The 57,671-nt window shown below is 73.5% G+C and carries 45 protein-coding genes, 1 tRNA gene and 3 pseudogenes (1 of these 49 running past the window's edge); 29 read left to right on the top strand and 20 right to left on the bottom strand.

Annotation, left to right across the window (positions count from 1 at the left end):
• From ACRWND_RS12065 to ACRWND_RS12055, 3 genes are all read left to right on the top strand, one after another.
• On the top strand, positions 1–149 hold the 3' end of the coding sequence (locus tag ACRWND_RS12065; RefSeq protein WP_431948700.1) for a GNAT family N-acetyltransferase. 514 nt of this gene lie to the left of the window's left edge; only the last 149 of its 663 coding nucleotides appear in the window; its start codon lies beyond the left edge, outside the window; it ends in the stop codon at positions 147–149.
• A 335-nt stretch (positions 150–484) separates the two neighbouring features.
• Positions 485–916, top strand: coding sequence for a PPOX class F420-dependent oxidoreductase (locus ACRWND_RS12060; protein WP_431948699.1), 432 nt, complete (start codon positions 485–487; stop codon positions 914–916).
• Positions 917–1,182: 266 nt separating this feature from the next.
• The gene (locus ACRWND_RS12055; RefSeq protein WP_431948698.1) at positions 1,183–2,349 is read left to right on the top strand and encodes an MBL fold metallo-hydrolase; all 1,167 of its coding nucleotides are present in this window, start codon (positions 1,183–1,185) and stop codon (positions 2,347–2,349) included.
• A gap of 980 nt (positions 2,350–3,329) precedes the next feature.
• Here the strand turns inward: ACRWND_RS12055 and ACRWND_RS12050 are convergent.
• Positions 3,330–4,184, bottom strand: a complete 855-nt coding sequence (locus ACRWND_RS12050; protein ID WP_431948697.1) for an ABC transporter permease — start codon at positions 4,182–4,184, stop codon at positions 3,330–3,332.
• Positions 4,181–6,853, bottom strand: a complete 2,673-nt coding sequence (locus ACRWND_RS12045) for an alpha/beta fold hydrolase (RefSeq protein ID WP_431948696.1) — start codon at positions 6,851–6,853, stop codon at positions 4,181–4,183. The genes ACRWND_RS12050 and ACRWND_RS12045 overlap by 4 nt, the downstream gene beginning before the upstream one ends.
• 119 nt (positions 6,854–6,972) lie before the next feature.
• On the opposite strand from ACRWND_RS12045, the gene ACRWND_RS12040 reads away from it, so the two are divergent.
• The 4 genes from ACRWND_RS12040 to ACRWND_RS12025 all read left to right on the top strand — a co-directional run bounded on the left by ACRWND_RS12040 (position 6,973) and on the right by ACRWND_RS12025 (position 13,996).
• The gene (locus tag ACRWND_RS12040) at positions 6,973–7,938 is read left to right on the top strand and encodes an aldo/keto reductase (RefSeq protein WP_431948695.1); all 966 of its coding nucleotides are present in this window, start codon (positions 6,973–6,975) and stop codon (positions 7,936–7,938) included.
• A gap of 980 nt (positions 7,939–8,918) precedes the next feature.
• Positions 8,919–9,860, top strand: a complete 942-nt coding sequence (locus ACRWND_RS12035) for an ABC transporter ATP-binding protein (RefSeq protein WP_431948694.1) — start codon at positions 8,919–8,921, stop codon at positions 9,858–9,860.
• Positions 9,857–11,218, top strand: coding sequence for an ABC transporter permease (locus ACRWND_RS12030; protein WP_431948693.1), 1,362 nt, complete (start codon positions 9,857–9,859; stop codon positions 11,216–11,218). Before ACRWND_RS12035 ends, ACRWND_RS12030 begins: the two co-directional genes overlap by 4 nt.
• A 6-nt stretch (positions 11,219–11,224) precedes the next feature.
• The gene (locus tag ACRWND_RS12025) at positions 11,225–13,996 is read left to right on the top strand and encodes an alkaline phosphatase family protein (RefSeq protein ID WP_431948692.1); all 2,772 of its coding nucleotides are present in this window, start codon (positions 11,225–11,227) and stop codon (positions 13,994–13,996) included.
• A 516-nt stretch (positions 13,997–14,512) separates the two neighbouring features.
• On the opposite strand, the gene ACRWND_RS12020 is transcribed toward ACRWND_RS12025, so the two are convergent.
• A complete protein-coding gene (locus ACRWND_RS12020; RefSeq protein WP_431948691.1) occupies positions 14,513–15,454 on the bottom strand; it encodes a transketolase family protein in 942 nt (313 codons plus the stop codon).
• Positions 15,455–15,487: 33 nt separating this feature from the next.
• On the bottom strand, positions 15,488–16,189 hold the full coding sequence (locus tag ACRWND_RS12015; protein WP_431948690.1) for a transketolase: 702 nt from the start codon (positions 16,187–16,189) through the stop codon (positions 15,488–15,490).
• Between the two features lie 55 nt (positions 16,190–16,244).
• Between ACRWND_RS12015 and soxR the strand changes: the two genes are divergently transcribed.
• Positions 16,245–16,724 carry a redox-sensitive transcriptional activator SoxR gene (gene soxR, locus ACRWND_RS12010; RefSeq protein WP_431948689.1) on the top strand — a complete coding sequence of 160 codons (480 nt, stop codon included), beginning with the start codon at positions 16,245–16,247 and terminating at the stop codon, positions 16,722–16,724.
• On the opposite strand, the pseudogene ACRWND_RS12005 reads toward soxR, so the two are convergent.
• Both ACRWND_RS12005 and ACRWND_RS12000 read right to left on the bottom strand, forming a co-directional pair.
• Positions 16,705–16,926 (bottom strand): annotated as a pseudogene (locus ACRWND_RS12005) (YiaA/YiaB family inner membrane protein); the annotation flags it as partial. The gene soxR and the pseudogene ACRWND_RS12005 overlap by 20 nt on opposite strands.
• A 22-nt stretch (positions 16,927–16,948) precedes the next feature.
• Positions 16,949–17,239: a YiaA/YiaB family inner membrane protein gene (locus ACRWND_RS12000; RefSeq protein WP_431948688.1), complete on the bottom strand. Its 291-nt coding sequence runs from the start codon at positions 17,237–17,239 to the stop codon at positions 16,949–16,951.
• Positions 17,240–17,419: 180 nt separating this feature from the next.
• Between ACRWND_RS12000 and ACRWND_RS11995 the strand changes: the two genes are divergently transcribed.
• Together ACRWND_RS11995 and ACRWND_RS11990 are read left to right on the top strand one after the other, a co-directional pair.
• A tRNA-Pro gene (locus ACRWND_RS11995) sits at positions 17,420–17,493 on the top strand.
• A gap of 428 nt (positions 17,494–17,921) precedes the next feature.
• Positions 17,922–19,691, top strand: a complete 1,770-nt coding sequence (locus ACRWND_RS11990; RefSeq protein WP_431948687.1) for an ABC transporter ATP-binding protein — start codon at positions 17,922–17,924, stop codon at positions 19,689–19,691.
• 62 nt (positions 19,692–19,753) lie between these two features.
• Here ACRWND_RS11990 and ACRWND_RS11985 read toward each other — a convergent pair whose 3' ends face one another.
• On the bottom strand, positions 19,754–20,227 hold the full coding sequence (locus ACRWND_RS11985) for a winged helix-turn-helix transcriptional regulator (protein WP_431948686.1): 474 nt from the start codon (positions 20,225–20,227) through the stop codon (positions 19,754–19,756).
• Between the two features lie 166 nt (positions 20,228–20,393).
• On the opposite strand from ACRWND_RS11985, the gene ACRWND_RS11980 reads away from it, so the two are divergent.
• Together ACRWND_RS11980 and ACRWND_RS11975 are read left to right on the top strand one after the other, a co-directional pair.
• The gene (locus ACRWND_RS11980; RefSeq protein ID WP_431948685.1) at positions 20,394–20,750 is read left to right on the top strand and encodes an MmcQ/YjbR family DNA-binding protein; all 357 of its coding nucleotides are present in this window, start codon (positions 20,394–20,396) and stop codon (positions 20,748–20,750) included.
• Between the two features lie 232 nt (positions 20,751–20,982).
• On the top strand, positions 20,983–21,666 hold the full coding sequence (locus ACRWND_RS11975) for a RibD family protein (protein ID WP_431948684.1): 684 nt from the start codon (positions 20,983–20,985) through the stop codon (positions 21,664–21,666).
• On the opposite strand, the gene ACRWND_RS11970 is transcribed toward ACRWND_RS11975, so the two are convergent.
• Complete coding sequence (locus tag ACRWND_RS11970) at positions 21,642–22,490, bottom strand: CDP-alcohol phosphatidyltransferase family protein (protein WP_431948683.1); 849 nt, start codon at positions 22,488–22,490, stop codon at positions 21,642–21,644. The genes ACRWND_RS11975 and ACRWND_RS11970 overlap by 25 nt on opposite strands.
• A gap of 115 nt (positions 22,491–22,605) precedes the next feature.
• Here ACRWND_RS11970 and ACRWND_RS11965 point away from each other — a divergent pair, with 115 nt between their 5' ends.
• The 5 genes from ACRWND_RS11965 to ACRWND_RS11945 are packed head-to-tail and all read left to right on the top strand — an operon-like array spanning position 22,606 to position 27,114.
• Positions 22,606–23,586: a zinc-dependent alcohol dehydrogenase gene (locus ACRWND_RS11965; RefSeq protein ID WP_431948682.1), complete on the top strand. Its 981-nt coding sequence runs from the start codon at positions 22,606–22,608 to the stop codon at positions 23,584–23,586.
• 24 nt (positions 23,587–23,610) lie between these two features.
• The gene (locus ACRWND_RS11960; protein ID WP_431948681.1) at positions 23,611–24,009 is read left to right on the top strand and encodes a 6-pyruvoyl trahydropterin synthase family protein; all 399 of its coding nucleotides are present in this window, start codon (positions 23,611–23,613) and stop codon (positions 24,007–24,009) included.
• Positions 24,006–25,130, top strand: coding sequence for a glycosyltransferase family 4 protein (locus tag ACRWND_RS11955; RefSeq protein WP_431948680.1), 1,125 nt, complete (start codon positions 24,006–24,008; stop codon positions 25,128–25,130). The genes ACRWND_RS11960 and ACRWND_RS11955 overlap by 4 nt, the downstream gene beginning before the upstream one ends.
• Positions 25,127–25,978 carry an SAM-dependent methyltransferase gene (locus ACRWND_RS11950; protein WP_431948679.1) on the top strand — a complete coding sequence of 284 codons (852 nt, stop codon included), beginning with the start codon at positions 25,127–25,129 and terminating at the stop codon, positions 25,976–25,978. The genes ACRWND_RS11955 and ACRWND_RS11950 overlap by 4 nt, the downstream gene beginning before the upstream one ends.
• Positions 25,975–27,114: a lysylphosphatidylglycerol synthase transmembrane domain-containing protein gene (locus ACRWND_RS11945; protein ID WP_431948678.1), complete on the top strand. Its 1,140-nt coding sequence runs from the start codon at positions 25,975–25,977 to the stop codon at positions 27,112–27,114. The genes ACRWND_RS11950 and ACRWND_RS11945 overlap by 4 nt, the downstream gene beginning before the upstream one ends.
• Here the strand turns inward: ACRWND_RS11945 and ACRWND_RS11940 are convergent.
• Positions 27,063–27,191: pseudogene (locus tag ACRWND_RS11940) on the bottom strand (GNAT family N-acetyltransferase); the annotation flags it as partial. The gene ACRWND_RS11945 and the pseudogene ACRWND_RS11940 overlap by 52 nt on opposite strands.
• Before the next feature lie 442 nt (positions 27,192–27,633).
• On the opposite strand from ACRWND_RS11940, the pseudogene ACRWND_RS11935 reads away from it, so the two are divergent.
• Positions 27,634–27,927, top strand: a pseudogene (locus tag ACRWND_RS11935) (transposase); the annotation flags it as partial.
• Positions 27,928–28,266: 339 nt separating this feature from the next.
• On the opposite strand, the gene ACRWND_RS11930 reads toward ACRWND_RS11935, so the two are convergent.
• Both ACRWND_RS11930 and ACRWND_RS11925 read right to left on the bottom strand, forming a co-directional pair.
• Entirely contained in the window at positions 28,267–29,718 is a 1,452-nt protein-coding gene (locus tag ACRWND_RS11930; protein WP_431948677.1) for an MDR family MFS transporter, read from the bottom strand.
• A 141-nt stretch (positions 29,719–29,859) separates the two neighbouring features.
• Positions 29,860–30,636, bottom strand: a complete 777-nt coding sequence (locus ACRWND_RS11925; protein ID WP_431948676.1) for an enoyl-CoA hydratase-related protein — start codon at positions 30,634–30,636, stop codon at positions 29,860–29,862.
• A 147-nt stretch (positions 30,637–30,783) separates the two neighbouring features.
• On the opposite strand from ACRWND_RS11925, the gene ACRWND_RS11920 reads away from it, so the two are divergent.
• A complete protein-coding gene (locus ACRWND_RS11920) occupies positions 30,784–31,605 on the top strand; it encodes a tyrosine-protein phosphatase (protein ID WP_431948675.1) in 822 nt (273 codons plus the stop codon).
• Between the two features lie 60 nt (positions 31,606–31,665).
• Here the strand turns inward: ACRWND_RS11920 and ACRWND_RS11915 are convergent, their stop codons facing one another.
• From ACRWND_RS11915 to ACRWND_RS11900, 4 genes are all read right to left on the bottom strand, one after another.
• Entirely contained in the window at positions 31,666–32,652 is a 987-nt protein-coding gene (locus tag ACRWND_RS11915; protein ID WP_431948674.1) for an NAD-dependent epimerase/dehydratase family protein, read from the bottom strand.
• 153 nt (positions 32,653–32,805) lie between these two features.
• A complete protein-coding gene (locus ACRWND_RS11910) occupies positions 32,806–33,786 on the bottom strand; it encodes an ATP-binding cassette domain-containing protein (protein ID WP_431948673.1) in 981 nt (326 codons plus the stop codon).
• Positions 33,783–36,539 carry an ABC transporter permease gene (locus ACRWND_RS11905; RefSeq protein WP_431948672.1) on the bottom strand — a complete coding sequence of 919 codons (2,757 nt, stop codon included), beginning with the start codon at positions 36,537–36,539 and terminating at the stop codon, positions 33,783–33,785. The genes ACRWND_RS11910 and ACRWND_RS11905 overlap by 4 nt, the downstream gene beginning before the upstream one ends.
• 1 nt (position 36,540) lies before the next feature.
• The gene (locus ACRWND_RS11900) at positions 36,541–39,873 is read right to left on the bottom strand and encodes an FtsX-like permease family protein (protein WP_431948671.1); all 3,333 of its coding nucleotides are present in this window, start codon (positions 39,871–39,873) and stop codon (positions 36,541–36,543) included.
• A gap of 309 nt (positions 39,874–40,182) precedes the next feature.
• Between ACRWND_RS11900 and ACRWND_RS11895 the strand changes: the two genes are divergently transcribed.
• The 5 genes from ACRWND_RS11895 (at position 40,183) to ACRWND_RS11875 (ending at position 44,533) form a co-directional block, all read left to right on the top strand.
• Positions 40,183–40,851 (top strand): ABC transporter ATP-binding protein, encoded by a 669-nt coding sequence (locus ACRWND_RS11895; RefSeq protein ID WP_431948732.1) that lies wholly within the window; start codon positions 40,183–40,185, stop codon positions 40,849–40,851.
• Positions 40,852–41,522: 671 nt separating this feature from the next.
• Positions 41,523–41,945 (top strand): VOC family protein, encoded by a 423-nt coding sequence (locus ACRWND_RS11890; RefSeq protein ID WP_431948670.1) that lies wholly within the window; start codon positions 41,523–41,525, stop codon positions 41,943–41,945.
• Positions 41,942–43,018 carry an adenosine deaminase gene (locus ACRWND_RS11885; protein ID WP_431948669.1) on the top strand — a complete coding sequence of 359 codons (1,077 nt, stop codon included), beginning with the start codon at positions 41,942–41,944 and terminating at the stop codon, positions 43,016–43,018. Before ACRWND_RS11890 ends, ACRWND_RS11885 begins: the two co-directional genes overlap by 4 nt.
• A gap of 333 nt (positions 43,019–43,351) precedes the next feature.
• Positions 43,352–43,966, top strand: a complete 615-nt coding sequence (locus ACRWND_RS11880; RefSeq protein ID WP_431948668.1) for a hypothetical protein — start codon at positions 43,352–43,354, stop codon at positions 43,964–43,966.
• 267 nt (positions 43,967–44,233) lie between these two features.
• Positions 44,234–44,533, top strand: coding sequence for a hypothetical protein (locus ACRWND_RS11875; protein WP_431948667.1), 300 nt, complete (start codon positions 44,234–44,236; stop codon positions 44,531–44,533).
• A 309-nt stretch (positions 44,534–44,842) separates the two neighbouring features.
• Here ACRWND_RS11875 and ACRWND_RS11870 read toward each other — a convergent pair whose 3' ends face one another.
• From ACRWND_RS11870 to ACRWND_RS11850, 5 genes are all read right to left on the bottom strand, one after another.
• Positions 44,843–45,673 carry a carbohydrate ABC transporter permease gene (locus ACRWND_RS11870; protein ID WP_431948731.1) on the bottom strand — a complete coding sequence of 277 codons (831 nt, stop codon included), beginning with the start codon at positions 45,671–45,673 and terminating at the stop codon, positions 44,843–44,845.
• Between the two features lie 92 nt (positions 45,674–45,765).
• Positions 45,766–47,115: an ABC transporter permease subunit gene (locus ACRWND_RS11865; protein ID WP_431948666.1), complete on the bottom strand. Its 1,350-nt coding sequence runs from the start codon at positions 47,113–47,115 to the stop codon at positions 45,766–45,768.
• A gap of 9 nt (positions 47,116–47,124) precedes the next feature.
• Positions 47,125–48,456 (bottom strand): ABC transporter substrate-binding protein, encoded by a 1,332-nt coding sequence (locus ACRWND_RS11860; protein WP_431948665.1) that lies wholly within the window; start codon positions 48,454–48,456, stop codon positions 47,125–47,127.
• A gap of 61 nt (positions 48,457–48,517) precedes the next feature.
• Positions 48,518–50,188, bottom strand: coding sequence for a glycoside hydrolase family 13 protein (locus ACRWND_RS11855; RefSeq protein ID WP_431948730.1), 1,671 nt, complete (start codon positions 50,186–50,188; stop codon positions 48,518–48,520).
• 279 nt (positions 50,189–50,467) lie between these two features.
• Positions 50,468–51,745, bottom strand: coding sequence for an ABC transporter substrate-binding protein (locus tag ACRWND_RS11850; RefSeq protein WP_431948664.1), 1,278 nt, complete (start codon positions 51,743–51,745; stop codon positions 50,468–50,470).
• A gap of 169 nt (positions 51,746–51,914) precedes the next feature.
• On the opposite strand from ACRWND_RS11850, the gene ACRWND_RS11845 reads away from it, so the two are divergent.
• From ACRWND_RS11845 to ACRWND_RS11825, 5 genes are all read left to right on the top strand, one after another.
• The gene (locus ACRWND_RS11845) at positions 51,915–52,421 is read left to right on the top strand and encodes a PadR family transcriptional regulator (RefSeq protein WP_392616999.1); all 507 of its coding nucleotides are present in this window, start codon (positions 51,915–51,917) and stop codon (positions 52,419–52,421) included.
• Positions 52,418–53,191 (top strand): ABC transporter ATP-binding protein, encoded by a 774-nt coding sequence (locus ACRWND_RS11840; RefSeq protein ID WP_431948663.1) that lies wholly within the window; start codon positions 52,418–52,420, stop codon positions 53,189–53,191. The genes ACRWND_RS11845 and ACRWND_RS11840 overlap by 4 nt, the downstream gene beginning before the upstream one ends.
• Before the next feature lie 5 nt (positions 53,192–53,196).
• Positions 53,197–55,503: an FtsX-like permease family protein gene (locus ACRWND_RS11835; protein WP_431948662.1), complete on the top strand. Its 2,307-nt coding sequence runs from the start codon at positions 53,197–53,199 to the stop codon at positions 55,501–55,503.
• Between the two features lie 464 nt (positions 55,504–55,967).
• Entirely contained in the window at positions 55,968–57,053 is a 1,086-nt protein-coding gene (locus ACRWND_RS11830; RefSeq protein ID WP_431948661.1) for an S-(hydroxymethyl)mycothiol dehydrogenase, read from the top strand.
• Positions 57,053–57,671, top strand: a 619-nt coding sequence (locus tag ACRWND_RS11825) for an MBL fold metallo-hydrolase (protein ID WP_431948660.1), incomplete at its 3' end; no start/stop codon positions are given. The genes ACRWND_RS11830 and ACRWND_RS11825, both read left to right, overlap by 1 nt.

Genomic DNA, 57,671 nt, shown 5'->3' with positions numbered 1-57,671 from the left:
ACCTCGGCATGGTGACCGCCAACACCGCCGCCCGCACCTTCTATGACCGGCTGGGTTTCCGTGAGCTTCCCGTTCCGGACCCCGGCCCTCTGACATACCTGGGGCGCGACACGTCGCCACCGGCCCGGCCGGCGGCAGCCGGCGGGTGACGAGAGCCGGATACCGCCGCCGCGCCGTCCGCCGCGCCGTCCGCCGGGTCCCGGGGGCGCAAGAGGGACGTCGGGGACGGAGCCGGAGGGCGGGGCGCCGCGTGGTTCCGGTGCGGAGGCCGGAGGCATCGAGGCCGGCCGGCTCGCGGCGCCGGGAACAAGCGGACGTGCCGCGCGGGTGCGCCGTGCGCAGGCGCCCGCGGCGCGTGCGGCCCGGCGAGGCGACCGAGGGCCGCTCGCGCGCAACGCGGAAGGGCCGCCCCGCGTCCCACGCGGCAGTGCCCGCCACGAGGCGTTCCCGGAATCCTGGCTCCCCGGCGGTCGTTGAGGCAGTCATGAGCGACAACGAAGCCCTCCTCCGGCTGCTCGCCGACACCCGCGACGGCGTGCTCGTCACCCTCAAGCGCGACGGCCGCCCCCAGCTGTCCAACGTCAACCACCACTACGACCCGGACACGAGGGTGCTGCGGGTCTCCCTCACCGACGACCGGGCCAAGACCCGCAATCTGCGCCGCGACCCCCGGGCGAGCTACCACGTGACCACGCCCGACCGCTGGGCCTGGACCGTCGCGGAGGGCACGGCCGAGCTCACCCCCGTCGCCGCGGAGCGCGGCGACGCCACCGTCGAGGAGCTCATCGACCTGTACCGGGCCATCCAGGGCGAGCACCCCGACTGGGAGGACTACCGCCGCGCCATGGTCGAGGACAAGCGCCTCGTGCTGAAGTTCAACGTCGAACGCGTGTACGGCCAGCCCCGCCCCGCGTAGCCCGGCGCGGGCGGTCCCGGCCGCGCGCCGGGCAGGGGCGGGCGGCGACCGGCCCGCGACGGTGGCACCATCGAGAACGCAGGTCGGCGCCACCGTCGCCCATGCGAACAGGCTGGTCAGCGACGTGCCGCAGGCGCGGCCGCCGAATTCGGCGAAGGAGCGCGGAACCGGAATGACCGGTGTAGGAGTTGTCGCTGTACATACTGGTTCTGCCGGGGCCGGACGGCTCACGGCACGTTCGTGACCGCCGACCAACGGGAGGAACCGTGTCCGGCCCCAGTCCGAGGCGTTCCCTGCTCTCCAGCCTCATCCCCGCTTTCGGGGACAACCCCTCCGGGGAGAGGATGGAGCGCATCCGGCGGTCGCCGAACTTCGCCGACGGGGTCTTCACCAACCCCGTCGGCGCGCGTACGGCGCCCTCCGGCTCGATGCTGCGGTTCGCCCGGACGTACTTCCGCAAGGAGGCGCGGTTGCGCAGGGCCCCGGCCGGGGAGATCCCGCTGCACACCGCGACCCTCGCCGAGCTGACCGTTCCACCGATCTCGGGACTGCGGCTCACCTGGATGGGCCACTCCACCGTCCTGGGCGAGATCGACGGCCGCCGCGTCCTGTTCGACCCCGTGTGGGGCGAGCGGTGCTCCCCCTTCTCCTTCGTCGGGCCCAAGCGCCTCCACCGGCCCCCGGTCGCGCTGAAGGACGCGGGCGAGGCCGATGTGGTCGTCATCTCCCACGACCACTACGACCACCTCGACATGCCCACGATCAAGGCCCTGGCCGGTTCGGGCACCCGGTTCGTCGTGCCGCTGGGCGTCGGAGCCCACCTGGAACGCTGGGGCGTCCCCGCGGACCGTATGACCGAGCTGGACTGGCACGAGTCGACGCGGGTCGCGGGCCTCACCCTCACCGCGACCCCCGCGCGGCACTTCTGCGGCCGGGCGATCCGCAACACCCAGCACACCCTGTGGGCGTCCTGGGTCGTCGCGGGACCGGAGCACCGCGTCTACCACAGCGGCGACACCGGCTACTTCCCCGGATTCGCCGAGATCGGCGAGGCGTACGGCCCGTTCGACGCCACCATGGTGCAGATCGGGGCCTACAGCGAATTCTGGCCGGACATCCACATGACCCCCGAGGAGGGCGTCCGCGCCCACCAGGACCTGCGCGGCGAGGTCATGCTCCCCATCCACTGGGGCACGTTCAACCTCGCCCCGCACCCGTGGGAGGAGCCCGCGGAGGGCACCGCCACCGCGGCGCTCGCCGCCGGCGCCCGCATCGCCGTGCCGCGACCCGGCGAGCCCTTCGAGCCCGCGAACGGGTTGCCGCTCGTCCCCTGGTGGCGGCCGATCGCGCACGGTGCCGCCGCGCGCACCTGGCCCACCCTCAGCGACGACGCGCGGTCGGCCGCGACACAGCCCGACAGCGCCCCGGCGTGAGCGGGCGGGGGGCGGGCGCGCCCAGCGCCCGCCCCTTTCCACTCCGCCCCGGGAAGCGTGTGCTCTCCGTGTGCACCGGGCGCCGCGCCGCCGCTCGCTCTCGCAACCTGCGGCCCACGGTGTCCGGGAGCACGGCGCGGGCGACGGCGGAGCCCGCCGCACCGCCGTCCGCGCCGCGGCGGGTGCCTCAGCGGTGCGCGGCGGTCGCCTCCTCGGCCACGTCGATGCCCGTGACCCGGGCCCAGTTGCGGCCGATCTCGCCCCAGCCGCCACCGGACCGCCGCCCAGGCGGCCGGTGAAAGGCGGGAGCAGGTCGGTGTCGCGTTCCGCCCACGCCGCGGAGGACTGGCTGCGGGTCGCCCGGAGACTGGTGTTGAGCTGGACGACGGCCGCCCGGGCACAGTCCTCGCGCCATGCGTCGTCCGTCCAGGCGGCGGAACCGACGGGGGGCCGCGCCGCCGGCGCCAGGCTGAGGAAGCAGGCGGCGTTGTAGTTCACGAAATATCTGGCGGCGGCCCGGTTGGAACCGCGGTGACGGGGCGCGGACCCGGCGATGCGCGCCCGGCGGGGGGCGCCCCCGCCGGCGTGGTCAGCGCCGGCACGGTGGTCGGCACAGAGCAGGCGGCGCAGCCCCCAGTCGGGCCCGCCCCACAACCGGCCCAGCGTGCCCAGCCACCTCGCCGCATCCCATTCGTGTGCTCTCAAGGAGAATTCCGCGACCGGAGATCGTCAAGCGCGGACGGGCGTGACGATTCGCCAACTCCTCGATGGCGCGGCTTTGCGCGATGCACGGGGCGGATCGCGCCGAAGAGGGCCGGGTCAGGTGGGCAGGGCGAGCGGCGCGTCGGCCTGCCCGGCCCGGAGCCCCTGTCGGGAACCCGGCCGCCCGGCACTCTGCGGTCCGCCTCCCCGCACGGCCCTGGCGAGCAGCACGCCGTACCCCGGCTCCCCTTGCCGCCCCTGCTCCCGCTCCGCGCCCCTCAGGACACGATGTCCTTCCCCCGGAAGCCGCGGAAGGCCAGCGCGAAGAACACCACCGCGAGGGACAGCGACACCGAGGTGCCCTTGAGCATGCCAGCCCACTCCGGGCGGGGCTGCAGCGCGTCGATCCAGGCGAACTGCCAGTGCGTCGGAAGGACGTCCCGCAACGAGCCCAGTGCCGTGATCGCGTCCAGGATGTTGGAGAGGATCGCGACGCCCACGGCGCCGCCGACCGCCCCCAGCGGCGCGTCGGTGAGCGTGGAGAGCCAGAAGGCGAAGCCCGCGACGGCCAGTTGGCCCACGAAGACGTAGAGGGCCGCGATCGCGAGCCGGCCGGTCGCGGTGGCCGGGGGCAGCGAGCCCGCCGTGGTGAGCTCCAGATCCCCCCAGCCGTAGGCGAGCGTGCCGACGCCGAGCGCGACCGTCGGCAGCGCCAGCACGGCGGCGGCGCTGAAGACCAGGGACACCAGCGCCTTGGAGGCGAGCAGCCTGGCACGGGGCACCGGGGCGGCCAGCAGGTAGCGCAGGGAGGACCAGTTGGCCTCCGAGGCGACCGTGTCGCCGAAGAAGAGCGCGACCGGGATCGTCAGCAGGAAGCCGGAGGAGACGAAGAGCACCGCGAGCGAGAAGTTGACGCCGGAAGCGGTCGCCACGTCCATCATCGACGGTCGGGAGTCCCGCCCCCCGGGGGTGCCGCCGACGGCGAAGGCGGCCCACACGACCACGGGCAGGCCGAGCACGACGCCGAACGCGACGAGCGTACGGCGCCGCAGCAACTGCCGTACCGCCTCGACCCGCAGCGGCAGGGTGCGGCCCGGGCGGTACCCCGCGGCCGGTTCCAGGGTCTCGGTCACGCGGGACCTCCGATCAGGGTCAGGAAGGCGTCCTCCAGCCGGCGGTGCGGGCCGACGCGCTCCACCGGAACGTCCAGCCGCAGGAGCTCGGACAGCAGCTCGGGCACGCTCATCACGCCGGGCCGCACCAGCAGCCCGCCGTCCGCGGGCTCCGCCGCCTCGACGCCCGGCAGCGCCGACAGCTTCGCGGCGACCGCCTCCCGGGCCTCGTCGGCCATGCCCGGCGCGCCGACGAAGAGGGTCTGTCCGCTGCCGGCGATCTCACCGACGGGACCGGCCGCGACGAGCCGCCCCTTGTCCATCACGACCAGGTGCGTGCAGCTCTGCTCGACCTCCGACAGAAGGTGGCTGGAGACGAGGACGGTACGCCCGGCGGCCGCGTAGCGGCGCACCACGTCGCGCATCTCCCGGATCTGCGGTGGGTCGAGCCCGTTGGTCGGCTCGTCGAGGATGAGCAGGTCGGGCAGGCCGAGCATGGCCTGCGCGATGGCGAGCCGCTGCCGCATGCCCTGCGAGTACGTGCGGACGGGGCGCTGCAGCGCTTCGCCGAGGCCCGCGATCTCCAGGGCCTCCTCGATGTGGGCGTCGGTCGCCGGCCGGCCCGTGGCCCGCCAGTACAGCTCCAGATTGGCCCGCCCCGTCAGGTGCGGAAGGAAGCCCGCGCCCTCCACGAAGGCCCCCACCCGGGACAGCACGGCCGCACCCGGCCGGATCGGGTGGCCGAACACGCGGATGCCGCCCGTGTCGGGCCGGATGAGGCCCATCATCATGCGCATCGTCGTCGTTTTGCCCGCCCCGTTGGGGCCGAGCAGGCCCAGGACCTGTCCACGCTCCACCCGGAACGACAGCTCCCGCACGGCGTAGCGGTCCGCCGCGCCGTGGTAGCGCTTGGACAGCCCGGAGATCTCCAGGGGGACGTCCGCGAGGTCCGGGTCGGGCGCCTGCCGCACCGCGCCCGACCGGCGGCGGCCGGTCAGCAGCAGCGCCGCCGCCAGCGCGAGCGCGCCGACCGGAAGCAGCCACACCCAGGCGGGCGTCGCGCCCTGGCCCAGAGTCAGTCCGGGGTCCGTCGGCACGGTCAGCGCGGCGCCCTGCGGCAGCGACACCCGATAGGTGGCGGCCGAGACCGGGGAGGCGTAGCCGAGGTCGGTGGTGGACAGCACCAGCCGCAGCCGGTGGCCGGCGGCGAACTCGTGGTCCACGGCGGGCAGCCGCACGGGGACCGTGCCGTCCTGCGCGACCCGCAGCGGTGCGACCAGTTGGTGCGGCAGCGTCTCCTTGCCGTCCGGGGCGACGTCGTACAGCTTCGCGAAGAGCACCGCGCCGGCCGCCGCTTCGGTGGTGACGGTGATCCGTGTGCTCGGCGCGCCCGTCAGCCGCAGCGCCGAGGTCAGCGGCACCGAGTCGAACGCTGCGCGCTGACCGGGGAAGTCCAGCGACAGCCCCTGGCCGAGGTCCGAGAGCTGGGAGAGCGCGCCGCCCACACCGGGCACCGCCGAGATCGCGGGCGGGCTGCCGCCCGCGGGATTGGCCACCGTCTGCGCGCGCCCGCCGAGCGGGACCGTCTGGGTACGGGTGCCCTCCAGCCCCGGGTAGGCACCGGCCTCCGCGCCCCGCCGTACCGCCCGGCCGTCGGTGGAGTCGACGCCGCCGGTCCGGGTGACGCGGAACGCGGGTCCGGTGTCGGCACTCCGGTCGCGCTTCAGCCAGCGGTCGAACCAGGCCGTCGTGCGCGCCTGGATCCGGGACGTCTCCTGGTCGCCGCCGTCGTGCCCGCCGGAGAACCAGTCGACGGCCACGGGCGCGCCGTTCGCGGCGACGGCGCGCGCGATGGCGTCGCCCTGGTCGAGCGGGAAGAGGGAGTCGTTCTGGCCCTGCACCACCAGGGTCGGCACCTTGATGCGCCCGGCCACCGACGAGGGACTGGAGCGCGTCAGCAGCCGCAGCGTCGCGGCGTCCGGGCGGCCGGCGACCGCCGACCGGTCGTACATCGCGCACAGCTCGGCGGTGAAGCGGCACGCGGCGCCGCGCGAGCCCGTGGAGAAGAAGACCCCCGCCCACAGCTTCTTGAACACGCCCTGCGGGAAGAGCGCCTGGCCCAGATCCCACCAGGTGATCGCGGGCGCGATGGCGTCCACGCGCCGGTCGTGGCCGGCGGCGAGCAGCGAGATGGCCCCACCGTAGGAGGACCCCGCGATGCCGACCCGCGGGTCGTCCCGGCCGTCGCGCAGCACCTCCGGCCGGCGGCCCAGCCAGTCGACGAGGCGCGAGACGTCGGCGACCTCGGCGTCGGGGCTGTTGAGCCCGATCCGGCCGCCGGAGGCTCCGAAGCCCCGCGCGGACCAGGTCAGCACGGCGTAGCCGCTGCGGGCGAGGGACTCCGCCTGAGCCCTCATGTCGTCCTTGCTGCCGCCGAATCCGTGCGCGAGCAGCACCGCCGGGCGCGGCGCCGAGCCGCCGGAGGTGAAGTAGGAGGTGTCGATGCGCACCGTCGCGGTGCTCCCCGGAGCCTCGGGCAGCGAGAAGACCCGGTCCTGGCGTCGCACGGGTGCGGGTGAGTCGGCCGTCGCGAGGGTGACGGCGCCGCCTCCGGCGAGCAGGGCGATGGCGGCCGCGCCGGCCGCGAGCCGCCGCCTTGAGCGCCATTTCCCGGGTAGGGCGAATCGCATACGTGATCCTCGGACGGGGACGATGGGCGTGACGATCCCACTATGCATTCCGGTGATCACCCGCGACGTCCGCCTCAGGCACCGGATCGGCGTACTCCACCGGGAGTACGGTGGCGACCGTGCCCTTCGAACGACTTCTCACCGCGCCCCTGCCCCGGCTGGGCATCGGCCTGGCCGCCGTCGGCCGTCCCGCCTACATCGACCTCGGCCGTGCCGCCGACCTGCCCGCCGAACGCAGCGTCGAGGCGATGCGGGACCGCGCCCACGCGGTCCTCGACGCCGCCTACGCGGTCGGCATCCGCTATATCGACGCGGCCCGCTCCTACGGCCGGGCCGAGGAGTTCCTCGCGAGCTGGCTGGACGCCCACCCCGAGGCCACCGACGTGGTTGTCGGCAGCAAGTGGGGCTACACCTACACGGCGGACTGGCGGGTCGACGCCACGGTGCACGAGGTCAAGGACCACGGCACCGCCACGTACGACCGCCAGATCGCCGAGTCCCGCGCACTGCTCGGCGACCGGCTCGACGTCTACCAGATCCACTCCGTCACCCCGGACAGCCCGGCTCTCACCGACCGGGAGCTGCACGCACGGCTCGCCCGGCTGGCGGCCGACGGGGTGGCCGTGGGCCTGTCCACCAGCGGTCCTCTGCAGGCCGAGGCGATCCGCGCGGCGCTGAAGGCGACAGTGGACGGGCGGCGGCTGTTCTCCTGCGTGCAGGCCACCTACAACCTGCTGGAGCCCTCCGCCGGGCCCGCCCTGGCGGAGGCGCACGAGGCGGGGCTGACCGTGATCGTCAAGGAGGCCATGGCCAACGGCCGCCTGGCGACGGCCGATCGGGAGTCCCCCCTCGCCGAGGTGGCCGACCTGACCGGCGCCACGCCCGACGCGGTGGCCCTCGCCGCGGTCCTGCGCCGCCCCTGGGCCGGCATCGTGCTCTCCGGCGCCGCCACGACCGGCCAGGTCACCGCCAACGCCCGGGCCGCCTCCGTCGCGCTCGACGCGGAGCAGCTGGCACGGCTCACCGCCCTGGCGGAACCGGCCCCGGCGTACTGGCGGCACCGCTCGCGACTGCCGTGGAGCTAGTGCGGCGGCCTGCCGGGAGGCCGCCCGCCGCCGTCACCAGTCGGATCGCCGGCGCGTCCGCGATCGGCAAGGCACCGGCCAGGCGCAAGGCAGGCGAGGGCTGCGGCGGCCTCGCCGGCATCGAGCCGCACGAGGCCTGCGCCGCGCAGGTGCTGGGCTGCCTCGCCTGGTCGCCCGGCGCCCGCGTCGCCGGGGCCCCACCGGCTCGCGGTCGAGCCGACTGCCGGAGTTGCGGAGACCGAGGCTGCGTGGGTGCGCAGACTGATCGATCAGGAGGGGCAGAAGCTGCAGTAGATCGCGCGCCGGGGGCCGTACCCGTTCGGTGCGCCACCGGCGCGCGATGTCGCTGCCGGCTTCGGCGGCGGATGCCGCGAGCGCGCGGCTGGTCCCGGCCGACGAGGACACCGTCCGGGATGTGAGCCACCGGTTCGACGAGATCGGCCTGCCCTGCCTGGACCCTCCGTGGGCGGGAGGCCGTCCCCGCCTGCTCAGCCCTGAGGACGAGGACTTCGTCATCCCAGACGGCCACCCCCGCCCGGCCGACTGGGCCGGCCCTGCACCGCTGGTCCCTCCGGAAACTCGCCGCCTGCCTGCGGGAAGCCCACGGCCGCGGGACGTGACGACGAATACTTCATGCGCCGCGCCATCACCCTCCAGCGCGAGCCTTCGATCGGTGGCCGTCACCCCTGCGGAGCGGCCGGGCAGGACACCGATCAGCGTCTCGTCCACAGGCTGACCGATCAGCAAGGTCCCCGGGAGGACGGCCGGCGGGAGAGGCCCTCAGGCCCCGGCCGGCGAGACGCCGCCAGCCGCCCCCACCTTGCGCCCGGTTCTGCCCAAGTCCCGCCTGATGAAGCCCGCTTCGAGCATCCGGACTTGCCCACGTCTTGACGATACGTTCCACGGCCATTCAATTGGGCGTCCCTGGCGGGTCTGTGTGCTCTCCGTAAGGTCCGCGAGTGCCAAGGAAGAAGGGACTCATGGATACACTCCTCGCAGTCCGTGCTCGCGGAATCACCAAGTGCTTCAGGGACGTCGTCGCACTCGACGGTGTCGACCTGGACGTGACGCAGGGACAGATCCACGGTCTGGTAGGACCGAACGGCGCCGGCAAGACGACGTTGCTCGGCCTCCTCCTGGGCCTGGCCGGCGCCGACGACGGTGACCTCGAGATTCTGGGCACGCCGGTCGCGCGGGCCCTCGACGCGCCCGGCGGCGTCGCCGGCTTCGTGGACGGCCCCGGCCTCTACCCGTCGCTCACCGCCCGGCAGAACCTCGCCGCGCTCGCCGCGGTGCGCGGGCAGGACGCCCGGGCGGCTGGGATCGACGACGCGTTGGCCCAGGTGGGACTCACGGACGTCGCCGACGACCGGGCCCGTGGATTCTCCCTCGGCATGCGCCAGCGGCTCGGGCTCGCCGCCGCCCTGCTCACCAGGCCCCGGCTGCTGGTGCTCGACGAACCCTCCAACGGCCTGGACCCGATGGGCAAGAATCACGTGCACGCGGTCCTCACCCGGCTCGCGGACGAGGGGACCGCCGTCGTGCTGTCGAGTCACCGCATGGACGACCTCGAGGCGCTGTGCTCCGAAGTCACCATCCTCGCCACCGGGCGGGTCGTCTTCTCGGGCCCGCTGGCCGAACTGGCCGCCGAGAACCGTGAACTCGACTACCGGTTGATCACCTCCGACGTGCACGCCGCCCGCCGACTGGCCCTCTCCACGGACCGCGTCCGCATCGTCGACGACGCCGGCCCGCGGAGCGACACCGATGTGCTCGTCGTGCGCGCGCCGGTGCCCGCCCTCGACGAACTCGTGGTGGGCCTCGTACGGGCGGGCATCGCGCTGCGCGAACTCGCACCCGTCGTCTCCCCGCTCGAGGCGGCGTTCCTCGCCCTCACCCAGCAGCAGGAGGCCGGCCGATGAGCGCCGCGACCCTCGTCGTCGACAACGTTGTCCCCGTCCACCGCGTCCCGGTGTCGCGCGCCTACCGTTTCGAGCTGGTCAAGCTGGTCTCGCAGTGGCGGATCCGCCTGCTGGTCCTGGCCTGCTGGATCGCACCGGCGCTCTTCGTCGCCGCGGTCAGCGGGCAGGGCACGCTCCCCGTCGACACCCTCTTCGGCCGCTGGATGCACGCCACCGGGTGGGCCGGGCCCCTGGTGGTGCTCGGCTTCGCGGGCACCTGGGCACTTCCGCTGCTGACCTCGCTGGTCGCGGGCGACGTGTTCGCCTCGGAGGACCGGCTGGGCACCTGGCGCCACCTGCTGGTGGCGGTCCGCTCCCCCCGGTGCATCTTCGCGGCGAAGGCGCTGGCCAGCCTCACCGTCCTGCTGCTGCTCATGGCCGGGATGGCCTGCTCGAGCGCGGTCGGCGGGGTCCTGGCGGTCGGCAACCAGCCGCTGGTCGGTCTCGACGGCCACCTGCTGACGCCGTCCGACGCCGCCGGGCAGGTCTTCCTCGCCTGGGCCTGCGCACTCGCCCCGACCCTGGCCCTGGCGGGGATCGGCCTGCTCGGCTCCGTCGCCCTCGGGCGGTCCCCGATGGGGCTGCTGCTGCCCGCACTGGTCGCACTCGCGATGCAGCTCGCGCAGCTGATGCCGCTCCCCGTTCCCGTGCGCGTGGCCCTGCCCGGCTACGCCTTCATCTCCTGGAACGGGCTCTTCACCGGCCCCCAGCAGCTCGCACCACTGCTCATCGGCATCGCGGTCAGCCTGGTGTGGGCCGTCACCGCGACGGTCCTGGCCCGTCTGCTCTTCCTGCGGCGGGACTTCACCAACCTGACCGACGACAGTTCGCCGCGCCGCGCACTCATCGCCGGCGCCCTGCCGCTGGCCGGGCTGCTCGCCGCGACGGTGGCCGTCCTCACCGCGACGACCACGGCCACGGGCTCCGGGATCGAGCAGGACAAGGTGCAGCGCTCGGTGGCCGTGGCCTTCGCCCATCTGTACCGCATGCAGACCGACCAGCTCAACCGCCCCGCCGTCGCCGAGGCACAGCTCGCGGCCACGGCGGCGTGCACCAAGGGCGGTGTCCCGGACCACGCCGAGGGCCCCGGCAACGACTGGCGCTGCGTCGTCTCCTGGCACCTCCCCGGCGTCGCGACCACGGGCCAGGCCATATACCAGCTCGACATCACTCCGGACGGGCGGTACGTCGCCGACGGCGACGGGCCGAAGGAAGTCAACGGCTACTTCCTGGTGCGGACCCCGGTGGGGGACGCGCCGAACCCGCTCTGGCAGTTCGACGGCAACGTCGAACTGCTCGCCACCTCCCCGAAGGGATAACTCACCATGCAGGTCACACGTCGCCGCCGCGCGATCGCCCGGAGGCGGGCCCATGCCCTCCTCGGCAGTCGGTTCGGCAGCCGCAGAAGCCTCACGCTGGCTGCCGCGACCGCCGTCGTCCTCGCCACCGGCACCGGGATCGGCTTCGCCCAGACCACCCAGTTCGGCCACGAGCAGGTCGGCCAGGTCACCGGCCGGGGCCAGGTCGTCTCCAGCGACCAGTACATCGCCCCGTACGGTGAGCGCCTCGTCATCGACAACGGCAAGATCATGTCGTCCTCGGTCAGCCCGGACGGCTCCCACTTGGCGGCCTCGGTCACCGACGGCGGCGTGGCGCTGGCCGTGGTGAACCTGAAGGACTGGAAGGTCCAGCAGCTCGTCGGCAACTCCGCGTCCGCCGACCTGCGCATCAGCAGCAACAGCGTGGGGCAGGAGGGGCCCACGTACTCGCCCGACGGTTCGCAGCTGTGGCTGGGCCAGACCGACGGCTACACCCGGTTCACGGTGAACCCCGACGGCAGCCTGGCCGACCCGACGTCCGTCACCATCCCGGCGGACGGCTCCAAGCACGCCCTGGTGGGCGAGCCGGTGTTCTCCGCCGACGGCTCGACCGCGTACGCCGCCGTCAACGGCCAGAACCGCGTGGTGGCCATCGACACGGCGACCGGGACCCTCAAGCAGAGCTGGGCCGTGGGCAACGCCCCGCGCGACATGGTGGTCGTCGGCTCCAAGCTGTACGTCAGCAACGAGGGCGGACGGCCGGCGAAGCCCGGCGAGACCACGATCAACTCCTACGGCACGCAGGTGCCGGCCGACCCGAAGACCGGTGCCACCACCACCGGCACGGTCAGCGTCATCGATCTGGCGGACCCGGCGGCCGCCGTCGCGAGCATCGACGTGGGTCTGCACCCGACCGCCCTGTATGCCAAGAACGGGGCGCTGTTCGTCACGGACACCGCCACCGACGACGTCTCCGTCATCGACACCCGCAAGAACAAGGTCGTGCAGACCATCGCCACCCAGCCGTGGCCGGAGTCGACGGTGGGGTACGAGCCCAACGCCGTCACGCTCACCGACGACGGCCACCTGCTGGTGACGCTGGGCCGCGCCAACGCGGTCGCCGTCTACCGCTACACGTCCCCGCAGGAGCCGGTCAGCTACGTCGGCCTCCTTCCGACGGACTACTTCCCCGCCGAGATCGCCTCCGTCGGCAAGCAGGTCGTGGTCTCCAACACCCGAGGTGTCGACGCCCGCCGTTCCACCGCCGGCACCGCGCACGGCACGCACGACACCACCTCGAGCGTGCAGCGGTTCACGCTGCCGAGCGAGAAGGTCATCAAGTCGGAGACGGCCGAGGTCTTCCAGCAGAACGGGTGGACCAAGGGCTCGGTCAAGCTCGCGAAGGACGACAAGGGCAAGGGCCACAAGGAGCCGGTGGCCGTCCCGCAGCGGCTCGGCGACCCCTCCGTGATCAAGCACGTCTTCCTGATCGTCAAGGAGAACCGGACCTACGACCAGCTCTTCGGTGACATCGCGCAGGGCAACGGCGACCCGTCCCTCGCGGAGTTCGGCGAGAACGTGACGCCGAACCAGCACGCGCTCACCCGGCAGTTCGGTCTGTACGACAACACGTACGACATCGGCACGAACTCCGCCGAGGGCCACAACTGGCTGATGCAGGCCGACAACCCGGAGTACACCGAGTCCTCGGCCGGTGAGTACGCGCGCAGCTACGACACCGAGGACGACGCCCTCGGCCACCAGCGCACCGGTTTCATCTGGAGCGGCGCGCAGGCCTCGGGCAAGAGCGTGCGGAACTTCGGCGAGTTCCACCAGTTCCTGACCAAGCCGTCCGGCGCGACCTGGCAGAACCTGTACTGCGACGCCAGGAACATGCGGGCCACCGGGCAGGACACCGCCTACGACCTGGTGTCGTCGTCGCCGATCCCCTCACTGAACAGCGTCTCGGTGCCCGGCTTCCCGAAGTTCGACACCAGCGTCCCCGACGTCTACCGCGCCGAGATCTGGAAGCGGGACTTCGAGAAGAACGGTCCGGCGAACCTGAACATGTTCTGGCTCTCCAGCGACCACACCGGCGGAACGGCGGGCCCCGCCGCCCAGGTCGCCGACAACGACCTCGCCGTCGGCCGGATCGTCGACGAGATCTCGCACAGCAGGTACTGGAAGGACTCCGCGATCTTCGTGGTCGAGGACGACTCTCAGGCCGGCCTCGACCACGTCGACGGCCACCGTGCCCCGATCCAGATCATCAGCCCCTGGGCCCGGCACGGCACCGTCGACAGCCGCTACTACTCGCAGATCACGATGATCCGCACCATTGAGCAGATCCTCGGAATCCACCCGATGAACCAGAAGGACAGCGCGGCCACCCCGATGTTCGGCGCGTTCACCGAGAAGGCCGACTACACGCCGTTCGCCGCGCTGCCCAACCGCATCCCGCTCACCGACGGCCTCAAGACCGCGCCCGCCTGCGGCCTTGACACTCCGGCCCCGCAGGACCCGAGCGCCGCGACCGTCCCGTCCACGAAGGTTCCGGCGGGCCAGAGGACTCTCGCGGCGAAGTGGGAGGACTGGCGGTCCAAGCAGCGCTTGACCGGCCCCGACGCCAGGCCGGACTTCGCCAACCCCGCCCAGATGAACCACTTCACCTGGTACCAGACGCACGGATGGACGAAGCCGTACCCCGGCGAGGAGCAGCTCTTCGCTCCGGACGACGTACCGGGCGCCTACATCCCGTCGGCGGAGAACGACGGCTGAGAGGTCGCGCGGATAAGAAAGGAGCGGGTCGAGGGCCGAGTCCGGCAAGGCGGAGAAGGGAGACGCAGCGGAGCTGCGGCGACCGACGACAACGCCGCCAGGCGAGAGCCATCGACCCGCGACGCCGGCCCGCCTATCCGCGCGGCCTCTGAGGCACACGGACCGCACGCAGGGGCCTCCGCCCGGCTCGCCGCCGGGCGGAGGCACGTCGACCGTACTTTGCATCCGTCCTGGCGGATCAGCGAACACCTCGCCTTGAGCCGTCGTCCGGTGCGCCACGTGCCGGCGAGCGCCCACGCGGCAGGCCGTCCCCGCCCGGTGTGCCGCCGACGGCGTGCCAGGTCGCGAGCGTTCGCGCGACATCGGGGGTGCGGGACGGCGTCCCGCCGCGCCGACACCTCCCGCGGGACTTCTGACCGTCGAACGGCCGTTCCGGGCCGCGGCACAGGCCGAGGGGCCGTCCCCGGACATCGCCCGCGGCCGGACAGCCCCTCGGCCAAGATCGTCATGACTCCTCTAACGGACGCCCGAGCCGACGGCGCCGGCCGGATGGAGGGAGCTTGTCAGGAAGGCGCCGATGCGGGCGCGTAGTGCCGGGGCGTCCAGACCGTGCGCCGCCACGTGCTCCTGCCAGGTGCCGTAGCGGCGCAGCTCCTGGCGGGCGGTGCCCAGGGCGAGGACGCGGTGCGGCAGGTCGACCAGCGCCTCGGCGGCGAAGGGCGCCGAGGCGCCCGCCAGGTACGGCTCGACGAGCACCACATCGGCCGCGTCCGTGCCCTCGACGGCGGCCCGCAGCCCGGCCGCGTCGAAGGGGCGCACCGTGGAGGCATACAGCACCGTCACGTCCATGTCCGCGACCGCCGCCAGCGCGGCGTCCAGCAACGGGCCCACGGCGACGACCACGCCCGCGCGGCCCTCGCGCAGCACTTGGAACCGGCCCGGTGAGACCAGGTGCGCGGTACGGTTGCACTGCTCGCTGAGCCGTACGTAGACCCGGTGGTCGTCGTCGGCCGCGGCGTGCCGGAGCAGGGCCTCGGCCTCGTCGGGGTGGCCCGGCACATGCACGGTCCACCCGTCGAGGGTGTCCAGCAGGGCGACGTCACCTGGGGCCTGGTGGGTGCGGCCGCCCGCGGCGATGTCATACGAGGCGCCCGAGCTGACGAGCACCGCGCCGGTGTCCTGGTGGCCGAGGTCCAGCTTGATCTGCTCGAAGGGGCGCTCCACGAGGAAGCCGGCGAACGTGTGGACGATCGGCCGCAGCCCGGTCAGCGCCAGCCCGCCGGCCACGCTGACCAGCAACTGCTCGCGGATGCCCACGTCGATCACCCGGTCGGGGTGGTCGCGGGCCGCGTCCGCGAAGCGCTCCCCGGAGATGACCGCCAGCACGACGGCCAGCCGGGGGTCCTCGTCCAGCAGGCGGGAGGCGACGGCGGTGAAGCGGTCACGCATGGTGTCCATGAGGGGGTTCTCCTCGGCTCGTCAGGGCGGTGGTCAGAATGCGGGCTCGACGCGGGCGACGACGGCGTGCGGCCGTCCTGGGTGCGGTGCGGTGAACGCCGCGTACAGCGCCTCGTGGTCGCGGCCGTCGACGTCCGTCGCGGACCATCCCTCGCCCGCGAAGAGCGAGGCGGGGCCCCCGGGGCGCCGGTAGGTCGCCGAGGCGTTGTCGACGGCGACGACGTGCAGGCTCTCCAGGCCGACGGCTGCGGCGAAGGCGACGGCCTCATGGTTGCTGCCCTCGTCCAGTTCGGCGTCGCCGACCAGCACCCACACCCGCGCGTCGGTCAGGCCCTGCGCCCGCAGTCCCAGGGCGCTGCCCACCGCGATCGGCAGTCCGTGGCCGAGCGAACCCGAGCCGATCTCGGCGCCCGGCACGAGCACGCGGTCCGGGTGGTGACCCAGCGGCGAGCCGAAGGAGCCGAAGTCCGGCAGCCACTCGGGCGGGACGAAGCCCTTGGCGGCGAGCACCGCGTAGTAGGCCATCGGCCCGTGGCCCTTGGAGAGCAGGAAGCGGTCCCGGCCGGGGTCCTCCGCCGTCTCGGGGGAGACCCGCAACACCCGGTCGTAGAGCACCCACAGCACGTCGAGGGTGGAGGTGGCGGCGGGGCCGTGCTTCTCGTCGCCGGTCATGAGCGACAGCAGCCGCCCGAGATCTTCGTACGTGTACGCGATGTCCGTGCTGGTCGCAGTCATGGTGTCGAGGGTGCGACCTCAAGCCGACTTGAAGTCAAGCGGTACTCTCGGGCTCATGAGCGACCCCGTACCGCGCCGCGACCGTCTGGCCATCGGCGAGCTCGCCGCCCGCAGCGGCGTCGCCGCCTCGGCCCTGCGCTACTACGAGGAACTGGGCCTGATCAGCTCCGAGCGCACCGCCGGCGGGCAGCGCCGCTACGCCCGCGCCACGCTGCGCCGCGTCGCCTTCATCCGGGCGGCCCAGCGCGTCGGCCTGTCGCTGGAGGAGGCCGGTGCGGCCCTCGCCCGGCTGCCCGGGGACCGCGCCCCCAGCGCGGCCGAGTGGAGCGCCGTTGCCCGCACCTGGACCCGCCGCATCGACGAGCGGATCGCGGAGCTGGAACGACTCAAGGGCAATCTCACCGGCTGCATCGGCTGCGGCTGCCTGTCCTTGCGCAAGTGCACGCTGTACAACCCGGACGACACCGCTGCGGCGCAGGGCCCCGGCGCGCGCTACCTGATGGGCGGCGGGTCGGCTATGTCCCGTCGACCTTGAAGGGGTCGTGTTCGGCGAGCAGCTTGTCGAGTCGGGCCTGGTCGACCCGGCTGGTCATCTGGCCGGCCTCCTGCCGGTCGCGGATGACCTTGGCGAGTGTGAACGCGGAGGTCACGACGTAGAGCAGCCCCACCGCCAGGAAGGCCCGCACCCACGGGCCGACCGGCGGGTGGACGATGCCCGCGACCATCGCCCCGAGGGCGCGGTGTGGGGCGGCGGGTCGGCTATGTCCCGTCGACCTTGAAGGGGTCGTGTTCGGCGAGCAGCTTGTCGAGTCGGGCCTGGTCGACCCGGCTGGTCATCTGGCCGGCCTCCTGCCGGTCGCGGATGACCTTGGCGAGTGTGAACGCGGAGGTCACGACGTAGAGCAGCCCCACCGCCAGGAAGGCCCGCACCCACGGGCCGACCGGCAGGTAGGCGATGCCCGCGACCATCGCCCCGAGGGCGACGGCGAACGATAGGGCGGCCTGTGCGGAGTAGGCCGCGGTGGTCTGCTGCTGGATCGGATTCGCCATGTCCCGAAGCATCGCCTGTCGTCTCCGCTGCCACATGAGTACGGCTACTCATCCCGGTCCGGGGCACCCCCGGCGGAGGAGGCTCGCGCGGGGAGAAAGGGTGCGAGCGAGCACCCGGCGACGTGCGGTATTGTTCTCGTGCGCGGTCGGCCGGGTGACAAGCCCGGGACGATCCGGCACCGGGACGTGGCGCAGCTTGGTAGCGCACTTGACTGGGGGTCAAGGGGTCGCAGGTTCAAATCCTGTCGTCCCGACGGTGCTGACCGGCGGGTTTGTCCTATGAGGACAAACCCGCCGGTTGCGTTTGTGCCGTCGAGGCCCCATGAGGGGCGCGGGCGGGCCTGTCCGCGCCGACCGGCCGCCCCGGGCGCTGCCGCACCACCTCCGCCGCCCGCCGAGGGCCTGGCCCGTGCGCCGGACAAGCCCCTGTGCGCCGTGCCGTCCGACCGGAAAACGCTTGGACTCGGTGCGCGCGGACGCGGGACACTGCGAGCTTCGGACCGCCCGCTCACCGCACGCCGGCGCCGTCGAGAGCCGCGAGGGCAGCCGGCCCGACACGGCGCCGCGCCGCGGAGGGCGGCAGCGGCCGTTTCCGAGACGTTCGCGGCAGTGCGCCGCACGACCGCGCAGGGTGGACATGGGATCGCCTGAAACTCGCAGGTTCCGGTCGCCCAGGGGCCCGGTGCTCCTGGCACTTCGCCACTACGGGAGGGAGCTGGCCCGGCTGCGGTGGCTGACGCTGCCGGCGATGCTGCTGCCGGCCCTCGGCAACATCGGCATCAACTACCTCGCGCCGCTGGTCGTCGCGAAGCTCGTCGGCGGCTTCGTCGACGGCACCGCCCCCGGACTGGGTTCGACCCTGCCCTACGTCCTGGCCTTCGCGGGCGTCCTGCTGGTCGCCGAGACGCTGTGGCGGATCGGCCTGCACTGTCTCAACCGCGTCGACGCCCTCGGCATCGAGCACCTGTACGTCGTCGGCATGGACGAGCTCTTCGCCAAGGACGCGGCGTTCTTCCACGACAACTTCGCCGGGTCCCTCACCAAGCGGGTGCTGAGTTTCGCCTCGCGCTTCGAGGAGTTCGTCGACACGTTGACCTTCAACGTCCTGGGCAGCTTCGTCCCCCTGCTTTTCGGGTCGGTCGTGCTGTGGGCCTACGAACCGCTGCTGGTGGTCGGCCTCTTGGCGATGATCGCGGTGACCGCGCTGTGCGTGGCGCCTCTCATCCGCCGGCGTCAGGCGCTCGTCCGCCGGCGCGAGGAGGCGATCGCCCGGGTGTCCGGGCACGTCGCCGACAGCCTGATGAACATGGACACCGTCCGGGCGTTCGCCGCGGAGGATCGCGAGGCCGCCGAGCACCGCTCGCGTGTCGCCGAGTCGCGCAGGCTCACGCTCACGTCGTGGGACTACGGCAACCTCCGCATCGACACCCTGGTCGCGCCGCTGTCCGTGCTCACCAACGCGCTCGGCCTGCTGCTCGCCGTCACTCTCGGCGCGGGCACACACGGTGTCGAGGCGGTCGTGGTCGCCTTCACCTACTACTCCAACGCGACGCGGATCATGTTCGAGTTCAACCAGATCTACCGCCGTCTGGAGAGCTCGATGACGGAGGCCGCGCAGTTCACCGAGCTGCTGCTGGAGCCGCCCACCGTGCTCGACCCGCCTGCCCCGGAGCCGCTGCGGTCCGGGAGCGCCGACATCCGCTTCGAGCACGTGACCTTCGCCCACGGCGGCGCGGAGCCGCTCTTCGAGAAGCTCGACCTGTCCGTGCCCAGCGGCGCCAGGGTCGGGCTGGTGGGCCGGTCGGGCGGTGGCAAGACCACGCTCACTCGGCTGCTCCTGCGGATGAACGACATCGACGGCGGCCGGATCCTGATCGGCGGGCAGGACATCAGCCGACTGCGCCAGGCCGATCTGCGGAGCCTGATCTCCTACGTACCGCAGGACCCGGCGATGTTCCACCGCTCACTGCGGGACAACATCGCCTTCGCCCGCCCGGACGCCACCGAGGGCGAGATCCGCCGCGCGGCCCAGGCCGCCCACGTCACGGAGTTCGCCGACGCGCTGCCCGAAGGCTTCGACACCATGGTCGGCGAGCGCGGGATCAAGCTCTCGGGCGGACAGCGGCAGAGGGTCGCGCTCGCCCGGGCGATCCTGCGCGACGCGCCGGTCCTGCTGCTTGACGAGGCGACCAGCGCCTTGGACTCGGAGAGCGAGATCCTCGTCCAGGAGGCGCTGTGGCGGCTGATGGAGGGGCGCACGGCACTCGTGGTGGCGCACCGGCTGAGCACCGTCGCCGGCATGGACCGACTGGTGGTCCTGGACCGCGGGCGCATCGTCGAGCAGGGCACCCACCAGGAGCTGCTCGCGGTGGACGGCGCCTACGCCAAGCTGTGGCAGCACCAGTCGGGCGGCTTCCTCGACGACACAGCCGAACGGGCCGACCTGCGCTGAACCAGGCCGGGGAACCAAGCCGGGTGACCGGGCCCGCCGGTCACCCGTGCAGCACCAGCCGGTCAGGCGGCCCCGGAGGGCCGCATCGCGGTCACGAGCACGTCCGAGCGGGGCACCTCGCGCCCGTCGTCGGTGAGGAAGCCGACACGGACGGCCTGACCGGTGGAGTGCGTACGCCGGCGCACGGACGGGCCGGACGGACGCGGCCGGTGCCGGTCGCCCCACTGCTGCAGGGAGGCCATGACGATGTCGAGTTCCCGCCCCGCGTCCGTCAGGTGGTAGCTCTGCCGCTGCCGGCTGCCCGGCTCCTGGTACGTGCGGGTGCACAGCACATCGGCCTCGACGAGGAGTTTGAGCCGGGTGCTGAGGAGGTTGGGCGCGATCCCGAGTGAGGCCTGGATCTCGGCGAAGCGGTGCCGTCCGGCGAAGATCTCGCGCAGCACCAGCAGGGACCAGCGCTCACCGAGGACCTGCAGGCTTCGTTCGATGGAGCAGGCCGGCTGGTCCTCCTCGGGGCCGGACACCTGGCGTGCCATGTCCGCTCACCACCTCCTGAACGATGCGCTCACCGCTGGGCCACGTCGCTGCGTCCGCGTCGTGGCGGAAGGACAGTGTACACCTAGGTTTCCTCTTACTATCCAGCCCTCCGCCCAGGAGAGGAGCGCCCCGGCCGTTGTCGGAGGCGGTGGTTACCGTAGGCGCATGCCCGATTCCGAAGACGTCCGACGCATCGCCCTCTCGCTGCCCGAGACGGTGGAGAAGGAGGCCTGGAGCATGCCCACGTTCCGGGTCGCCGGGAAGATGTTCCTGACGCTGCCCGACGACGAGTCGTCCTTCGCGGTGCGCTGCCCCGCGCACGAGCGGGGCGAGCTGATCGCGGCCGAACCGGAGAAGTTCTGGGTGCCGCCGCACGAGGCCGGGTCGAACTGGGTGCGGGTCCGGCTCGCCACCCTCGACGACATGGACGAGCTGCGGGACATCGTCGCCGACTCCTGGCAGCAGGCCGCGCCCCCGCGGCTCGCCGAGGCGGCCGGCCCGGCCCCGGCCGCCGGCGGGTGAGGACGGGGCTCCCGACCGTGTGCGTGCCCGCGGGCCGACGACCTCGCCCTCGGCCGGAGACGACGTCCGACGGCTCCGACGGCCCCTCGGTGGTGTGACGAACCGACGGGGCCGACGGCCGACCGGCCAGGCCGCACGATGACCGGCGGGACCCTTCGCCGATCCGGAAGCCACCGTGCGACTTACGGAACCTCCGGATTCCGCGAACGCATTTGTGCGGCACTGTGGTCCCATGCGATCGCGCCCGTACGTACTGCTGTCCGCGGCCTCCTCGCTGGACGGATACCTGGACGACACGAGCACGACCCGGCTGCTGCTCTCCAACGCCGAGGACTTCGACCGCATCGACGAGGTGCGCGCGGGAGTGGACGCCATCCTCGTGGGGGCCAACACCATACGGTCGGACGACCCGAGGCTCCTGGTCTGCTCCGCCGAGCGCCGCCGGCGGCGGGTCCGCGCGGGACTGTCACCGACACCGGTCAAGGCCACGGTCACGCAGAGCGGCAAGCTGGACCCGGGCGCCCGGTTCTTCACCACGGGGGAGTGCGAGAAGGTCGTCTACACGACCTCCGGCGCGCGCGACCGCGTGAGCGGACGCCTGGGCCGCGTCTGCACCGTCGTCGGCGCCGGCGAGCCGCTGGACGTCCGGATCCTGCTCGCGGACCTCGCCCGGCGCGGCGTCGAGCGGCTCATGGTCGAGGGCGGGGGAGTCGTCCACACCATGTTCCTCAGCGCCGGAGTCGTCGACGAACTGCACCTGGTGTACGCGCCGTTCTTCGTCGGCCAGGCCGGCGCCCCGCGCATGGTGCACCCCGCGGCCTTCCCGCAGAACCCCCGGCGGCGGATGACGCTCGCCGAGACCCGGCAGATCGGCGATGTGGTGCTGCTGCGCTACCTGCCGCGGCAGGAAGCCTGACGGCGGTGGCCAGGTCGGCGGGGGTCCCGGCCGCCCGTGGACGAGGGCGCCGGCGCACGAGGCTCCTCCGCCGCGCCGCCGGCCGCGGCCGCAGTGCCGCCCTCGGCGCACCGCGGGCCCGGGCGGTGGCGCCGCAGCCAGCACACGTCGCGGCCGAACGACCACATCAGCGAGGCCAGCGCGAGCACCGTCAGGGCCGCCGAGACGCCGCCGGGCACGAGCCCCGAGCAGGCCACGAGCAGGACGACGCCCTGCAGCGCCGCCACCGTCTTGCGCGCGAGGCTCGGCGGCAGGGGCGCCCCGAGCCACGGCAGCACCCACGCCGCCGCGACGAAGGCGTAGCGCATCGCACCGATCACCAGCACCCACGGGCCCAGCGTGAGGGCGAGCCGTGCGCTGAGCACGAGGATCAGGAAGGCGTCGACCTCCATGTCGAAGCGCGCGCCCAGGGCGGAAGCCGTGCCCGTGCGCCGGGCGACCTTGCCGTCCACCGCGTCGAGCGCCAGCGCCACCGCGGTCAGCCCGGTGAGCAGCGGCGCGCCGTCCGGCACACCTCCCGCCACCATGGCTGTCACACCACCGACGAGGACGGCACGGGTCAGGGTGACCTGGTCGGCCGGGCCCAGCGAGCGCCGTCCCGCCCGCCGCAGGCCCGCGGTCAGCAGCGCGAAGGTGCCCGCCGCGCAGCCCATCCCGGCGAGCCACCCGGCGGCGTCCAGGCCCACGGCGGCCCACAGCGCCGCGAGCAGCGCCAGCTGCGCCGCCGCCGCCCCGGCCTGCCCCCGGCCGGCGGTGCCCCCGCGGAACTGCGATCCAACGGTCATCAGGGCCATGAGACGTCCCTACCTGTCGCCCGGGCGGCACAGCCGCGTACGGTACGGGCCCGGCCCACCCGGACGGCGGGTACCAATCGCCCGGCATGGAGTACGGAGGAAAGCGGTGGAGCGTTCGGCGCGTGCGTTCTGGCTTCGCGAACCGGGTGAGGGCGAGATCCGGGAGGTCGCCCTGGCGCAGCCCGGCCCGGAGGAGGTGCTGGTGCGCACCCTGTACTCCGGGGTGAGCCGCGGCACCGAGACCCTGGTCTTCCGCGGCGGGGTGCCCGTGAGTCAGCGCCGGGCGATGCGGGCGCCGTTCCAGGAAGGCGAGTTCCCGGGGCCGGTGAAGTACGGCTACCTCAACGTGGGGGTGGTCGAGCAGGGGCCGCCCGCGCTGTTCGGCCGCACCGTGTTCTGCCTCTACCCGCACCAGACCCGCTACGTCGTCCCGGCCACCGCCGTGACGCCCGTGCCCGGCGACGTCCCGGCGGGCCGCGCGGTGCTGGCCGGCACCGTGGAGACCGCGGTCAACGCGGTCTGGGACGCGGCGCCGCAGATCGGGGACCGGATCGCCGTGGTCGGCGCCGGCATGGTCGGCTCCAGCGTCGCCGCCGTCCTCGCGGGCGTGCCCGGCGCGCGCGTGCAGCTCGTGGACGTCGACCCCTCCCGTGCCGCCGTCGCGGAGGCGCTCGGCGTCGGCTTCGCCCACCCCGACACGGCGGAGGGCGGCTGCGACCTGGTCGTCCACGCCAGCGCCACCGAGGCGGGGCTCGCCCGCTGCCTGGAACTGCTGGAACCGGAGGGCACCGTCGTCGAGCTCAGCTGGTACGGCGACCGGCGGGTCGGCCTGCCGCTGGGCGAGGCCTTCCACTCCCGCCGCCTGGTCGTGCGCAGCAGCCAGGTCGGCACCGTCTCACCCTCGCGGCGCACCCGGCGCACCTACGCGGACCGGATGGCACTGGCCCTGCGCCTGCTCGCCGACCCGCTCTACGACGCCCTCGTCACAGACGAGAGCGACTTCGAGGAACTGCCCGCGCTGATGCGGCGGATCGCGGGCGGTGAACGCTCCGGGCTCTGCCACCGTATTGCCTACCGAACCGGTTAGTCCTTCGGCGAAGGGTGTCCCCGCGTGTTCAGTCTCACCGTCCGCGACCACGTCATGATCGCCCACAGCTTCCGAGGCGAGGTCTTCGGTCCCGCCCAGCGGTTGCACGGCGCCACCTTCCTGGTGGACGCCACCTTCCGCCGCCCGGAACTCGACGCCGACAACATCGTCGTGGACATCGGCCTGGCGACCCAGGAGCTGAAGGCGGTCCTGGCCGCGCTCAACTACCGCAACCTCGACGACGATCCGGACTTCACCGGGATCAACACCTCCACCGAGTTCCTCGCCAAGGTCATCGCCGACCGCCTGGCCGACCGCGTGGCCGCGGGCAGGCTCGGGGCGGGCGCACACGGCCTGACCGGCATCAGCGTCACCCTGCACGAGTCGCACGTCGCCTGGGCGAGCTACGAGCGTTCCCTGTGAGCGGCCCCGCACGCCCGGCCGCCCCCGCTCCGGCGGGGGCCGCCCCCGCGTACGCCGTTCTCCCGGGCGACGTCGACGACGCCACCACGCCCAGCGGCGGCAACGTCTACGACCGCCGCCTGAGCCAGAGCCTGGCCGCGGCGGGCCGGCCGCTGCGGGAACTGGCCGTGCGCGGTGCGTGGCCGTATCCGGACAGCGCGTCACGGCAGGCACTGGCAAGGGCGCTCGCGGCGGTGCCGGACGGCGCCGCCGTCCTCCTCGACGGGCTCGTGGCCTGCGGCGTCCCCGAGGTCGTCGTCCCGCACACGCACCGGCTGCGCACCGCCGTCCTGGTGCACCTGCCGCTCGCCGACGAGACCGGCCTCGACCCCGCGGCGGCCCGCGCACTCGACGCCCTGGAACGCCGGACCCTGCGTGCCGCGGCCGCCGTCGTCACCACCAGTCCCTGGGCGGCCCGGCGCATCGCCGAACGGCACGCGCTGCCGGCGGGCCGGGTGCACACCGTCGTGCCCTGCACCGACCCCGCGCCGCTCGCCTCCGGCACCGACGGCGGGACGCGGCTGCTGTGCGTCGCCTCGCTGACCCCGCGCAAGGGGCACGACGTCCTGGCCGAGGCCCTGGCCGCGGTCGCCGACCGGCCCTGGACCTGCCGCTGCGTGGGCCCGTACGGCCGGAGCGGCGAACACCTCGCCCGGGTGCGCGAACTGATCGGCCGGTACGGCCTCGGCGACCGCGTGCACCTCACCGGCCCGCTCACCGGCGAGTCCCTCGCGGCGGAGTACGCCGCCGCCGACCTGCTCGTCCTGCCCTCCCGCGCCGAGACGTACGGCATGGTCGTCACCGAGGCCCTGATGCGGGGCACCCCGGTCCTGGCCACCACCGCCGGGGGAGTGCCCGACGCTCTGGGCCTGGCGCCGGACGGCACACCACCCGGGGTCCTCGTCCCGCCGGGGGACGCCGCCGCGCTCGCCGCGGCGCTGCGCCGCTGGCTGGACGACGCCGGGGCGCGCGGCCGGTTGCGGGCGGCGGCACGCCTGCGGCGTGCGACGCTGCGCGGCTGGGAGCATGCCGCTCGGGAGATGGCCACGGTGCTGGAACTGCTGCGGGAGGGAACCCGATGACCCCGTCCGAGACCGCCGCCTTCCCTCCGCACTGGCTCGCCCTGCGCGAGGGCGCCGACGCCGCGGCGCGTGCCGCGGACCTCCTCGGGCCGCTGCGCGAGCACCTCGCGGGCACGTCCCGCGGCAGCGGCCCGCTCGTCCTGCGCGACCTCGGCTGCGGCACCGGCTCCATGGGCCGCTGGCTCAGCGGACGGCTGCCCGGACCGCAGCACTGGATCCTCCACGACCACGACCCCGCTCTGCTCGCCCTGGCGGCGGCGAGCCTCACCGGCCGCACGGCGGGAGGAAGTCCCGTCACGGCCGAGACGCACGAGGGCGACCTCACGAGGCTCACGGCGGACGACCTGGCCGGGACGTCGCTCGTCACCGCCTCCGCGCTGCTGGACCTGCTCACCGCCGACGAGGTCGACGCGCTCGCCGCGACCTGCACCGCCGCCGGGGTCCCCGTGCTCTTCGGCCTCAGCGTGGTCGGCGAGGTGGAACTCGGGCCGCCCGACCCGCTTGACGCGGCCATCGCCGCCGCCTTCAACGCGCACCAGCGGCGAAGCGCCGGCGGCCGGGCACTGCTCGGTCCCGACGCCCTCGCCGCCGCCACCCGGGCGTTCACCCGGTACGGCGCCGCCGTCACGACCCGGCCCAGCCCCTGGCGGCTCGGCGCGGACCGGTCCGCACTCACCGCGCAGTGGCTGCGCGGCTGGGTCGGCGCCGCAGTCGAGCAGGAGCCCGGCCTGGCCGGCGCCGCGGAGCCCTACCTGCGCCGCCGGCTCGCGGACTGCGCGGCCGGACGGCTGACCGCCGTCGTCCGCCACGGCGACCTGCTCGCCCTGCCCGCAGGGGAGGGCCGGTGAAGCGGCGGCTGTGGGCCTGGCTGCGGCTGCTGACCGGCGCGGGCATCCTCGCCGCGCTCGTGTGGCGGCTCGGCGCCGGCGCGTTCGTCGACGGCCTGCGGGTCGTGGACGGCCCCGCCGTGCTCGCGGCCCTCGCCATCGGCCTGTTCACCACCGTGTGCAGCGCCTGGCGCTGGTGCCTGGTCGCCCGCCGACTGGGCCTGCGGCTCCGCCTGTCCAGGGCCGTGGCCGACTACTACCGTGCGCTGCTGCTCAACGCGGTGCTCCCGGCGGGTGTGCTCGGCGACGTCGAGCGGGCCGTCCGGCACGGCCGGCACTCCGGCGACGTCGGCCGCGGCGTACGGGCCGTGGTCCTGGAGCGGGCCGGCGGCCAGGTCGTCGTCATGGCCGTCGGCGGCGTGGTCCTGCTGACCCACACCTCCCTGCTCGAGGCCGTCGCCGGGGACCTCATGCCGGGCTGGGACGCCGCGAAGGCCGCGGCCGCCGCGCTCGCGGTGCTGGCGGTCCTCGGCGGGTGGCTGCTGTGGCGGCGCGGCGCCCAGGGGCGGCGGGCGCTGACCGCCGGGCTCGCCGACGTCCGCTGCGCGCTGCTCGACCGCGGCACCTGGCCCGGCGTCCTCACGCTGTCCGCGGCGGGACTCGCCGGCCACGTCGCCCTGTTCGTCGTCGCGGCCCGCGTCGCGGGCTCGTCGGCGCCGGTCGACGCGCTCGTACCGCCGCTGGTCCTGGCTCTGCTGGTGATGGGACTCCCCGTCAACATCGGTGGCTGGGGCCCTCGGGAGGCGGCGGCGACGCTGGCGTTCGGCGCCGCGGGCCTGGGCGCCGAACAGGGCCTGCGGACCGCCGTCGTGTACGGCGTGCTCATCCTCGTCTCGAGCCTCCCCGGCATCGCCGTGCCGGCCCTTCCGGCCCTGCGCGCCCTGGCCTCCCGCTGTCAGCCGGCGGCGGAGGGCGCCGTCCCGCTGCCCAGATCGCGGACGAACCGGAGCCAGGGCCTGCCGTCCAGTTCGACCGTCCCGACGGAGACGAACCCGGGACGGGTCAGCACGGCGCGCGAGTCGGCGTTGTCGAGCGTGGCCGCCGCCCACAGCGCGGTCAGCCCGTACTCCCCGGCGGCTCGGGCGCACACCTCGTGAACCCCGTGGGTGGCGAGGCCCCGTCCGGCCGCGCTCTCGGCGATCCGGTAGCCCAGTTCGGCCGCCCCGTCCGCCACGTCGACCAGGTTGACCCGGCCCAGGATCCCGCCGTCGCCGTCGCCGTCGCCGTCGCCGTCGCCTTACGGCGTCAACCAGGACGTGAAAGTGGCAGAGCCCGGCCTCCTGCTCGGCGAGCAGCGCCCGGTGCCGCTCGTCGAAGTGCGCGAAGTAGGCGTCGCCCCGGTCGGGTATCGACGCGGCGAAGTACGCCCGGTTCTCCTCTTCGAACTTCAGGAGCGCGGGGGCGTGGTCGGGGCGGAGGCGTTCGAGTCGGGGCATGCCTCGATGGCAGGCCGCGGAGGCTGCCCGTATGACGGGTCCCTCGCATGTCGGCGCGCCGATGGCACGGCTGATGCGCCACCACGGCCTCGGCCTCGGCGGCGTCGAGTGCGGTCCCGTGGCGCCCGAAACGGCCGCGCCGCGGCGGCCGGCGCTGACGCTGGGCCGGCGTCCCGGGGGCTTCTGCCACTGCGGGACGCGGTCCCACCGATCCGGGGTCTGCGCGGACGTCCCCGCCGCAAGCCCCGGCGTATGTACGCCGACCGGGGCTACGACTTCGACAAGTACCGCCGCATGCTGTGGAAGCGCGGCATCAAGCCCATGATCGCCCGACGCGGTGTCGTCCACGGCTCAGGACTGGGCAAGGTGCGCTGGGTGGTCGAGCGCGCCTTCGCCTGGCTGCACCAGTTCAAACGGCTCCGCACCCGCTACGAACAACGCGTCGACCTCCACCACGTGCTGCTCGAACTGGCCTGCCCCTCACATGCTCCGCCGCCTGCTGAACCTCATTCTGAAACGATCAGTAAAGGGCCTGTGCCTCACGGCGTCCACGAGCGGTGCGGTGGGGCACGGACGCGAGGAGCTGACCCCGGAAACCGCTCGGCGGGTTCGCGGCCGTGCTCGGCATCCCCGTCGTGGACCTGGCCGTCCTGACCGGTGCCGAGCCGCCGTCCGATGTCCCGCCGCCCGACGGGGCGGCCGCCCACGCTGCAGCGCTGCCCGCCGAGCTGTACCCCTGACGGACGACCAGGCCCGGCAGGTCGAGGAGACCGCTCGGTCCCTGCTGAGCAAGTGAACCGGACCGGTCGCTCCTCACGAGGCGGGCGAGGCCGCGGCCTTGCCGGTGCGGGCGTGGCGGCCCCGGCCGGGCCTCTCGACGCCCAGCGCGTCCTTGTCGGAGACGAAGAGGGCGGCGACCGCGGAGACGAGGGCCAGGCCCGTGCAGAGCACGAAACCGGCGTAGTAGGCGCTCAGGTTGGCCGTGGTGGCGCCCGCCGTCACGGTCGTCGTGCCGACCGCCGTGAGGAGCGTGGCGATGAGGGCCGTCCCGAAGGCACCTCCCAGTTGCCGCTGCATGTTGAACACGGTCGCGGCCCGGCCGGTCGAGGGGCCGGGGATGGTGGCGAAGGCGGCGTTCTGCGCCGACATCATGACGTGCCCGATGCAGTAGCCGAGGACGAAGAGCACCCCGCGCAGCACCCAGGGCGACGTGGCCGTGGTGAACCCGGTCATCACCGCCACGCAGACGCCCATCCCGGCCGAACCGCCCACCATGAGCCAGCGCGGCCCGATCCGCCGGTACAGGCGCGGGGCGATCTGCGCGGCGGCCATCACGCCCACCGCCTCCGGCCAGGTCGCCAGGCCGCTCTCGAAGGCGTCAAAACCCAGCGCCTCCTGAAGGAACATCGGGTAGAGCCACACCGTGCCGAGGAAGACGGCGCTGAGCGGGAACATCACGATGGTGTTGGCCCGGAACAGCCGGTCCCTGAAGAGCTCCAGGTCGAGCATGGGCATGCGGATCCGCCGTTCCACCAGCACCATGGCGCCCAGCGCCGCGACGCCCAGGAGCAGCGGCACGAGGATGCCCGTCGTGCCCCAGCCGTCGCCGGCGCCGTTGGCCAGCGCGTACAGCGTCAGCGAGAGGCCGCCACCGGCCAGCAGGAAGCCGAGGAGGTCGAAGCGCCCGGGGCGGTCCAGCCGGTAGTCCGGCAGGAAGAGGAGGCCGAAGACGACGGCCGCCGCCCCCACGGGCAGGTTGACCAGGAAGACCCAGTGCCAGGACACGGCGTCGCACAGCCAGCCGCCCAGCACCGGGCCGACGGCCGGGGCGATCGCGGTCGGCACCATCAGCGCGCGCTGCGCCTTGATCCGCTCGGCGGGCGGGTAGGCCCGGAAGAGCATCGTCTGGCCGACCGGGACGAGCAGGCCGCCGCCGGCGCCCTGCAGGATCCGGTACAGGGTGAGCTGTTCCAGGCTGGTCGACATGGCGCACAGCGCCGACGCGCCGGTGAAGGCGACCAGCGCGGCCAGGAACACCCGGCGGGTGCCGTACCGGTCGGAGAGCCATCCGGCGACGGGGATGAACACGGCCAGGCTGACCAGATAGCCGATGTTGACGCCGCCCAGCCCCGAGGCGGGCACGCCGAAGTCCTCACCGATGGCCGGCACGGCGACGTTGACGATGGTGGTGTCCATGATCGCCATGAACAGCGCGGCGACGAACACCACGGCGACCGCGGTGGTCGGCGGAATCCTGCGTGCCAAGAGGAAGCTCCTCACTCGGGGCGCCTCCTGCGCGGCGGACCGCTCCGGACGACACCGGTCACGGCTTCCAGATAAGCCCGGCCCCCGGCGCGGCGCACGCCGGAGTCACCCGGGTGCGTGTACCCGCCGGTTACCGGTGGCTCATCGGCCGGTCCAGCGGGGCGGGCGCCGCTCGCGGAACGCGGTGATGCCTTCGCGCGCGTCCGCGGAGGCCAGCACGGTGCGGGTCGCCTCCTCGGTGGCCCGCCAGCCCAGTTCGTCGGATCCCGACAGCCAGGCGTCCATCGCCGTCAGGCTCGCCTGGACGGCGACCGGGGCGTTCTCGCAGATCCGCGCCGCGAGCGCGAGGGCGCCCTCGAGCGCCTCGCCCTCGGGGGTGACGCGGTTGACCAGGCCGGCGGCGTGCGCTCGCGCGGCGTCGACACAGTCGCCGGTCAGCACCATCTCCCTGGCCAGGTTGACGGGCGGGGCGCGCGGGCCGCGGAACAGTCCCGCGCAGGTGGGGACGAGGCCGAGGCGCACCTCCGGCAGCCCGAAGCGGGCGGTCGACGCGGCCACCACCAGGTCGCAGGCGAGGACCAGTTCCATCCCGCCGCCCAGCGCGGCGCCCTCCACGGCGGCCAGCAGCGGCTTGCGCCGGTGACGGCGGATCAGCCCGTACTCGCCGCCGCGCTCGGTGACGTAGTCGCCGATGGCGCCCAGGTCGCTGCCCGCGCTGAAGACGCCGCCGGAGCCGGTGAGGACACCGGCCCATAGCTCCGGATCGTCCTCCAGGGTGTTGAACGCCGTGTCGAGCGCCCCGGCCAGCTGCCGGTCCACGGCGTTGCGCTTGTGCGCGCGGCACATCCGGATGAGCAGCACCCGGCCGTGCCGCTCCGTGCGCACCGGCGGCTCCCCGGACAGCTCGGGCCGGGCCATGGCGGGCACCCTCCGGTCGGTGGTCGTCCCGTGCGGTCGCGGGGACCAGCCGACGATACCGCCACGCCCCACGCCGGCGGGTCCGGCCGGTGGACCGGGCGGCCGCCGCACGGCACGATGTGCCAGGGACCGTACGAGGAGGGCGCCGTGGAGGCCGAGCAGGACGACGTCACCGACGAGCTGCCGCGCTGGGTTCAGCTGGCGGAGGTCGACAACATCCGTGATCTGGGCGGTCTGCCCGTGCGGGGCGGGGGCACGACCCGGCGCGGCGTCGTCTTCCGGGCCAGTACCCTCCAGGAGGCCACGGCGCAGGACGTCGAAGTACTCCTCGGCCGCTACGGGTTGCGTACCGTTCTCGACCTGCGCGCCCCCGACGAGGCCGCCTGCGAGGGGCACGGCCTGCTGGCGGACACCGCTGTGCGCCGGATGAACCTGCCGGTCAGCAGGGTGCAGGCGCTGGTGACCGACGCGGTCCCCGCGATGACCGAGGACGACGGCGACACGACCGGCTTCTACCTCGGACTGCTCGACGGCAGCGGCGATTCGCTGGTCGCGGCGGCCCGCGTCGTCGCCGACACCGACCACCACGCCGTCGTCTTCCACTGCGCCGCGGGCAAGGACCGCACCGGCGTGCTCGCGGCCCTGCTGCTCGACGCGGTGGGGGTCTCCGCAACGGCCATCGCCGCGGACTACGCGCTCACCGCGCAGCGCGTCGTCCGCCTCCGGGCCCGCCTGACCCGCTTCCCCTCCTATCGCGACCTCCCCGCGGTGGAGCATGCCTACATGGCCTCCGAGCCGGGCGTCATGCGCCGCTTCCTCAGCACCCTTCACACCGCCCACGGCGGCGCGGGCCGCTGGTTGCGCGACCGCGGCCTGACGGCGGCCGAACTCGCCCGTCTGAAAGAAGTCCTGGTCGCCCCGGCCCAGACCCGCCTCGGACCGACCCGCCCCGAACCGACCTGCTCCTGACTGACCGCCCCCTGACCGGCCGGCGCCCCTGACCGGCCGGCGCCCCCCGGCCGGCGTCGCTCACAGGCCGAGCGCCTCGGCCTCCTTCGCCGGGTCGAGGCCGACGGCCGGCCGGTCGGGGCGCAGGGGTGCCGCGCCGTTCAGGGAACGCATCCACTCCCACGTGTCGGCGACGGTCTCGGCGGCGGGCCGGCAGCGCAGGCCCGTGGCCAGGGCGCGGGAGACGTCGCCGGTGTGCAGCGTGTCGTGGAGCTCGCCCGGCGGGAGCCACACCGGAAGCTCGGTCCAGGGTTCGATTCCCGCGGACAGCACCGCCTCGGGTGCGGTCCAGCGCAGTTCGGCGTCCGAGCCGGTCACCGCGACGCAGGCGTCGAGGAGTTCGCCGGTGGTGGTGTGCCCGGGCGGGCTGACGAGGTTGTAGGGGCCGCCCAGGCCGGACCGCGCGGCGTCCAGGACCCAGGCGGCCAGGTCGCGGGCGTCGATGTACTGCAGGGGCAGGTCGCGCGGGCCGGGGGCGAGGACGGGGCCGCCGCGGGCGATGCGGGTGAGCCACCAGGGCAGGCGGCCGATGTTCTCGTAGGGCCCCAGGATGAGGCCCGCGCGCACCAGGAGGGCGTGCTCGCCGAAGGACTCGGCGGCCGCGAGTTCGCCGCCGCGCTTGGCACGGGCGTAGTCGACGTCGGCTCCGTCGCCGGGGGAGGCGTCCACGACGGGACCGTCCTCGTCGAGTCCGGCCGCCGCGGGATAGGTGTACACGGAGCGGCTGGAGATGTAGGCGTACGTCCGGGCACGGCCGGCCAGCAGACGGGCCGTCTCCCGCACGGCGGCGGGTGCGCCCGACCAGGTGTCCACGACGGCGTCCCACTCGCCGTCCGCGAGGGCGGCGAGACCGCCCTCGGCACCGCGCTCCCCGAGCAGGGCGGTGGCGCCGGGCGGAGCCTGGTGCTTGCCGCGGTGGAACACCGTCACCTCCCAGCCCCGTTCGAGTGCGGCCTCGACGACGGCGCGTCCCACGAAATCCGTACCACCCAGCGTCAGCAGTCTCATACCGGCCACTGTGCCCGCTCGCGCGGCCCGGCATGGGCGATCACGCTCTGGGCGCAACGGGATATGCGTCCGGGGCCGCCCGGGCGCCGCAGACCATGGTGCGGTCGGCGAGCGGTGCGGGCGGCCCCGGACGCGTGGGCGCCCTGGGGACCGTCAGTCCTCGACGGGGCGGTCGGGGCGGACGGCGATGTGGTCGGGTTCGAGCTCCAGCATGACGCGGTTGCGGATCTCGAGAGCCTGGGTGAAGTCGCGCGGCAGCTGGAGGCGGCCGGAGCGGTCCACGGTGGCGTACTCGCTGGCGTGCACGGTGGTGCGGCCCTCATCGTCGGTGCTGGTGCGGCGGACGACCTCGGAGGCGGTGCGGCCGTCGCGGATGGCGACGGTGCGGTCGACCGCCTCGGCCACGGCCTGGTCGTGCGTGACGACGACGATCGTGGTGCCGAGTTCCCTGTTGGCGGTGCGGAACGCGCCGAAGACCTGCTCGGAGGCGGCCGAGTCCAGCTGCCCGGTGGGCTCGTCGGCCAGCACCAGGGACGGGTGGTTGGCCAGGGCGACGGCGATGGCGGTGCGCTGCTGTTCGCCGCCGGACATCTGCTGGGGGCGGCGGTCGGCGCAGTAGGCGACGCCCATCATGTCCAGCAGTTCGGTGGCGCGGTCGACGCGTGCCTTGCGGCCCTTGACCCGGCCGGACAGACGCATGGGCAGGAGGACGTTCTGCAGGGCCGTCAGGTAGGGCAGCAGGTTGCGCGAGGTCTGCTGCCACACAAAGCCGACGACCTCGCGTTGGTAGCGCAGGCGCGAGCGGGCGTCCATGGCGAGCAGGTCGAAGCCGGCCACGGAGGCCGCCCCCGCGGTGGGGGTGTCCAGCCCGGCCAGGACGTTCAGCAGGGTGGACTTCCCGCTGCCCGACGCCCCGACCAGGGCCATCAGTTCGCCTTGCTGCACCAGCAGGTCCAGTCCCTGCAGGGCCTGCACCTCCACGCCCTGCGCGGTGAAGATCCGCACCAGCCGGTCGCAGACGATCAGGGCGTCGTGCCCGTACGCGGGCTGCTCCCGGCTCTCGTTGACCCGTCGTTCCAGCTCCGCCAGCGTGACGCGGTCGCGCTCGGCGCCCACGGTTGTGTCCTGACTCATGATCGTTCCCCTATCCGGAGTTCGGTGGCTTCTCCCCGTCGTCCCGTCAGCCAGGCCTGAACGGCCAGCACCACACAGGCCAGCAGCACCAAAAAGGCCGCCGGCAGCAGTAGCGAGGCCGTGTCGATACGCAGCACCGCGCCCGATATGTCCGCGTTCGTCGCGCGGGAGTTGAACGCCAGGGCGGTCAGGTCGACGGAGGGACGCAGCAGGGACACCGTGGCCAGACTGACCAGGATGCCACCGATCGCGCCCAGCAGAACCTGCGGCAGCATGTCCAGGACCGCAAGCCACTGCCGTCCAGGGCCTGTCATCCCCATGGTCCGCAAGCGCGCCAGCAGCGCCTTGCGCTGTGGCGCGTGATGCAGCAGCGACAGGAGAAGGGCGAGCACGCTGTAGCCGGCGGCGCCCGCCACCGCTGCCAGGTAGACGTCGCGCGCACCGGACTGCAGGGCCGAGCCGCCGAACCGGGCCCGCTCCTGCGCCCGCAGTGCCACAGTGAGCCCCGCGTCCTTCTGCCGCGCGAGGGCGCTGAGGCCTCGCCCGTCCAGCGTCGGTCCGGTCGCGAACAGTGTCGTCGGGTCCAGGAGAGCGGCGGGCTTGTCCGCGTGGGCCCGCGCCATGGCGGGCGCCGAGACGATGACGAACTCGCCGCCGGAGACGGCCGGTGTCTCGTCCTGGACAGCGACCGCGCGAACCTTTGTCGCACCCGCGTACGCGAGCACCGTCGCGTCGGCTCTGCGGAACTCCGTTGCCAGTCGGGGCGAGACGACAGCGGGCAGAACCCCGTCGTCGCCACCGGCGAGCGCCCTCGCCGGGAAGGGCGCGCCGAGCCCCGTGGCAGAGACAAGCTCGCCATATGCCACGGGATCGACGATGACCAGAGAGTACGACGTGCCGGCCGGGACCGTCGACAGCCCCGTCTCGACGCGTACCGAGGTGATGTGGCGCACGCCCCTCACCTTCCGCACGCGTTCCGCGAGGCCGGCCGGGAGGACGTTGACCGAGTCGATGCGTGCGTCGGCACCGACCGCCCGCATGGCGGCGTGGTCCCGTCCGGCCTCCACACCGGCGAGCACCGAGCCGCCGAACGACGTCACCGCGAGCGCCACCAGCAGCGCCAGCAGCGGCAGCGCCGCCGAGGAGGACGTCCGGCCCGCTCGCGCCAGCCCCAAGTGCAGCACCGGACCCCGCAGCCGGGCCGCCGGCCGGGCCAGCATCCGCAGCGGCAGCGGATACAGACGCAGCAGGACCAGCGCGGCGAGCACCGCCACCAGAACCGGCGCCGCTGCCGTGAACGGGTCCGCTTCTCCGGCCGCTGTGCCCCGGCGTCGCAGCGCCACCACAGTGGCGATCACGATTACAGCTATGGTCAGTTCGGCCACCGTACGGCGGCGTGAGGGGCGTGCCTCGGCGAGGTCCTCCCGCTCGGGAAGGCCGAAGCGTCCGGACAGCGCCATCGTCCTTACGGGCGAGGCGAGTGTGGCGACCATTGTTACTACCGCGCCTGCCGCGATCGCCATACCGGAGCGGCCGGCGGGCACCAGCACCAGGGCGAGCGCCGTCCCGGCGACCGCGCAGGGCAGCACGATCAGCGCGTTCTCCCCGAGCAGACGCAGGGCCAGCGCGGCGCGCCCGCCGCCCCGCACCCGCAGCAGCTGGACCTCGGTGCGGCGGCGCGCCGCCATCAGGCCGCCTGCCATCAGCAGGACCACGCCCGCCACGGACCCGACTCCCAATGTGGCCACCAGGACCAGGGGGGACGCCGCAGCCCGCTCGCGGTCGAACGGCGCCAGTAGCGAGGCCAGGCCGTCCGGCGCGACGGTGAAGCCCGGTGTCCCCGTGACGTCGCGCAGCCGTTGCGCGTCGGGACCGCCGGTCAAGGAGGTCAGGCGGTCGAGCAGGGCCGGAACGTCGTGGGCGGCGAGCTCGGTGACGTCGACCGGCTGGTGCCAGTACAGCAGGGCACCGCCGGTCAGCTCGAGGACCTTCGCCGAGGCGTCCGTCGAGATGAGCGCGCTGAAGTGCCAGTAGTGCTCGGGGTCGCTGCGCGACGACCCGGGGACGGTGACGAGCGTCGGGGAGCGCAGGTCCGGCTCGGCGTTCCAGAAGGCCGCGCCGGCGTCACGGGGGGCGACGATCCCGGTCACCCGCACGGTGAGCAGGCCGCCGTTGGTCGTCGGGAGCTGGATGGTGGATCCCGTACGCACACCGAGTCTCTTCGCGGTGTCCGCCGTCAGCACGGCCTCCACGTCTCCGGCACGCTTCGCCGTGCCCGGCAGACGCCCGGAGACGAGCCGCGCGGCTTCGTGGAGGCGGGGCTGGGCCACCAGCGTCATGCGCGGGTCGTACTTCCGGCTGGGACGAGGCAGTTCCGGGGCGGAGGCGCGCGCGGGGTCGGCGTTGCGGACCCCGTGTACCCCCTGTGAGGCGTCCAGCGTCAGCGGCGGCCGCACGGCGTGGACGAACGCGTTCTCCGTGGCGGCCAGGTCGCGCTCCGGGAACGGGTTCTCGTCGACCCCGGGGGGAACCTGCACCTCAACGGTGGCGTTGACGCTTCGGTCGGGCAGGGACGCCTGGCGGAGCATGTCGTGCAGCGCGGCGTCCTCGTAGGCGTCGACGGTGCGCGGCAGCGCGGCAGCCAGGAACGCGGTGACCAGCACCAGCGCGGCCAGCGCGAGCGCCCCGCCGGGCGCGGCCCGCAGGCGGGCCCATGTCCATGATTCCTGACGGCGCACTCGGGATGCGGTCACGTCACTCACCTCCCTGCCGGCGCAGAGCCCGCGCCGGATCTTCCGCTCGTACCGCCGTCAGGACCACTGCGAGCAATGGCAGCACGGCCACTGCGGCGATCAGCGGCAGGAGCGGTCCGGCCGGCAACTCCACCCGTACGGCCGGGACCGGCGTCTGCGCCCCGGAGGTCAGCACGATCAACGGAACGATCAGCCGGGTCAGGAACCCGCCGAGCACCACGCCGACCGCCACCGCGACCGCGACCACGATTCCCTGCTCCGCCGCGATCACCCGGGCCAGCGATCGCTGCCTGACGCCCAGTGCCCGCAGCACCGCGAACTCCGTGGAGCGCTCGCGGACCGCGCCGACCGAGGCCACCGCGAAACCGACGGCCGCCAGCACCGTGGCGGCCACCACCGTGGCCGGCAGCGCTGACAGCGGACCCGCGCCCAGCGGGTCGCGGCCCAACTCCGCCCGCGCCTCCTCGCGCACCAGCACGGAGGTGACGTCCCCGCGGTCGCGGAGCGTCTTCGCCACTTGCCCGGCGGCGCCCGGCTCCGTCGCGAGCCACCACTCGGACGGCTCCAGCGGCGTTGCGTTCTGGGAGGACAGCGCCTGGTCGATACTTGCCAGGTCCATGAGAAGCGCACCTCCGCCGTTGCCCGCGGACCCGTCCCCGGTAGTGGGGAGCGCGCGGACCGCGCCGGTGATCTTGACCCTCAGCTGCACGCCTGCCACCTCCAGCGGCATCTCGGCGCCGACTTCGGCGTCGACGGCCCGGAGGAAGGCGTCCGTGGCGACCGCGGGGAGTGCTTGCGGTGGTGGCGGACCGGCGCGCAGCGTGACGGATGCCTCGGCCCCGCCGCCACGAGACTCATAGGGCGCCTCGCCGGTCCGGTAGTCGACGGCCAGCGGGGTGCGCGCGTCGGAGCGCGGCGGCTCGGCAGAGGAGGGGACGTAGCCGTTCTCCGGGTTCGTCGGGAAGTCGGGGTCCTGCATCGCCGCGTTCTCGGTCCATGTCGCACCGGTGGGAGCGGGAACCGCTTCCACCTTCCCGGCGGCAGTCACTCCGGCCACGAGGGTGACAGTGAGCCGGTGGTTTTCGTTGCGTGGCGGAACCAGATAGCGGGCCCGGAAGGAGGTGACCCACAGTGGGCCGGCCGGCGTCGCGCCGGCGGCCCTTCCTGCCTCGGTGCTCAGGTCCGCCTCCAGCGTGCGGAGCCGCCCGTCGGCGCGAACGAGCCCCAGGGCGATGGTGTAGGGGACGCCGTAGCGGTCGACGACGGTCGCGTACAGCTCGTCGGTCACCTCGCTCCAGTGCCCCTGGCCGCCGGGGCGGGACGCCTGGACGCGGGCGGTCACGCGAAGCCGGGACGTGTCGGCGGGCAGGGCGAAGCCGTCCTTCCCCTCCTCGGCCTCGTCCGTGCGCAGTGGCTTCGTGAGCTCCGTCAGGGAAGTGGTGGACAAGTCGTCGCGCAACCTCATCACGCGGGCCGCAGTCGGCGCGTCCATGGTCAGCAGGGTCGCGTTCCGGTCCTGAGGCAAGGAGACGGTGGAGCGCCCGGCCGGGGTGACGGCCTTGATGCCCGGCAGGCGGTCGTAGACGCCGCCCTGCCCGAATGGCGGCGTCGACGAGCCGTCCACGCGGATGTCCGCGCCGACGGCGAAGTCGGCTTGATCTCGCTGGGATAGCGACCAGCTGCTGTTCTCGGCGATCGCGAACATGCTGAGCGAGACGGCGAAGACCAGCAGCAGCGCCGACCCGGCGCCGCGTCCCGGGCGCCTCGACAACTGCCAGCCCACCAGGGAGGCGTACAGCCCGGAGCTCCTGGCCGCCCGCCGCTCGCCCAGCCGCGCGGCCAGGGGCAGCAGACGCAGTGCCATGACGGCTCCCGCCAGCAGGCAGAGTGCGGGCGCTGCCACCAGCACCGGGTCGAGCCCCAGCTTCCCCGACGTGTCGGCGCTCAGCACTCCCGTCCCGGCTTCGCGGCCGGAGAGCTGCCAGTACGCCAGAGCAGCCAGAACCACCAGGGAGAGGTCCGCGCCCGCCTGCAGGGCGGCCGGCAGCGCACGTCGCCTCGTTGCGGCCGCCTGCTCCCGGGCATACGGGCCCGAACGCCGCAACGACGGCGCCAGCACGACGAGCGCGCAGGCCAGCGCTGTCAGCACGGCCACCCAGGCGGCTGTGGTGAAGGAGGGCTGGAGACGCACCTCGGCCCGGGGCAGCGCGCCATGCCCGGCCAGCAGCCGCACCAACCAGCCCGCCAGGAGCGGTCCCGCCACCGCGGCGGGCACCACCAGGAGCAGCGCCTCGGCGGCGGAGAGGGCGGTGGTCAGGGCGCGCGAACCGCCGCGGACCCGCAACTGCGCAATCTCGCCCGCCCGTTCTCCTGCCAGCAGCGACGCGACGAGCAGCAGGGACAGCGTGGCGAGCAACACCAGCTGCAGCGTGCTGATCAGCAGGGTCGACCGGCTGACCAGGAGCCCTCCCTTCACGTCGGCGAGCAGGCCTGGCAACTCACTGCTGGCGGAGACAGCACCGGAGTCCATGGCGCTCAGCTGCTTCACCGTCCGACGGACGTCCTGACCGACCTGGTCGATGCGGGCGGTGGTCATGGCCCCGAAGTCGGCTCGGGCCATCCACGCCATCTCGGCCGGCGGAACGACGCCCGTGGTGAAGGCCTTCGGGTCTACCAGCAGCGGACCGTAGGTCGTGAAGGACAGCGTCCGCACGCCGCGCCCTGCCAGCGGGTCGAGCCGCCAGTACAGGGCGTTCGGGTCGGTGGGCCGGTACGTACCCGTCAGCCGGACCCGTAGCGGCGGTCCGCCGAGCCGGTCGGCCAGTGTGATCTGGTCCCCTGGCCGCAAGCCGAGGGAACGGGCGGCGGTCGCCGGCAGCGCCACCGGCACGGGGTTTGCGTGGCGCGGGGCGTCCGGGAAGGCGCCTTCCACCAGCGTCACCCGTGAACGCTCGAGGCTGGCGAGCAGAGTGAGGTCCGGGTCGCCCGACCGCGGGGCCCCTGCCGGGCGCAGATGTGTCGGCAAGCCGTACGAAGCCGAGCGGGTGCTCGACCAGACGCGCACCGGCAGGCCGTCGTAGCCCTGCGCGACGGCCGCCCGCACGCGGGAGTCCACCTGCTGGATGTCCTTGCCCGACACGTCCGACGTGACGTCGATCAGGGTCCTGCCGGCCGATGGTCCCTGCAGCGCCCGCCGGAGTCCGGCGTCCCCCACCGCGCCGCTGAACGCCGCCAATGAGGCCACCGCACAGGTGGTCAGAAGGATCGACAGCAGTGCGGCAGCGAGTAGCAGCCGGTGCGCGCGCAGGCGCAGCAAGACGAAGCCCGGCACCATGCCCCCCGTTCTCGACGCCCGTAACGATGTGTTGCGAGTGTTGGGCTACCTCACCGCGGAGTGATGAGGTGTGAAAAAGAACTGAAGCCTACGCCCGGCGCCGTGCGGCATTCGCGCGGATGTCCCATTGTCACCCGAAGGCGGGGTGCGGGGGGCAGACGGTCAGATGTTGATCACGATCTAAGCATGACTTTATTACGGGTATGTGAACGATGGTGCCGTCGGGTGCCGTCTATGCTGACCGCCATGAGCGAGGGACTGCTGGAGCGACCTGAAGGCCCTGTGGGCGACGGTGCGGCCTCCGATGCGATGGTCGTGGTCGAGGACCTGGTGCGCACATTCGGCACGGGGGACACGGCCGTGCGCGCGCTGCGGGGCGTGTCCCTGAGCGTGGGCCGGGGGGAGCTGGTGGCGCTCAAGGGCCGCTCGGGCTCGGGCAAGACGAGCTTGCTGAACATCGTCGGCGGCCTGGACCGCCCCGACTCCGGCCGGGTCACGGTCGACGGCACCGTCCTGGACGGCCTGGGCGAACGCGAACTGCTCGCGCTGCGCCGCGACCGCATGGGCTTCATCTTCCAGTCCTTCGGCCTGCTGCCCATCCTCACCGCCGCCGAGAACGTCGGCGTCCCCCTGCGGCTGCGCAACACCCCTCGCCGCGAACGCGAGGAACGCGTCGCCCTGCTGCTCTCCCTCGTCGGCCTCGAGGGGCACGCCGAGCAGCGCCCCGGTGAGATGTCCGGCGGCCAGCAGCAGCGCGTCGCCATCGCCCGCGCCCTGGCCAACCGCCCCGCCCTGATCATCGCCGACGAACCCACCGGCCAGCTCGACGCCGACACCGGGCGCGCCGTGATGGAACTCCTGCGCGCCGTCGTCCACAGCGAAGGCGTCACCGCCCTCGTCGCCACCCACGACCCGACGCTCATCGCCCTCGCCGACCGCGTCCTCGAACTGCGCGACGGCCACGTCGTGACCGACTGAGCCGACTGGACCGACTGAACGGACCTGAGCCGACTGGACCGACTGAACGGACCTGGGCATGGGCCGACCGGCTCCGCCCACGGGCACGGGCGCGGTGAACGCCCCGGTCACCGCGCCCCGTGCCCGAGAGCCGTGCGGGCCGGCCGGGACGGGCCGTGAGCCACGGTGTGGAAACCACCGTGTGCATGCCGCCGGCCCGCCAGCCGCCCCGTGTGATGTGCGGCACGCGGTAGTGCGGCGGAAGCCGCCGGGGCGGGCGGGCGTCGCGGGGGGAGCCCGGCTCCTCGTCGCCGCCCCTCCTCGGGGAGCGGCGAGGCCGCCGTCGCGACGGGGCTGACGGCGGCCTTCGCGAAGGCCGGTCTCGCGGTCTCCCCGCACACGGTGTGGCCCCGACCGCATCGAATCCGGCCACCGCGCCCGGGCCACGCCCCGGCCACCGCGCCCGGGCCACGCCCCGGCCACCGCGCCCGGGCCACCGCGCCCCGGCCACCGGCCACCACGCCCCGGCCACCGCGCCCCGGCCACCGGCCGCCCGGGCCGCCCTGGAGGCGTCCATGTGCGGCCCGCAGCGCGCCCCCTTCCACCGCATCCCGCTCCGGCCCATGCCCGGCGCTCCCCGCCCCGGAGGGACTTTCTTGCCCGCGGCGTGGTGTTACGTATAACGTTGGCGCATGTCCCGCATCGCCCTGGTCACCCTCGTCGTCCCCGACTACGACGAGGCCATCGCCTTCTACACCGGCGCCCTCGGCTTCGAGCTCGTCGAGGACGCCCCGCGCCCCGGCGGGAGCCGCTGGGTCGTCGTGCGCCCGCCGGGCTGTGCTGAGGGCAGTGGCTTGCTGCTCGCCCGTGCCAAGAACGACGCGGAGCTCTCGCGGGTCGGCGACCAGACCGGGGGCCGGGTCGGCTTCTTCCTGCACACCGAGGACTTCGCGGCCGACCACGCGCGGATGCGCGCCGCGGGCGTGGTCTTCCTGGAGGAGCCGCGCCACGAGGCGTACGGCTCGGTCGCCGTCTTCCAGGACCCCTACGGCAACCGCTGGGACCTTCTCCAGCCCGCCGCCACCGACACCGCCGACCAGGAGCGCAGCGCGTGACCGCCCTCGACACCGACCTGATACGCCGGCTCCCCAAGGCCGTCCTCCACGACCACCTCGACGGCGGCCTGCGCCCGGACACCCTGGTCGAACTGGCCGCGGAGATCGGCCACCCCCTGCCCGCCACCGACCCGCAGAAGTTGGCCGCCTGGTACTACGACGCGGCGAACTCCGGCGACCTGGTCCGCTACATCGCCACCTTCGAGCACACGATCGCCGTGATGGGCACCCGCGAGGGGCTGCTGCGCGTCGCCGAGGAGTACGTGCTGGACCTGGCCGCCGACGGCGTCGTCTACGGCGAGGTGCGCTACGCCCCCGAGTTGCTGGTGCACCGCGGCCTCACCCTCGCCGAGGTCGTCGGGACCGTGCAGGAGGGCCTGGCCGCCGGCATGGCGAAGGCCGCAGCCGCGGGCACCCCCGTCCGCGTGGGGACCCTGCTGTGCGCGATGCGCATGACCGACCGCAGCCGCGAGGTGGCCGGCCTCGCCGTCGCCCACCGCGACGCGGGCGTCGTCGGCTTCGACATCGCGGGGGCCGAGGACGGCTTCCCGCCCGCCGACCACCTCGCCGCCTTCGCGTACCTGCGCCGCGAGAACATGCCCTTCACCATCCACGCGGGCGAGGCCCACGGCCTGCCCAGCATCCACCAGGCCGTACAGGTCTGCGGCGCGCTGCGGATCGGCCACGGCGTCCGGCTCACCGAGGACATTGTGGACGGCAAGCTCGGCCGCCTCGCGGGCTGGATACGCGACCGCCGCATCGCGCTGGAGGTCTGCCCGACGTCCAACCTCCAGACGGGCGCCGCGGACTCCATCGCCGCGCACCCCATCACGCTCCTGCGCGACCTGGGCTTCCGGGTCACCCTCAACACCGACAACCGCCTGGTCTCGGCGACCACCATGACGCGGGAGATGGGACTGCTCGTCACGGAGGCGGGCTGGGGAGCGGAGGACCTGCGCGAGGTCACGGTCAACGCGCTCAAGAGCGCGTTCCTGCCCTTCGACGAGCGGAACGCGATCATCCGCGACGTCGTCCTGCCGGGCTACGCGGCGGTGACGGCCGAGGGCCGCTGAACGCGACGGGCCACCGGAGGACCCGGCTCCCGGCCCGGCCACCCACCGCGCTCGCAGCACCCCCGCACCCATGGAGCGGGGGTCCTTCGGCCTCAGGGGTGTCCACGGCCTGAGCCGGCGGCGCCGCGTCCGGAGCGAGGCAGAAGAGGCGGGTGCCGGCCGGCGCCGCGCGCGGACCGGACCGCCGCCGCCGAGACGCCGGGGCCGGGCCGGGACCGGTGCCCGCGCTGCTCCTACCACCGCGCGGGCGCGGTCCTGATGCGGGCCGGGTCCTCCTGGCGCAGCATGGGGGGCACCGGAACCGGACCCACCGCTCCACGTTCGGAGGTGCCGATGGAGACGCCACCCTCGGCCGGGCGGCCGCGCGGTCGCGGCAACGTGTTCTTCGCCTTCGTTCCGTGGATCGCCTTCGACATCGTCGCCGGGCCCAGCACCTGGGAACTCGCCGCTGTCGTGGGTCTCGTCGCCTCGGTGGCGCTGACCGTCCCGGACGCGGCCCGCGGCTCGGTGAAGCTGCTCGATGTCACCGGCATCGCCTTCTTCACCGCCATCACCCTGTTGGGCCTGGTCCTCGACCGGAACGACGTGATCTGGCTGGAGACCTACGCGCAGGTCCTGGCCAACGGGGTGATCGCCCTTGTCGCCCTGGGGTCGCTCGCGGTCGTGCCCTTCACCGAGCAGTACGCCCGTGAGTCCACTCCCCGTGAGGTCTGGGGGACTCCCGCGTTCCGGCGCACCAACCAGGTGCTGACGCTGGTGTGGGGTCTGGTCTTCGCGGTCACCGCCGTCCTGGGACTGGTCGCCCTGCGGGTCGCCGCCGGCGCCGACTGGCTGAACTGGGTGATCCCGATCGTCCTTCTCGTCCTCGCGATCCGCTTCACCGAGTGGTACCCGGCGCGTGTGCGCGAGCGCGTGCACCGTGCCGAGGAGGCGGGAGGCGGCGCCTGATCCGGTGCCAGACGATTCCACACCGGCGAGGCCTTGGCAGCGCCCGCTTCCGGGGCGCCTCGGCGACCGCTGCCGTCGCCCGTCGCGGTGTGAGAGCCCGGCAGGAGCGTGTGTCGTCGTGGATCGGCGGCGTCGGCGCCCCCTCGTCGGAGGAGTCGTCAACCGCCGTCGGGGCCATAAGTGTTGTGGAACGGTGGATCACCGGTGACGGAAACTGCGGATCGCTGACGGCGGAGGGCCGCCCGGCGGGACAAGGAGAGGATCTCGGTGGTCAGGTGGTACGGGTGGGGCATCCTCGCGCTTCCCGTCATGGGGCTCTGCCTGCTCGGCAACGCCGTCGAGGGGACCGTCCTCATGTGGGACCTCGCCGCGCAGGGAGGCGGCGGCATCGACCACGGCGGAGTACCGCTCGGCGGCATGGCGGTGGGCCTTCTCGTCGGGGGCCTGCTCGACCAGGCTCTGGGGTGGGCACTCAACAGCCGCCGTGTGCCGGACGGCACCAGGACGCGCGTCAACCGCCGCGGTCTCGGCCACGACATCGCCGTGGAGCGCTTCGGCCGGGGCTGACCGTCCTGGGAGTTCTGACCCTCCCCCTGGGCGCCGTCCAGTTCGTCTCTGCCCCTGTCGTGTGGACACTGGGCATCGCCTGGGCCGTTGCCGTGGTGGCCGTGCTGGTGCCGGCCTCGCGACGCAGAAGTGACGACGGGTCGGCACGACGTCCGTGACCCGAGCCCGCTGAGGACGACGACGGGTGCGGCGACACAGCGCAGGAATCCCTGTACCCCGTCCCGGCCGCTGGGCCGCTGGGTCGTCGGGACGACCGTCGGGGAAGACCTCCGGAGTGCCGCCGCACCCGTCCTCGCTGGATTCCGCCCGCTACTTCACGGACCCGGCCATGACCCCCTCCACGAAGTGCCGCTGGAACGCGAAGAAGACCACCAGCGGCACGATGAGCGACAGGAAGGCCCCGGGCGCGAGCACGTCGATGTTGGTGCCGAACTGCCGCATCTGGGACTGCAGGGCGACCGTGAGCGGCTGTGAACCGCTGTCGGCGAAGATGAGCGCCACCAGCATGTCGTTCCACACCCACAGGAACTGGAAGATGGCCAGGCTCGCGATCGCCGGACGACCCACCGGCAGCACCAGTCTGCGGAAGATCATCCACTCCGACCCGCCGTCCATGCGGGCGGCCTCCAGCATCTCCCGCGGGATCTCGGCGAAGTAGTTGCGCAGCAGGAAGATCGCGAACGGCAGCCCGTACGCCACGTGGAAGAGGACCACGCCCGCGGTCGTGCCGAACAGCCCGACCGCGCCGAACAGCCGGGCCACCGGCAGCAGTCCGATCTGCACCGGCACCACGAGCATCGCCACGACCACCAGGAAGACCCAGTCGCGCCCCGGGAACTCCAGCCAGGCGAAGGCGTAGGCGGCCAGCGCGGCCAGGATCACGACGACGACCGTGGCGGGCACCGAGATCAATACGGTGTTCCAGAACGCCTGGGTCATCCCGCCGTCTCCCAGGATGGCGGAGTAGTTGCCCAAGGTCAGCGAACCGGGGTGGGCCAGCGCGGTCCACCATCCCGAACCGGCGTTGTCGTCGGTGCTGCGCAGCGAGGAGATGAACAGTCCGGCCGTCGGGGTGAGCCAGATCAACGCGACGACGGTCAGCAGGATCTGGACGAGCCCGCCGCGCAGCACCGAGACCAGCCGGGCCGCCATGGAGGGACGCCCGGGGACCCGGCCGGCCGGCCCGCGGGGCGGGGAGGGCGGAGCCGGGTGCGGAGCGGCGGTCTGCACGGTCATCGGTTGCTCCTGCGGAAGCGTCGGATGTTGAGGGCCATGGCGGGCAGCACCAGCAGCAGCAGGACGACGCCGATCGCGCTGCCCAGGCCCTGGTTGTTGCCGCCGCCGAAGGAGACCAGCCACATCTGCAGCGCCAGGACGTTGGCCTCCTCCTGCACCGGGCCCGGCGCGATGATGTAGACGAGGTCGAAGACCTTCATCACGTTGATCACCAGCGTCACGAAGACGACACCCAGGACCGGCGCCAGCAGCGGCACGGTGATCCTGCGGAAGATCTGCCACTCGCTCGCGCCGTCCATCCGGGCGGCCTCCAGGGTCTCCCGCGGCAGCGAGGACAGCCCGGCGCCGATCAGCACCATCGAGAAGCCGGTCCAGATCCACAGGTAGGCGCCGATGATCGCGGGGGTGACCAGCGTCGGCCCGAGCCAGTCGATGCCCGCGTACGGCTTCGCGAAGTTCTTCCCGGGCAGCCGGACGCCGTACGGGCCGTCCTTCGCGTCCGGGAAGCGGAAGGAACCGTCGTCGCCGGTGGTCGTGGTGGCCACGACGGCATCGTCCTTGGTCAACTCGACGGCCATGTGCGGCAGGCCGCGCTCCTCGGGGTCCACGGCGCCGGGCGTGCCCCCGCCGCCCGGGACGAAGTCCAGGTAGACCACACCGGTGACGGCGTCCTCGGCGGCCTGCGCGGGCGCGGCCGGGCGGGCCTGCTCGGGAAGGGACGCGGGCGGCAGGCCGACCAGGCCGAGGGTGACGGCCTTGCCCGGCTCGACGCTCGCGACCGCCTGGTAGCCGTCGCCCGACTGCTTCAGCACCTCTGTCCCGCGGGGGCGGGCGCCGGGATAGGCGGAGGAATCGTTGAAGGCGTCGTGCACGGCGACGGCGACCGCGTTCATGACGCCGCGCTGCGGGTCCTGGTCGTAGACCAGGCGGAAGGTGATGCCCGCGGCGAGGAAGGAGACCGCCATCGGCATGAAGATCAGCAGCTTGAAGGCGGTGGCCCAGCGGATCTTCTCGGTGAGCACGGCCAGCACCAGGCCGACGCCGGTGAGCAGGGCCGGCGCGGCCACGACCCAGATCGCGGTGTTGCGGACGGCCTTCAGGGTGGCCGGGTCGCTGAACATCTCCTGGTAGTTGTCCAGGCCCACGAAGCGGTCGCCGCTCGCGTCGAACAGGCTGCGGCCGATCGAGTAGAGGATGGGGTAGCCGACGAGGGCGCCGAGCAGGACGAGCGCCGGGAGCGCGAACGCGATCGCCGTGATCCGGGGCCGGCGTGAACGCCGCAGGACGGCGGCCGGGGCGGCGCCGCCCGCCGGAGCGGACGGCGCCTTGCGGTTGGTGGCGGACATGTCCCGGCCTCAGCCCTTGTAGGCCTTGGCAGCCGCGGCCTCGAGCTTCGCCGCGGTGGCCTTCGGGTTCGACGGGTCGCGCAGGAAGTCCTGGAGGATCTTCCACTCGCCCTTGCCGGGCGTGCCGCCGAAGGCGGGCGGGGTCTGGTCGGACATGTCGAAGCGCACCGTGTCGCCCGCGTCGACCAGGGACTTGGCGGCGGTGCGCAGGGTGTCGTCCGCGTAGGAGGCCGGGTCGAGCTTGGTGTTGGGGGAGAGGAAGCCCCCCGCCTTCGCCCAGATCTCCGCCGCCTCCGGGGTGGCCAGGTAGGCGATCAGCTCCATGGCGGCCTTGCTGTTCTTGCCGGACTTCAGCGCCACGGCGGCCTCGCCGCCGCCGACCACCGGTGCCGGGCCTCCGTCGACCGAGGGGAAGGGGAAGAACTTCGCGTCCTCGCCGACCTTGCCGCCCAGGTCGCCCGAGATGACCCCGCCGACGAAGTCGCCCTCGTAGACCAGGCCGGCCTTGGGGGTCTTGCCGAAGACGTGCGCCACGGAGTCCGGGAAGCTGGTGGCCAGGGCGCCCTTGCGGCCGCCGGCGAGCAGGTCGTCCTCGCCGAACAGCTGGGACAGGGTGCTGAGCGCCTTGACGACGGTGGGGTCGCTCCAGGGGATCTCGTGCCGGGTCAGCTTGTCGTAGTTCTCGGGGCCCGCCTGGGAGAGGTAGACGTTCTCGAACCAGTCGGTGAGCGTCCAGCCGTCCGAGCCGCCTACGGCGAAGGCGGGCAGGCCCGAGTCGGACACGGCGCGGGCGACGTCCAGCATCTCCGCGAAGGTCTTCGGCGGCTGCACACCGGCCGTCTCCAGCGCCTTCGGGCTGTACCAGACCGTCGACTTGTCGGACGTCTTGAAGTACAGGCCGTAGTAGGTGCCGTCGACGGTGCCGAAGGTCTGCCAGATCTTGGCGTAGTTCTTCTCCGCGGCACTCTTCACGTCCTGCGACAGGGGCTGGAGCCAGCCCTTGCCCGCGAACTCCTTGAGCACTCCCGGCTGCGGCACCATCGCGACGTCGGGCGAGTCGCCGCCCTCGATCTTGCTGCCCAGAACGGTCGCGAAGTTGTCGCCGGTGGAGATGTAGGCCACCTTCGCCCCGGTCTTGGCGGTGAAGCCGTCCAGGACCTTCTGGAAGTTCTGCTGCTCGACGCCGGTCCAGACGGCCGCGACGGTCACCGTCTGGCCCTTGAGCTTCTGGCCGCCGGCCGCCGGGGCGGAGTCGGAGGCCGTCTTGGTGTCACCGCCGCAGGCGGTGGTCGCGAGGGCCAGACCGCATATGGCGGTGACCGCGACAAGGGTGCGTTTCATCAAGGTCGTGTCCTTTCTGGTGGTGCGCTTCATCGAGGCGGTACGAGGGCTGTCGGACGGGTCAGATGTGCGTGGGCTCGTGGACCCACCAGGCGGCGGCGTTGCCGGGGAGGACCCCGGGTGGGCAGGGGGCGCTGGACAGCAGCGGCGCTCCCGGCACGGGGGAGGGGACCGGTTCGTCGCCGAAGTTCACGGCGCAGACCAGGCCCTCTCCGCGGACGAAGGCGAGCACCCCGGGCGGCGCCTCCAGCCAGCGCAGCGTCCCCTCGCCCAGCTGCGGCAGCCGGGCCCGCAGGTCGAGCGCCTCCCGGTACAGGTGCCAGAAGGAACCGGTGTCCAGCAGCGCGCGGTCGGCGCTGTGCTCGGCGAACCACTCCGGCTGCGGCAGCCACGGCCGGGCCGTGCTGCCCGCGGCGGTGAAGCCGAACGGCGAGGAGTGACCGGACCAGGGCAGCGGCACCCGGCAGCCGTCCCGGACGAATCGGCGGCTGCCGGTGCGGCGGAAGATGGGGTCGGTGAGGACCTCGTCCGGCAGGTCGACGACCTCGGGCAGCCCCAGCTCCTCGCCCTGGTAGATGTACGCGGCCCCGGGCAGCGCCAGCATCAGCAGCGCCGCGGCGCGCGCCCGGGCGGCGCCGAAGTGCCCGGCGGAGCCGCCCGCGTAACGGGTGACGGTCCTGACCTGGTCGTGGTTGTTGAGCACCCAGGTGACGGTGGACCCCGTCCCGGCGATGTCGCGCAGCGCCTCGGCGATGGCCGTGCGGAACGCCGTCGCGCTCCAGGGCGCGCTCAACAGGTGGAAGAAGAAGGCCTGGTGGAGCTCGTCGGGCCGGACGTAGCGGGCTTGTTCGGCCGGGGTGGGGACGGAGACCTCGCCGACCAGCAGGCGTTCGCGTCCGTCGCGGGCGGTGTACTCCTCGCAGATCGCGCGCCACCGCCGCCACACCCCGTGCACCTCGGGACGGTTCCAGGCCAGCGGGTTGACGGAGTCACGGGTCCGCTCGTCGGCCGCGGGGTCGGGGGAGTCGGGCAGGGCGGGGTGCTTGAACAGGCCGGCAGCCACGTCGATGCGGAAGCCGTCGACTCCTCGGTCCAGCCAGAAGCGCAGCACGTGCTCGAAGTGGTCGCCCACCCGCGGATCGCGCCAGTTGAGGTCGGGCTGCTCCGGGGTGAACAGGTGCAGATACCACTGTCCCGGGGTGCCGTCCGGTTCGGTCACCCGGGACCAGGCGGGGCCGCCGAACATCGCCCGCCAGTTGTTGGGCGGCAGTTCGCCGTGCTCGCCGCGTCCGTCGGCGAAGTGGAACAGCGACCGGGAGGAGCCGCCCGGGCCCTCCGCCAGCGCCTCGCGGAACCACGGATGGGCGCTGGAGCAGTGGTTGGGCACGATGTCGACGACGGTGCGCAGCCCCAGCCGGCGCGCGTCGGCGACGAGGCGGTCGAACTCGGCGAGGTCGCCGTAGAGGGGGTCGACGGCCGTGTAGTCGGCCACGTCGTAGCCGTGGTCGTGCTGCGGCGACGGGTAGAAGGGGCTCAGCCAGAGCCCGTCGACGCCCAGCCTGCGCAGATAGGGCAGGCCGGCCCGGACGCCGGCCAGGTCCCCGACACCGTCGCCGGTGCTGTCCAGGAAGCTGCGCACATAGACCTGGTAGACCACCGCGTCGCGCCACCAGGGGCGTACGGCGGCGAGTAGGGGGGAGGGGGCGGCGGCGGTGGAGGAACCGTCCTCCAGAGGGGCTGTGAACACCCGTCACCATTCCTGACTGCGGGCGTGCCTCGGCATGACTCTGCACCGGCAACGCTGGTGGCTCGTTATGCATGCATGTTAAGTAGCGATGTCAGGGAGGTGTCAATGAAGTTGGCAAGAATCCAGTAGAAATGCCGCCCTTTTGCGGCCTTTTGCAGAGGTATGTTCCCAGGTGAAGTCAGCGAGCGGTAGGCAATGAGCGATGCGTCTACCTAACATGCATCTATGTATGCAGGGTTTCGTGCTCACGGTGAATCCGCTGGGTCAGCGGTCCTGCACGATCTCCCGCAACTCGCGGTCCAGTCGCGCGACGGCCTGATCCGGCGGGGTGTGCAGCGCCAGCGCGTTCCGGCTCACCGCCGCCACCGCCAGGCTCACCTGCTCGTAACGGGCGCTCTTGGGGCGCGGTCTGGCCGCCCTGAGGCTCTGCTCCAGCACCGGCAGATACGGGTAGCGGCGCACCAGCGCCGGATCCCGGTAGAGGTCGGCCCACACCGGCGGCAGCGAGCCCTCCGTGAGCACCTGCCGCTGCACGGCCTCACCCGTCATGTAGGCCATGAGGTCGGCGGCCGTCCGGGGATGCCGTGAATGGGCGTTGACCGCGAGGTTGGACCCGCCCAGCACGCTCGCGCCCGGCCCGTCGGGGCCGGGCAGCGGCACCACGCCGAAGCGGCCCGCGATCCGCGAGCCGGGAGCCGAGGCGGACTCGTACACGTAGGGCCAGTTGCGCAGGAAGAGCAGTCGGCCGTTCTCGAAGGCCCGCCGCGACTCCTCCTCCTTGAAGCTCAGCGCCTCGCGCGGGATCCAGCCCGCGCGCACCCCGCGCACCAGGAAGCCCAGCCCCTCCCGGGCCGCGGCCGAGTCCACGGTGACCCGGCTGCCCTCCTCGCCGAGGAAACCGCCGCCGGCCGACTGCACCGCCTCGGTGACATTGACCGTCAGGCCCTCGTAGGGCAGGAACTGCCCCGCGTAGCCGCCGATCCGGTACTTCGGGGCGAGGGTCCGCGCCTGCCGCTCCAGCTCCGCCCAGGTGCGCGGCGGGTCCAGGTGCTCCCGGTCGAGGATGTCCTTGCGGTAGTAGAGCAGCCCGGCGTTGGTGACATAGGGGACCGCGTACAGCCGTCCGCGGAAGGTGGCGGTCTCCTGCACCGACGTCAGCAGCCGGTCCAGCGGCAGGCCGCGCGGGTCGACCGGCGCGATCCAGCCCGCGCCGGCGAACTCGGAGGTCCAGGCCACGTCGATGTTGAGCACGTCGAAGCGGTCGCTGCCCGAGCGCAGGCTGTCGGCCATCTGCGCGCGCACCTCGTCGGCCGCCTCGGGCAGTTCGACGAGCGTCGCCTTCTCCTGGGGGTGGGCACGGTTCCAGCCGTCCAGCACGTGCTGGAGGTAGCCGGTCAGATCACGCCCGGTCGCCAGGGTCACCGGGCCCCGGCCCGTCGTGCCGGGCGGGCCGCCGGCGGGGCGGGTGCCCGCGGAGGCGTGTCCGGCCAGCAGCAGGGCAGCGACGAGCAGGGTCCGGCCCGCGGCCCGAGCCCAGCGCATATGATCCTCCAGGTCTCCCGCCCGGCGACGGCGGCGTCGTCCGGAGGGACCTGTATACCTGGTGGACATGCGGGATACTAGCCATCGGTGCAGGACGGCCTGCCCACGGACGACCGGACTGGCGAGCGACCCCTGACCGGCAGGCGACCGAGGAGGAGGAAGGACGAGCGTGCGCCTTCCTCTCATGGCACTCCTCGCTAAGGGGCCCGCCCACGGTTACGAACTGAAGACGGCCCTTGAGAAGCTCTTCGGCGCTGCTTATCCTCAGCCGAACATCGGCCAGATCTATGTGACGCTGGCGCGCCTGGAGAAGTCGGGACTGATCCGGGGCGAGGACGTGACGCAGTCAGGCCGGCCCAACAAGCGGATCTACGAACTCACCGACGCCGGGCGGGAGGCGGTCGCCGCCTGGTTCGAGGAGCCGTCCAGTGAGCCGCGGGTGCGCGACGAGTTCTTCATGAAGCTCGCCCTCGCCCCGGCCACCGGCATGGCCGACCAGGTCTCCCTGATCAACAAGCAGCGCCGCCACTACCTCAACCTCATGCGCGCCATGTCCCGGCTCGCCGCCGGCGAGGACCGGGACGACACCATCGCGCAGCTGCTGATCGAGGGCGCGACGCTGCACCTGCAGGCGGACCTCGACTGGCTGGAACGCTGCCAGGAGGAGCTGGAATGAGAAGGGCCGAGCCGCCCCTCGCGGCGCCGCACATGCTCCGGGTCGAGGGCCTGGTCAAGACGCACCGCGTGGACGGCGGCGAGGTCCGGGCCGTACGCGGGGTCGACCTCGAGGTGCGACCCGGCGAGTTCGTCGCCGTCACCGGCCCGTCCGGTGCCGGCAAGTCGACCCTGCTGCACCTGCTCGGCGGCCTCGAACGCCCCGACCGGGGAAGGATATGGCTGAACGGTCAGCGGGTCGACCAGCTCAGCGAGGCACGCTGGGCGGTGCTGCGGCGGCGCGACGTCGGCATCGTCTTCCAGTTCTTCAACCTCGTCTCCACCCTCACCGTCGCGGACAACATCGAACTGCCCGCCCTGCTGGCCGGCCGCTCCCCCCGCCAGGTGCGCGCCACCCGCCAAGAACTGCTGGCCGAACTCGGACTGACGGGCAAGGAGGACAGCACCCCCGCGGACCTGTCGGGCGGAGAGCAGCAGCGGGTCGCCCTCGCCCGGGCCCTGGTCAACCGCCCCGCCCTGCTGCTGGCCGACGAGCCCACCGGCAGCCTCGACAGCAAGGGCAGCCGCGAGGTGCTGCGGTTGCTGACCCGCTGCCACGAACGCGGCCAGACCATCCTGCTCGTCACGCACGACGCCAAGGTGGCCAGCGCGGCGGACCGGGTGATCAGCCTCTTCGACGGGACCGTCGTCGACGACGTCAGCCTCGACGCCGCGCCGTACGCCTCACGCCCCTCCCGTGCCGCCGCCGACGTCGTGAAGCTGCAGGGCTGACCGCCGTGCGCGCCACCGTCCGCTGGGCCCTCGCCGACCTGCGCACGCACCGAAGCCAGGCCCTGTCCATCGTCCTGGCCACCGCGGGCATCACCGCGGCCCTGCTGCTCTCCGCCGCCCTCCTGGTCTACGCGGCCAACCCCTGGCAGCGCATGTTCACCGCCACCGAGGGCGCCCACGTGTGGCTGCGCGCCGACGGCGGCGCCGACACCGCGGCCCTGTCCCGCATCGACGGCGTCACCGCCGTCTCCGGCCCCTTCCGCACCCTCACCGTCACCGCTCAGCACGGCCAGGAGAAGGCCGCCCTCGATCTGCGGGCGGCGGGCCCGACCCCGCCCGCGGTGGGCCGGCCGCTGATGGACCGCGGGAGTTGGCTGGACGGCGGGGCCGGCGACGGCATCGTGCTGGAGCGGTCGGTGGCGTCTGCGCTGTGGGCCGAGCCGGGTGACGAGATCAGCGTGACCCGTGGCGGACGGCACGGCACCGTCCGGGTGGTGGGCGTCGCGGGGACCGCCGAACCCCGCTACGCCCCGGGGGACAACCCCGGCGTCGCCTGGGCGTCGCCCGCGCTGGTGAACGGCCTCGCCGAGGGCCGCACGGGGCCGGGGCAGACCGTGGGACTGCGGTTGAGGGACCCTGCGGACACTGCCTTCGTCGTCCAGCGCGCCGTCACCGCCATCGGATCGGACCGGGTCACCAGCGTCGCCACCTGGCGCGAGGCCCGCGCCGACGCCGAGGGCGACAACCATGTACTCGGGCTGCTGCTCGGCCTGTTCGGGCTGGCCGCGCTCCTGGCCGCCGCGATCGCGGTGACCGGGGGCATCGCCACCCGCGTCCTGGCGTATGTGCGTGACATCGCGATCCTGAAGGCGGTCGGCTTCACCCCGGCCCAGGTGGTCCGGATGTTCCTCGTGCAGCACGCCGTGCTGGCCACCGCCGGGGTGCTGCTCGGCGCGGTGGCCGCGGAGACGCTCGCGCCGGGCATCCCCGGGCCCATGGGGGACGCCGTGGGGCTGTGGCGGCAACTGCCGCAGCACACCTGGGCCCTGCCCGGCACGGCCGCGGCGACCGTGCTGGTCATCGCCGTGGCCACGGTGCTCGCCGCCTGGCGGGCCGGCCGGGTGCCGCCGATCCCGGCAGCCCGGGGAGGCGTAGCGGGACGCCGCAGGATGTCCGGCGCGGCCCGGGCCGCCCTGCGTCTGCGCACCCCGCCCGCCCTGGTGCTCGGCTGCCGCGGCGTGCTCCACCGGCCCGCCCGTTCGGTGGCAGCGGTGGCCCGGCTCGCGCTGCCGATCCTCATGATCACTGTGGCGCTGGGGACCTGGGCCACCCTCGACCGCTTCGAGGACCACCCGGAGCAACTCGGCCAGGCGGGCGCGCTCACAGCCCGCCCCAACGGCCTCACCGACGACGCCGTCCGGCGACTCCTCGCCGGGCGGCCCGAGATCGCCGCGATCCACCCGGGAGTCGAACTCGCCGCACTCGCCCCCGGCCAGTCGCAGTCCGTCACGCTGCGGGGGATCGGCGGCACCGCCGACCCCTACCCCTTCGCCGTAGCGGAGGGCCGGCGTCCCTCCGGGCCCGACGAGGCGCTCGCCGGACAGGGCCTGCTCGACGCGCTCCACGCCGAGGTCGGCCAGTGGGTCCGGGTCACCGTCGGCGGCACCCCGCACATCCTGCACATCGTCGGCCGCAGCATCGAGACGGGACACGGCGGACGTGTCATCTCGGCCCCGCTGGACGTCCTGCAGGCCCAGGACGCGTCCGTCAGGCCCTCGTACTACAGCCTGGTGCTGCGTCCCGGCGCCGACCGCGCGGCGGTGCACGGCGCCCTCACCGACGCCTCGCGCGGGGCGCTGGAGGTGCGCGAGGTCACCGGACCCGGCGCCGAAGTCTCCCCGGTGCGCGGGGTGATCATCGGACTGGTCACCGTACTCGCGCTGATCGCCCTGGCCGAGGTGTCGACGGCCGTCGGCAGCGGCATCCGCGACCACGCGCGCGACATGCGCGCCTACCGTGCCCTGGGCCTGACCCCGCAGCAGAGCGTGGCGACCGTGGTCACCGGTGTCGGTCTGGTCGTCCTTGCCGCGGCGGCGGTGGGGGTCACCGCGGGGGTGTTCGCCTCCGACTGGCTGATCGATCTGCAGGGGATGTCCAGCGGTGTCGGTGCGGGTATCGCGCAGTCCCCGCCGACGGGTGTGCTCCTCCTGATCGTGGGTGCGTGCGTGGCGGTGGCGGTGGCCGCATCGGTCGTGCCGGCGTCGCGTGCCGCGGGGGACCGCAATCCGCGGATGCTGCTCAACGCGCCGTGAGCTCGGGGCGCAGGCTGCGCGGCCGTCGGATGCGGTGTGCGCGTTCACGCGCCCGCGGGCCTGCCCGGCTGCGGGTCTGACTCGGCGGCGGGGGTGGCGGTCGTGTCGCCGGTGTGGGCCTGGTCGTCCTGGCGGTCGTCCTGGCTGCTGCGGCGGTGGGCGTCGAGGTGGGGCCTCGGCCTCCGGTCGGCTGTTCGACCGACTCGTGGTCGTGCCGGCGTCCCGTGCGGCGAGGGCGCGATCCGCGGATGCTGCTCAACACGCCGTGAAGGAGCTGCGCCGGCACCCCCGCCGCAGGGCGGAGTCGCGGGCGTGATCATCGGTAAGAATGAGGCAGGCCGGACCGGCCGCGCGGTCCTTGACCGTGTCGTCGGCCGTCGCCGATGCTTGCGTTACGGCATGTGTGGAATGTGCCGTAATGAGACGTACCCGCCTCAGAGATCCGCACCAGCCGAGGAGTACCCATGGCCCACCAGGTCCGCGCCGTCGTCGCCCGGGAGAAGGGTTCCCCCGTCAGTCTGGAAACGATCGTCGTGCCCGACCCCGGGCCGGGGGAGGCGCTGGTACGGATCCAGGCCTGCGGGGTCTGCCACACCGACCTGCACTACCGCGAGGGCGGCATCAACGACGACTTCCCCTTCCTGCTCGGCCACGAGGCCGCCGGCATCGTGGAGTCGGTCGGCGAGGGCGTCACCGACGTGGCCCCCGGCGACTTCGTCATCCTCAACTGGCGCGCCGTGTGCGGTCAGTGCCGTGCCTGCCTGCGCGGACGCCCCTGGTACTGCTTCAACACCCACAACGCCGAGCAGAAGATGACCCTGCTGGACGGCACCGAGCTCTCCCCGGCCCTCGGTATCGGGGCCTTCGCCGAGAAGACCCTCGTCCACGCCGGGCAGTGCACCAAGGTGGACCCGTCCGTGAGTCCGGCCGTCGCCGGGCTGCTCGGCTGCGGCGTCATGGCGGGCATCGGCGCGGCCATCAACACCGGCAACGTCGGCCGCGGCGACTCCGTCGCCGTGATCGGCTGCGGCGGGGTCGGCGACGCCGCGATCGCCGGCGCCCGGCTGGCCGGCGCCGCGAAGATCATCGCGGTGGACATCGACCCGCGGAAGCTGGAGACGGCGAAGAAGCTGGGCGCCACGCACACCGTCAACTCCAAGGAGACCGACCCGGTCGAGGCGGTCCGCGAGCTGACCGGCGGCTTCGGCGCCGATGTCGTCATCGACGCGGTCGGCCGGCCCGAGACGTACAAGCAGGCGTTCTACGCCCGCGACCTGGCCGGCACCGTCGTCCTGGTCGGTGTGCCCACTCCCGAGATGAAGCTGGAGCTGCCGCTGCTGGACGTGTTCGGGCGCGGCGGCGCGCTGAAGTCCTCCTGGTACGGCGACTGCCTCCCCTCCCGCGACTTCCCCATGCTCATCGACCTCCACCTGCAGGGCCGGCTGGACCTGGACACCTTCGTCACCGAGACCATCGCCCTGGACGAGGTGGAGAAGGCGTTCGAGCGGATGCACCACGGCGACGTGCTGCGCTCGGTGGTGGTGTTCTGATGGCCGCCCGGATCGACCACCTCGTCACCTCGGGGACCTTCTCGCTGGACGGCGGCACCTGGGACGTCGACAACAACGTGTGGATCGTGGGCGACGAGACCGAGGCGATCGTCATCGACGCGGCGCACGACGCCGACGCCATCGCCGACGCGCTCGGCGGCCGCCGCCTCGTCGCGATCGTCAGCACCCACGCCCACAACGACCACATCGACGCCGCGCCCGCGCTCGCGGCGCGCACCGGCGCGCCGATCCTGCTGCACGGCGCCGACCTGCCGCTGTGGAAGCAGACCCACCCCGAACACGCTCCGGACGGAGAGCTGACGGACGGGCAGGCCATCTCGGTGGCGGGCACCGAGCTCACCGTGCTGCACACCCCGGGCCACGCTCCGGGAGCGGTCTGCCTGTACGCGCCCGCCCTCGGCACCGTCTTCACCGGCGACACCCTCTTCCAGGGCGGCCCGGGCGCCACGGGGCGGTCCTTCTCGCATTTCCCGACCATCATCGACTCCATCCGCGACCGGCTGCTGACCCTGCCGCCGGATACGGTCGTGCGCACGGGCCACGGCGACAGCACCACCATCGGCGAAGAGGCTCCGCACCTGGAGGAGTGGATCGCCC

Source organism: Actinacidiphila sp. bgisy167 (assembly GCF_965342175.1).
Classification (GTDB): Bacteria; Actinomycetota; Actinomycetes; order Streptomycetales; family Streptomycetaceae; genus Actinacidiphila.
Note: the sequence above shows the minus strand (reverse complement) of the source record. Positions and strands in the feature narration are given on the sequence as shown.

Excerpts from the sequence above, each read along its gene's own strand:
- ACRWND_RS12060 (WP_431948699.1), top strand. The coding sequence starts at position 485 with ATGAGCGACAACGAAGCCCTCCTCCGGCTGCTCGCCGACACCCGCGAC.
- ACRWND_RS12045 (WP_431948696.1), bottom strand. The coding sequence starts at position 6,853 with ATGCGATTCGCCCTACCCGGGAAATGGCGCTCAAGGCGGCGGCTCGCG.
- ACRWND_RS12035 (WP_431948694.1), top strand. The coding sequence starts at position 8,919 with ATGGATACACTCCTCGCAGTCCGTGCTCGCGGAATCACCAAGTGCTTC.
- ACRWND_RS12030 (WP_431948693.1), top strand. The coding sequence starts at position 9,857 with ATGAGCGCCGCGACCCTCGTCGTCGACAACGTTGTCCCCGTCCACCGC.
- ACRWND_RS12025 (WP_431948692.1), top strand. The coding sequence starts at position 11,225 with ATGCAGGTCACACGTCGCCGCCGCGCGATCGCCCGGAGGCGGGCCCAT.
- ACRWND_RS12020 (WP_431948691.1), bottom strand. The coding sequence starts at position 15,454 with ATGGACACCATGCGTGACCGCTTCACCGCCGTCGCCTCCCGCCTGCTG.
- ACRWND_RS12015 (WP_431948690.1), bottom strand. The coding sequence starts at position 16,189 with ATGACTGCGACCAGCACGGACATCGCGTACACGTACGAAGATCTCGGG.
- soxR (WP_431948689.1), top strand. The coding sequence starts at position 16,245 with ATGAGCGACCCCGTACCGCGCCGCGACCGTCTGGCCATCGGCGAGCTC.
- ACRWND_RS12000 (WP_431948688.1), bottom strand. The coding sequence starts at position 17,239 with ATGGCGAATCCGATCCAGCAGCAGACCACCGCGGCCTACTCCGCACAG.
- ACRWND_RS11985 (WP_431948686.1), bottom strand. The coding sequence starts at position 20,227 with ATGGCACGCCAGGTGTCCGGCCCCGAGGAGGACCAGCCGGCCTGCTCC.
- ACRWND_RS11980 (WP_431948685.1), top strand. The coding sequence starts at position 20,394 with ATGCCCGATTCCGAAGACGTCCGACGCATCGCCCTCTCGCTGCCCGAG.
- ACRWND_RS11975 (WP_431948684.1), top strand. The coding sequence starts at position 20,983 with ATGCGATCGCGCCCGTACGTACTGCTGTCCGCGGCCTCCTCGCTGGAC.
- ACRWND_RS11970 (WP_431948683.1), bottom strand. The coding sequence starts at position 22,490 with ATGACCGTTGGATCGCAGTTCCGCGGGGGCACCGCCGGCCGGGGGCAG.
- ACRWND_RS11950 (WP_431948679.1), top strand. The coding sequence starts at position 25,127 with ATGACCCCGTCCGAGACCGCCGCCTTCCCTCCGCACTGGCTCGCCCTG.
- ACRWND_RS11925 (WP_431948676.1), bottom strand. The coding sequence starts at position 30,636 with ATGGCCCGGCCCGAGCTGTCCGGGGAGCCGCCGGTGCGCACGGAGCGG.
- ACRWND_RS11915 (WP_431948674.1), bottom strand. The coding sequence starts at position 32,652 with ATGAGACTGCTGACGCTGGGTGGTACGGATTTCGTGGGACGCGCCGTC.
- ACRWND_RS11910 (WP_431948673.1), bottom strand. The coding sequence starts at position 33,786 with ATGAGTCAGGACACAACCGTGGGCGCCGAGCGCGACCGCGTCACGCTG.
- ACRWND_RS11900 (WP_431948671.1), bottom strand. The coding sequence starts at position 39,873 with ATGGTGCCGGGCTTCGTCTTGCTGCGCCTGCGCGCGCACCGGCTGCTA.
- ACRWND_RS11895 (WP_431948732.1), top strand. The coding sequence starts at position 40,183 with ATGGTCGTGGTCGAGGACCTGGTGCGCACATTCGGCACGGGGGACACG.
- ACRWND_RS11890 (WP_431948670.1), top strand. The coding sequence starts at position 41,523 with ATGTCCCGCATCGCCCTGGTCACCCTCGTCGTCCCCGACTACGACGAG.
- ACRWND_RS11880 (WP_431948668.1), top strand. The coding sequence starts at position 43,352 with ATGGAGACGCCACCCTCGGCCGGGCGGCCGCGCGGTCGCGGCAACGTG.
- ACRWND_RS11865 (WP_431948666.1), bottom strand. The coding sequence starts at position 47,115 with ATGTCCGCCACCAACCGCAAGGCGCCGTCCGCTCCGGCGGGCGGCGCC.
- ACRWND_RS11860 (WP_431948665.1), bottom strand. The coding sequence starts at position 48,456 with ATGAAACGCACCCTTGTCGCGGTCACCGCCATATGCGGTCTGGCCCTC.
- ACRWND_RS11850 (WP_431948664.1), bottom strand. The coding sequence starts at position 51,745 with ATGCGCTGGGCTCGGGCCGCGGGCCGGACCCTGCTCGTCGCTGCCCTG.
- ACRWND_RS11840 (WP_431948663.1), top strand. The coding sequence starts at position 52,418 with ATGAGAAGGGCCGAGCCGCCCCTCGCGGCGCCGCACATGCTCCGGGTC.
- ACRWND_RS11830 (WP_431948661.1), top strand. The coding sequence starts at position 55,968 with ATGGCCCACCAGGTCCGCGCCGTCGTCGCCCGGGAGAAGGGTTCCCCC.